General features: G+C 64.3%; 52 protein-coding genes (2 of these 52 cut by a window edge). 16 read left to right on the top strand and 36 right to left on the bottom strand.

Going from position 1 to position 56185, the window contains the following annotated elements:
- The 12 genes from AACH55_RS13130 to AACH55_RS13075 all read right to left on the bottom strand — a co-directional run.
- Window positions 1-250: the beginning of a phage virion morphogenesis protein gene (locus tag AACH55_RS13130; protein ID WP_338714957.1), read on the bottom strand. 290 nt of this gene lie to the left of the window's left edge; only the first 250 of its 540 coding nucleotides appear in the window; it begins with the start codon at window positions 248-250; the stop codon falls past the left edge of the window.
- 92 nt (window positions 251-342) lie between these two features.
- Window positions 343-1623 carry a PBECR2 nuclease fold domain-containing protein gene (locus AACH55_RS13125; RefSeq protein WP_338714956.1) on the bottom strand — a complete coding sequence of 427 codons (1281 nt, stop codon included), beginning with the start codon at window positions 1621-1623 and terminating at the stop codon, window positions 343-345.
- 2 nt (window positions 1624-1625) lie between these two features.
- The gene (locus tag AACH55_RS13120) at window positions 1626-3188 is read right to left on the bottom strand and encodes a DUF935 family protein (protein WP_338714955.1); all 1563 of its coding nucleotides are present in this window, start codon (window positions 3186-3188) and stop codon (window positions 1626-1628) included.
- Window positions 3178-4875 carry a phage terminase large subunit gene (gene terL / locus AACH55_RS13115; protein WP_338714953.1) on the bottom strand — a complete coding sequence of 566 codons (1698 nt, stop codon included), beginning with the start codon at window positions 4873-4875 and terminating at the stop codon, window positions 3178-3180. Before terL ends, AACH55_RS13120 begins: the two co-directional genes overlap by 11 nt.
- Window positions 4865-5362 (bottom strand): DUF1804 family protein, encoded by a 498-nt coding sequence (locus tag AACH55_RS13110; protein ID WP_338714952.1) that lies wholly within the window; start codon window positions 5360-5362, stop codon window positions 4865-4867. Before AACH55_RS13110 ends, terL begins: the two co-directional genes overlap by 11 nt.
- Complete coding sequence (locus AACH55_RS13105) at window positions 5362-5700, bottom strand: ArsR family transcriptional regulator (RefSeq protein WP_338714951.1); 339 nt, start codon at window positions 5698-5700, stop codon at window positions 5362-5364. The genes AACH55_RS13110 and AACH55_RS13105 overlap by 1 nt, the downstream gene beginning before the upstream one ends.
- Window positions 5697-6032: a hypothetical protein gene (locus AACH55_RS13100; protein WP_338714950.1), complete on the bottom strand. Its 336-nt coding sequence runs from the start codon at window positions 6030-6032 to the stop codon at window positions 5697-5699. The genes AACH55_RS13105 and AACH55_RS13100 overlap by 4 nt, the downstream gene beginning before the upstream one ends.
- On the bottom strand, window positions 6029-6583 hold the full coding sequence (locus AACH55_RS13095) for a lysis system i-spanin subunit Rz (protein ID WP_338714949.1): 555 nt from the start codon (window positions 6581-6583) through the stop codon (window positions 6029-6031). The genes AACH55_RS13100 and AACH55_RS13095 overlap by 4 nt, the downstream gene beginning before the upstream one ends.
- Window positions 6584-6776: 193 nt before the next feature.
- On the bottom strand, window positions 6777-7403 hold the full coding sequence (locus tag AACH55_RS13090) for a transglycosylase SLT domain-containing protein (RefSeq protein WP_338714947.1): 627 nt from the start codon (window positions 7401-7403) through the stop codon (window positions 6777-6779).
- Window position 7404: 1 nt separating this feature from the next.
- Window positions 7405-7746 (bottom strand): putative holin, encoded by a 342-nt coding sequence (locus AACH55_RS13085; protein ID WP_338714946.1) that lies wholly within the window; start codon window positions 7744-7746, stop codon window positions 7405-7407.
- 163 nt (window positions 7747-7909) lie between these two features.
- On the bottom strand, window positions 7910-8503 hold the full coding sequence (locus AACH55_RS13080) for a hypothetical protein (RefSeq protein ID WP_338714945.1): 594 nt from the start codon (window positions 8501-8503) through the stop codon (window positions 7910-7912).
- Window positions 8504-8806: 303 nt separating this feature from the next.
- Complete coding sequence (locus tag AACH55_RS13075; protein WP_338714944.1) at window positions 8807-9163, bottom strand: helix-turn-helix transcriptional regulator; 357 nt, start codon at window positions 9161-9163, stop codon at window positions 8807-8809.
- A gap of 109 nt (window positions 9164-9272) precedes the next feature.
- Here AACH55_RS13075 and AACH55_RS13070 point away from each other — a divergent pair, with 109 nt between their 5' ends.
- Window positions 9273-9512: a helix-turn-helix domain-containing protein gene (locus tag AACH55_RS13070; protein WP_338714943.1), complete on the top strand. Its 240-nt coding sequence runs from the start codon at window positions 9273-9275 to the stop codon at window positions 9510-9512.
- An 11-nt stretch (window positions 9513-9523) separates the two neighbouring features.
- The gene (locus tag AACH55_RS13065) at window positions 9524-10552 is read left to right on the top strand and encodes a hypothetical protein (RefSeq protein ID WP_338714941.1); all 1029 of its coding nucleotides are present in this window, start codon (window positions 9524-9526) and stop codon (window positions 10550-10552) included.
- A 415-nt stretch (window positions 10553-10967) separates the two neighbouring features.
- On the opposite strand, the gene AACH55_RS13060 is transcribed toward AACH55_RS13065, so the two are convergent.
- Window positions 10968-12134, bottom strand: coding sequence for a multidrug effflux MFS transporter (locus tag AACH55_RS13060; RefSeq protein ID WP_338714940.1), 1167 nt, complete (start codon window positions 12132-12134; stop codon window positions 10968-10970).
- 320 nt (window positions 12135-12454) lie between these two features.
- On the opposite strand from AACH55_RS13060, the gene AACH55_RS13055 reads away from it, so the two are divergent.
- Entirely contained in the window at window positions 12455-14176 is a 1722-nt protein-coding gene (locus tag AACH55_RS13055) for a methyl-accepting chemotaxis protein (protein ID WP_338714939.1), read from the top strand.
- Here AACH55_RS13055 and AACH55_RS13050 read toward each other — a convergent pair.
- The 7 genes from AACH55_RS13050 to AACH55_RS13020 all read right to left on the bottom strand — a co-directional run bounded on the left by AACH55_RS13050 (window position 14173) and on the right by AACH55_RS13020 (window position 21366).
- On the bottom strand, window positions 14173-15300 hold the full coding sequence (locus AACH55_RS13050; RefSeq protein ID WP_338714937.1) for an adenosine deaminase: 1128 nt from the start codon (window positions 15298-15300) through the stop codon (window positions 14173-14175). The two genes, AACH55_RS13055 and AACH55_RS13050, sit on opposite strands and share 4 nt — an antisense overlap.
- A gap of 54 nt (window positions 15301-15354) precedes the next feature.
- A complete protein-coding gene (locus tag AACH55_RS13045; RefSeq protein WP_338714935.1) occupies window positions 15355-16323 on the bottom strand; it encodes a nucleoside hydrolase in 969 nt (322 codons plus the stop codon).
- Window positions 16324-16357: 34 nt separating this feature from the next.
- Window positions 16358-17371, bottom strand: coding sequence for an ABC transporter ATP-binding protein (locus AACH55_RS13040; RefSeq protein ID WP_338714934.1), 1014 nt, complete (start codon window positions 17369-17371; stop codon window positions 16358-16360).
- A 12-nt stretch (window positions 17372-17383) separates the two neighbouring features.
- The gene (locus tag AACH55_RS13035) at window positions 17384-18163 is read right to left on the bottom strand and encodes an ABC transporter permease (protein ID WP_338714932.1); all 780 of its coding nucleotides are present in this window, start codon (window positions 18161-18163) and stop codon (window positions 17384-17386) included.
- Entirely contained in the window at window positions 18160-18987 is an 828-nt protein-coding gene (locus AACH55_RS13030; RefSeq protein ID WP_338714931.1) for an ABC transporter permease, read from the bottom strand. The genes AACH55_RS13035 and AACH55_RS13030 overlap by 4 nt, the downstream gene beginning before the upstream one ends.
- Window positions 18988-19098: 111 nt before the next feature.
- Window positions 19099-20151, bottom strand: coding sequence for an ABC transporter substrate-binding protein (locus AACH55_RS13025; RefSeq protein ID WP_338714930.1), 1053 nt, complete (start codon window positions 20149-20151; stop codon window positions 19099-19101).
- Between the two features lie 96 nt (window positions 20152-20247).
- The gene (locus tag AACH55_RS13020) at window positions 20248-21366 is read right to left on the bottom strand and encodes a porin (protein WP_338714929.1); all 1119 of its coding nucleotides are present in this window, start codon (window positions 21364-21366) and stop codon (window positions 20248-20250) included.
- Between the two features lie 195 nt (window positions 21367-21561).
- Between AACH55_RS13020 and AACH55_RS13015 the strand changes: the two genes are divergently transcribed.
- Window positions 21562-22488: a LysR family transcriptional regulator gene (locus AACH55_RS13015; RefSeq protein WP_338714928.1), complete on the top strand. Its 927-nt coding sequence runs from the start codon at window positions 21562-21564 to the stop codon at window positions 22486-22488.
- A 47-nt stretch (window positions 22489-22535) separates the two neighbouring features.
- Here AACH55_RS13015 and AACH55_RS13010 read toward each other — a convergent pair whose 3' ends face one another.
- The 4 genes from AACH55_RS13010 to AACH55_RS12995 form a co-directional block, all read right to left on the bottom strand.
- On the bottom strand, window positions 22536-22961 hold the full coding sequence (locus AACH55_RS13010; RefSeq protein WP_338714927.1) for a hypothetical protein: 426 nt from the start codon (window positions 22959-22961) through the stop codon (window positions 22536-22538).
- 67 nt (window positions 22962-23028) lie between these two features.
- Window positions 23029-24489 carry an efflux transporter outer membrane subunit gene (locus AACH55_RS13005; protein ID WP_338714925.1) on the bottom strand — a complete coding sequence of 487 codons (1461 nt, stop codon included), beginning with the start codon at window positions 24487-24489 and terminating at the stop codon, window positions 23029-23031.
- A gap of 13 nt (window positions 24490-24502) precedes the next feature.
- On the bottom strand, window positions 24503-27607 hold the full coding sequence (locus AACH55_RS13000) for a CusA/CzcA family heavy metal efflux RND transporter (protein WP_338714924.1): 3105 nt from the start codon (window positions 27605-27607) through the stop codon (window positions 24503-24505).
- Entirely contained in the window at window positions 27600-28748 is a 1149-nt protein-coding gene (locus AACH55_RS12995; protein ID WP_338714922.1) for an efflux RND transporter periplasmic adaptor subunit, read from the bottom strand. Before AACH55_RS12995 ends, AACH55_RS13000 begins: the two co-directional genes overlap by 8 nt.
- 245 nt (window positions 28749-28993) lie before the next feature.
- Here AACH55_RS12995 and AACH55_RS12990 point away from each other — a divergent pair, with 245 nt between their 5' ends.
- Entirely contained in the window at window positions 28994-29671 is a 678-nt protein-coding gene (locus AACH55_RS12990; protein ID WP_338714921.1) for a response regulator transcription factor, read from the top strand.
- Between the two features lie 2 nt (window positions 29672-29673).
- Complete coding sequence (locus AACH55_RS12985; RefSeq protein ID WP_338714919.1) at window positions 29674-31086, top strand: ATP-binding protein; 1413 nt, start codon at window positions 29674-29676, stop codon at window positions 31084-31086.
- A gap of 63 nt (window positions 31087-31149) precedes the next feature.
- On the opposite strand, the gene AACH55_RS12980 is transcribed toward AACH55_RS12985, so the two are convergent.
- From AACH55_RS12980 to AACH55_RS12970, 3 genes are all read right to left on the bottom strand, one after another.
- The gene (locus AACH55_RS12980) at window positions 31150-31716 is read right to left on the bottom strand and encodes a cytochrome b (protein WP_338714918.1); all 567 of its coding nucleotides are present in this window, start codon (window positions 31714-31716) and stop codon (window positions 31150-31152) included.
- A 73-nt stretch (window positions 31717-31789) separates the two neighbouring features.
- Complete coding sequence (locus tag AACH55_RS12975; protein ID WP_338714916.1) at window positions 31790-33166, bottom strand: ATP-binding protein; 1377 nt, start codon at window positions 33164-33166, stop codon at window positions 31790-31792.
- Window positions 33163-33843 (bottom strand): response regulator transcription factor, encoded by a 681-nt coding sequence (locus AACH55_RS12970; RefSeq protein ID WP_338714915.1) that lies wholly within the window; start codon window positions 33841-33843, stop codon window positions 33163-33165. The genes AACH55_RS12975 and AACH55_RS12970 overlap by 4 nt, the downstream gene beginning before the upstream one ends.
- Window positions 33844-34467: 624 nt before the next feature.
- On the opposite strand from AACH55_RS12970, the gene AACH55_RS12965 reads away from it, so the two are divergent.
- The 4 genes from AACH55_RS12965 (at window position 34468) to AACH55_RS12950 (ending at window position 39137) form a co-directional block, all read left to right on the top strand.
- Complete coding sequence (locus tag AACH55_RS12965) at window positions 34468-34992, top strand: sigma-70 family RNA polymerase sigma factor (RefSeq protein WP_338714914.1); 525 nt, start codon at window positions 34468-34470, stop codon at window positions 34990-34992.
- 27 nt (window positions 34993-35019) lie between these two features.
- Window positions 35020-36054, top strand: coding sequence for a FecR domain-containing protein (locus tag AACH55_RS12960; protein ID WP_338714913.1), 1035 nt, complete (start codon window positions 35020-35022; stop codon window positions 36052-36054).
- Window positions 36055-36137: 83 nt separating this feature from the next.
- Window positions 36138-38591, top strand: coding sequence for a TonB-dependent siderophore receptor (locus AACH55_RS12955; RefSeq protein ID WP_338714911.1), 2454 nt, complete (start codon window positions 36138-36140; stop codon window positions 38589-38591).
- 24 nt (window positions 38592-38615) lie between these two features.
- A complete protein-coding gene (locus AACH55_RS12950) occupies window positions 38616-39137 on the top strand; it encodes an RNA polymerase factor sigma-70 (protein ID WP_338714910.1) in 522 nt (173 codons plus the stop codon).
- Here the strand turns inward: AACH55_RS12950 and AACH55_RS12945 are convergent.
- Window positions 39070-40377 carry a PepSY-associated TM helix domain-containing protein gene (locus AACH55_RS12945; protein WP_338714909.1) on the bottom strand — a complete coding sequence of 436 codons (1308 nt, stop codon included), beginning with the start codon at window positions 40375-40377 and terminating at the stop codon, window positions 39070-39072. The genes AACH55_RS12950 and AACH55_RS12945 overlap by 68 nt on opposite strands.
- On the bottom strand, window positions 40371-42626 hold the full coding sequence (locus tag AACH55_RS12940) for a TonB-dependent siderophore receptor (RefSeq protein WP_338714908.1): 2256 nt from the start codon (window positions 42624-42626) through the stop codon (window positions 40371-40373). Before AACH55_RS12940 ends, AACH55_RS12945 begins: the two co-directional genes overlap by 7 nt.
- Before the next feature lie 261 nt (window positions 42627-42887).
- Between AACH55_RS12940 and AACH55_RS12935 the strand changes: the two genes are divergently transcribed.
- Entirely contained in the window at window positions 42888-43187 is a 300-nt protein-coding gene (locus tag AACH55_RS12935; protein WP_338714907.1) for a hypothetical protein, read from the top strand.
- A gap of 60 nt (window positions 43188-43247) precedes the next feature.
- On the opposite strand, the gene AACH55_RS12930 is transcribed toward AACH55_RS12935, so the two are convergent.
- The gene (locus AACH55_RS12930) at window positions 43248-45878 is read right to left on the bottom strand and encodes an EAL domain-containing protein (protein ID WP_338714905.1); all 2631 of its coding nucleotides are present in this window, start codon (window positions 45876-45878) and stop codon (window positions 43248-43250) included.
- Window positions 45879-45976: 98 nt separating this feature from the next.
- A complete protein-coding gene (locus AACH55_RS12925) occupies window positions 45977-47158 on the bottom strand; it encodes an acyl-CoA dehydrogenase family protein (RefSeq protein ID WP_338714904.1) in 1182 nt (393 codons plus the stop codon).
- Between the two features lie 283 nt (window positions 47159-47441).
- Between AACH55_RS12925 and copC the strand changes: the two genes are divergently transcribed.
- The 4 genes from copC to AACH55_RS12905 all read left to right on the top strand — a co-directional run bounded on the left by copC (window position 47442) and on the right by AACH55_RS12905 (window position 52018).
- The gene (copC, locus tag AACH55_RS12920; RefSeq protein WP_338714902.1) at window positions 47442-47807 is read left to right on the top strand and encodes a copper homeostasis periplasmic binding protein CopC; all 366 of its coding nucleotides are present in this window, start codon (window positions 47442-47444) and stop codon (window positions 47805-47807) included.
- 8 nt (window positions 47808-47815) lie between these two features.
- Entirely contained in the window at window positions 47816-48688 is an 873-nt protein-coding gene (copD, locus tag AACH55_RS12915; RefSeq protein WP_338714900.1) for a copper homeostasis membrane protein CopD, read from the top strand.
- A gap of 183 nt (window positions 48689-48871) precedes the next feature.
- Window positions 48872-51427, top strand: coding sequence for a cation-translocating P-type ATPase (locus tag AACH55_RS12910; RefSeq protein ID WP_338714898.1), 2556 nt, complete (start codon window positions 48872-48874; stop codon window positions 51425-51427).
- A gap of 177 nt (window positions 51428-51604) precedes the next feature.
- Window positions 51605-52018, top strand: a complete 414-nt coding sequence (locus tag AACH55_RS12905; protein ID WP_338714897.1) for a DUF2306 domain-containing protein — start codon at window positions 51605-51607, stop codon at window positions 52016-52018.
- A gap of 16 nt (window positions 52019-52034) precedes the next feature.
- Here AACH55_RS12905 and AACH55_RS12900 read toward each other — a convergent pair whose 3' ends face one another.
- On the bottom strand, window positions 52035-52730 hold the full coding sequence (locus AACH55_RS12900) for a VIT family protein (RefSeq protein WP_338714895.1): 696 nt from the start codon (window positions 52728-52730) through the stop codon (window positions 52035-52037).
- Between the two features lie 243 nt (window positions 52731-52973).
- Between AACH55_RS12900 and AACH55_RS12895 the strand changes: the two genes are divergently transcribed.
- Window positions 52974-53993, top strand: coding sequence for an SDR family oxidoreductase (locus tag AACH55_RS12895; RefSeq protein ID WP_338714893.1), 1020 nt, complete (start codon window positions 52974-52976; stop codon window positions 53991-53993).
- Between the two features lie 2 nt (window positions 53994-53995).
- Here AACH55_RS12895 and AACH55_RS12890 read toward each other — a convergent pair whose 3' ends face one another.
- The 4 genes from AACH55_RS12890 to AACH55_RS12875 all read right to left on the bottom strand — a co-directional run.
- Entirely contained in the window at window positions 53996-54499 is a 504-nt protein-coding gene (locus AACH55_RS12890; protein WP_338714891.1) for a CinA family protein, read from the bottom strand.
- A 339-nt stretch (window positions 54500-54838) separates the two neighbouring features.
- Window positions 54839-55654: a c-type cytochrome gene (locus AACH55_RS12885; protein WP_338714889.1), complete on the bottom strand. Its 816-nt coding sequence runs from the start codon at window positions 55652-55654 to the stop codon at window positions 54839-54841.
- On the bottom strand, window positions 55651-56031 hold the full coding sequence (locus AACH55_RS12880; RefSeq protein ID WP_338714888.1) for a c-type cytochrome: 381 nt from the start codon (window positions 56029-56031) through the stop codon (window positions 55651-55653). The genes AACH55_RS12885 and AACH55_RS12880 overlap by 4 nt, the downstream gene beginning before the upstream one ends.
- Window positions 56009-56185 carry the final stretch of a cytochrome c oxidase assembly protein gene (locus tag AACH55_RS12875; protein ID WP_338720287.1) on the bottom strand. 567 nt of this gene lie beyond the right edge of the window, so 177 of the gene's 744 nt are visible here — the last part of the coding sequence; its start codon lies beyond the right edge, outside the window — the gene reads right to left on this strand; its stop codon occupies window positions 56009-56011. The genes AACH55_RS12880 and AACH55_RS12875 overlap by 23 nt, the downstream gene beginning before the upstream one ends.

Raw genomic sequence — 56185 nt, 5'->3', positions numbered from 1 at the left:
TGAAGCTTTCCAGCATATCTCCACGCACGCGAAGAATCCTGCCGCCCTTTCTAGTGGCGAGGGTCATGGGAGATAGCGGCTTCCACGGCATGCCATCAGGCGCAAGTCCCTGTGCGTGGCGGTGCTGGTTGGCATTGAACAGCTCTTCGCCGATGCTAACCAGCATCTCCTGAGGCGTAGCCACCTCTTTCCGCACGGCTTCCAGGATGGCCGCCAGGTGGTCGGCTTGAAATTCAACGGTAAATTGCATAATATCTTCCCCGTGGTGTCAGCGAGAGCGGCTCTGTCCAGCCCCTCCACAATGCGGCCACATGACGCGGCCCAGGACAGTGGCCGCGTTTTTTATTTCTTGAACAGCAAACGGCCAATGCGCTGCCGGTCAAAGTACGCAGCACGGTTTTCCTCGCTCTTGCGATCCGGCACGAATGCGGTAGAGCCAGCCCAACCTGTGCGCCCCCACTCAAACGCTACCACGCCATACTGCCCGCTGCCCTCCAGCTCAAACGCCCGAAGGTAACGACGCTTGAGCAGCCAGCGCCCCTCTTCTGAGCGCGACTTCTCCCAGTTCCACCAGATTTCATCTGGCTCAACCAGCGTCATGGCCAGCAGGTAGAGATATTCCAGTCGCGTGGCCTTGTCCGGATTGGACAACCATTTGAAATCACCATTGCCATCTTCAAACAGGGCCTTGCTAATCGCCAGGGTGCTGCCCGTCGCATCAGTGAACGCTGCGCCACGCTCCAACGTGGCCCCGAAGACCTCCAGATATTCCGTGATGGCTTGCTCGGGCGGCGTACCTGGTGCGATGAGCAAGCTCTTGGGCACCGAGGTGGGTGGCGACAGGGCTGGCGGCGTAACGCCGGTCGGCCAGCTCGCGCCGCGCTCTTTCAACACCGCGTCATAGCCCTGCAGGGGTGGAACCGTATGCGGCTCCAGCCAAGCCTTGCCCGGATTGTAGGCAAAGCCCGGGTCGATTCCCTTGGGCACCATCACCGTGCGGGGATTGCTGCCCTTTTTTCCGATGGTGCGCTGTTCCCATTCGATTGGCGGCGCTTCATCCGGGCCGGACCTTCCCTTGGCTTCCCACAAGCTGCGCGCCTCCGAGCGAGACAGCGAACGGACCTTGCATTTGCACCCCCAGCCATTTTGCGGACTATGGGTATCCCACCAGTGACTGTCGGCTGGCAGAATAAGTCCATTCCAAGCCAGGTGATGCAGGCGCGGATGCTCGCTACCCGAGTGAACATACTGCCAGTAAGGCCGCAAGTGGACCACCGCCATCATCTGCTTGTACCGCCCCGCGTTGTAGGCCTGGGTGATGTTCGTATCGTAGATGATCTTGCTGCGCCAACCGGGCGAACCGTTGTGCGCCCAACCATATTTGGCGACGATCTCATCGAACTGTTTGCGGAAGGCAGGATAGCCAGTGCCATGCTCCTGCGACTGGCGGATCGCGTTATACAGGTCTTCGACCAGAGCATCGTTGGCTGCACCGGCAACAATGTGCGCGTGACTGTGCTGCTCCTGATAGATATCCGTCCAGCCCGACGAGGGCAGACGCACCTTGTTGCGGAAGAAGTCAATCGCCTCCGAGAACGGCAAGCGCGCTGGAGAGGCCGCCATGATTACGCATCCCCCTCCGAAGCAGCCGCCTCCATCCCCGCCAGCATTGCCGCTTCCATTCCTAAGGCCATAGCCTGCGCCCATGCCGGATTGTTCCCACTCAAGCGTTCAATTTTGCCGATGGCGTCGTCAAAGTCGCCTGACTGCGCAATGATGGCCGCAATCTGCTGGATCGCCTTTTGCTCCATCGGTGCGCACAGTGCGGCCAGTTGCGCCGAATAGGCCGACGCGATATCAGGCTCCGTCTGCCGGCTGGCACTGAGCGCGGCCAGGCGCGTCAAGGCGCTGGCCGGTGTCTGTGCGAGCGCACGGCCAGGCGGCACCAGCATCTTGGCCTTCTTGTCAGCCCGTGGAATTTGCATCACCTGGTGCGCATACTCCACATCAATCTCCATGCCCATGCTGGCCGCCTTGGTGAGCACATCGGCCATCTTCGCCTGGTCGACGGTCTCTTCCGTCAGATAGCGGAAAGACGGCAGGCGGTCTTCCGCAAACAGACCATTGATGAGAGCGATGGGGCGAATGAGCTGATGATTGATCCCCGGCGTGATCTGGTTCACATCATGCAGCATGATCTCCCGCCGCACCTTGTCATGGATGGCCCCCAGCGCATTGGTCGAGGTCTTGCCATCGGCCTGACTGGTCAGCGTGCCGCCCAGAATGGCCAATGATTGCTTGCGCTCCCAATACTCAATGGCCGACAGAAAATCCGATACCGTCCCCGCCATCTTGGCCTGGACGAAATCAATGCTCATGGTGTTAGGGACGATGCCAGCGCCATCCTGCCCGATATGGCGGACCGCCCGCAAGAGCTCATCGCGCTGCTGCTTCTGAGCGCCTGGAGGATACTTCCCCAGCCGCAGCGGCATGCCATACACCTCCAGGAAACGCTGCATGTCCTGCACGTTATAAGCCTTGTAGGCATAGGTCCACGCCAAGACTCGGAAGAGCGCCGCCTGCTCGATGTAGCCCGATTTGGCCCTGTGCTCGTGAATGATCCAGCCCCACGGCCGCAATGCTTGCGGCATTCCCCATTTGAGAAACTGTAGCGCCCCCGTATTGCGGTCGATCTGGAACATCCGCTGCGGCACCCACAAGAGATTCTGCGGCAGCCAGGTACTGCCTGCCTTCCACTCAATCTCAAGGGCCGCAAAGCCCTTGCCGATGGCGTCTGTCAGGTCATACTGCGCATCCTCAAAGCGCGGAATGCTCTTGAGCATGTCGGCCAGTTCAACGGTGCGGCGCAGCTCGGACGCATCCGCATCCTCACGCGGCTGCAACTGCCAGCCAAGACCGGTCACTGCGCGTCGGCGCTTGGCCATCTCTGAAAAAAGGTGCGGGTCCTGCTCTTCCACCATTTCAAACAGCGCCGCCTGCTCGGTAATCTGGCCCTGATCGGCTGCCGCGAAGGCCGCCGCCAAGCGGGAGGGGGCCAAGGTATGCACCGCGGCATAGTTCAGCGGTTGGCCCTGCGTCGAACGCGCCCCCGCTTGAAGCTTATCCAGCCCAGCCCGCACGCTGCCCGACATCCGGCGCAAGGCCGCCTTGATTTGCTCAATCATCATCGTCCCAATCATCGTTGTGACCACTGGCCGCGCGCATCATGCGACGCGCCTGTCGCAAGGGCGCGGCAGACGTGTACAGCCATTGCCCGCTGTATTGATTGGCCAGGCGGAAGAGTTTTTCCAGCGCATCGGGGCCATCATCGTGATCGGCCTCCGGCCAGAATTTCAACTGCTCATTCATCAAGCCATGGGAGCGATGCGTCCGAATCTTCCCGTTGACCACGTGAGGTTGCAGGCTGATGATGCGTAACTCCTTTTCGACATCCTCATCCATCGCCACACCGGGAAAAGAAATTCCCAACAAGGCCGCACGCTTGAGCAGCTCGGTATACATGAATTCCTGAAACTGCACCGTCTCCACGCCCCACGCCAAACAGCGGTATTCCAGCTCCAGATCGATGGCCCGGCTGATGATGAGGTCCGGCACTCTCCAGGCGATATCGGCCTCCACCACATCCAGCACCATGGTCTGACGATTGAGCCCGCCCACCAGAATGGCCGAAGGATCACGGCGCTTGTTCTTCCTGCCCAGCGACGGATCGATGGCCCCAAAAAACAGCCAGTCATCACGCCGATCCACCCAGAACTGCAGGGACTTGAACGGTGCCGTCGCATCATTGCCCGCCTCATTCTGCTGCTCCTGGTTGAACGCATCATGATCGACCGCCCGCATGCACATGAGCCGATAGAGTGGCCGTACCTGCGGCCAGGACACGATAGCGCCCGCATTCATGGCCTCCTTGTTGGCCTCATAAAATGCCAGCGCTTGAGCCTCCGCCTGTTCGCGTGCGCCCTCCTCATCGGAGGCAGTGGTATAGATGCCTTCCCACTGCTCCCACAGGTCCATGCGATCAGGCCATTGCATGATCGACTTGAACACCTTGCGCCGCCACCCCGGCTTGCGCGAAACCCGGTTGATCGCCGCATCGTAATGCAGGCTGGTGCCGGGCCAGAACACATCCATGCCACCCGCAGGCCCGGCCAGACCCAGCACCGCCTTCAGGACGAACGCCTCCACCTTGTCGCGCTGGTCCTTGTCACGGACGTTCTCATCGTTCTCCAGATCATCCAGAAAAATCAGATCCGGACGATGTGGCCCGTGCTTCATCCCCCGGATTTTCTTGCCCGTACCGCCGATGCGCACCTTGCGGTTGTTGGCCGTCACGATGGTAGTCGCCTGCCACACCCGCCCACGACCACAGGCCTCCGGAAAATCCATCGCCAGCCGTGGATTGCTATCGAGCTCGGCCTTGATCGATTCCAGCATCTCGGCCGCCTGCTCCTCGGTATTCATGATGATGCCGATCATGTGCTTGCGACCGGTGACGATGCACCACAAGCTGCCTAGCTGCGTCTCATAGGTGGATTTGGCCTCGCCACGCGGGGCCTGGTGGACTTCGCGGCCATCTGCTGGGCCATCAATGACCTCCGGCAGACGCTGAAAAATGAACTGCTGGAACAACGAAAAATGTGGCGTCGGCACATAGTGCGGAAAGTAGGTCTGGCAGAAAAACTGATAGTCGTTCCAGGCCCGTTCGCGACGCGCCCGACTGGCCTGCGGATCGGCATCGAAAGCCTCGCACTCCAGCTCAATGAGATTGCGCAGATCGTCACCCAGCTTGGCCAGTTCAAGCTCGAACTCACGCCAGGTGCGCACTTCTTTGATCTCATTGCGATCAACGGCCATAGCGCTGGCCCACGATGGCACCCACCTCTTCCAGATGCGGATGCAGCAGCTTCAACGCGGCCGGATCGCTCACGCGCAGATGATCTGCAATGATCTTGAGCGTATCGAGCGCCACCGACAAACCGGAAAACTGCGGATTCAAGCGGCCAAAGGATTTGCTGAACTTGGCATAGGCATCGGCCAGTTGCGCCAGCAACTGCGCCTTGTCCGACGCCGGCATGGTTGCCGTTTCCAGTTCGCGGGTAGTGGTGATGACCTGGCGCGCAAAATCCTCCACCAGTTGCTTGTTGAGATCATCCAGGCCCTGATCGCTGACGCGATAGGCCGTGCGCGCCGTATCCCAGTCATCCCCCTTGGATTTTGCATGCGCCTTCCATTGACGGGCCGTCTCGTAGTTCACCCCGCACGTGAGTGCCGCGCCGTTCAAGGGCATACCCTCGACATACAAGCGCCGCACCCGATCGCGCACTTCAGGAGGATGCGCCATCAGAGCTGCCTCAACAGACCAATACCGGCCGCTACCATCATCTCGTCCGGACCCGGACGTTTCACGCCGGGGACTTGAACCAGGCCCGCAGCGCAGTCCTGCCCCCGCTGAGTGAGCGAGGCCAGCACGATATCGCTGCCCTGGTACGCCAAGAGCCCCTGCTCATGGAGCCAGGCCAGTTCCCCGCGTAGGCCATCTTGCGATAATGCGTGCGCATACCGCTCCAGAAGCTGCTGGCGGACCAAGGTCTCATTGGCGCGATAACCGGGAACGGTGGAGAGCACCTGCAGCACGCGCAGGCGCAGGTCAGCGCGTTGCATCTTTTCGTAGTCGTTCATCCGCTGCGCCTCCGCAAATGCTCATCGATACTGCCCAAGAGCCGGTTCATCCCATTGACCGTTCCAATGAGTTGGGCCACCTCGGTGGTGACATCGTTGACCTTCTCATGCAGCGTGCCCAGATCCTCGTGGGTAGGCCCGACTTCCAGCCGCGTGATGCGGTTGCCGTGGTCGATGATGGAGGCCGTCACCCTGGCCTCCAGCGCATCGATACGCGAATTGGTCGCCTTGTTCTTGTTGGACATGTACATATACAGCGCCACCCCCCAGGTCAGCAGGAAATTGGCGATCCCCAGCCACAGCGACCACTGCATGACATCTTCCCGGCTCATGGCTGCTCCTTAACTTGATGGTCCGCTGCGATGACGGCCTGACAGGCCGTCAGTTGGTGGGTCACTTCGTCGGCTTCGCCGGTGAGCGCGAGAAGAAATTCAGCAGCCGGCGTTGAAAGTTCGCCTGGCGCGGCATCATCACCTCCGGCGGCGCGGGGGCCAGCCGGGCAGGCGTCACCTCGCTGGACGCCGCCAACGGAAACGGCGCGTCCTGCCGGGTCGTACAGGCGCAGCTCACCACGGCGCACAGCAGCCAGGGCGCGATCTTTTGCAAGGCGTTCATTGCTCAAGTCCTTTTGATATTGCGTTGAAATCGCGGCCATCGTCTGTGCGTGGCGCGCCTCGGCTGCACGCGCTTTTTCTTCAAGCTCCCGCAGGCGGGCATGGGCGCTGCGCAGCGCGGCATTTTCCTTGCCCGTCCACATCAGCCGCTCTGCCTGCTGGCCTTGGCGATAGTGCTCCTGACCAAGCCCACGCAGCGCATACACGGCAGCAACCAGCAAGCCCAGCGCGGCCAGTGCCTTGATCCAGCCGGGAATCACCAGCCTCATGGCATCCTCCTGCCCGCATCAGCATGGGCTTGCGCCATGGCGCGCGCGTGTTCGCTGAGCCACCGGCAGGCGGCAGGCGACCCTTGCGGATAAGGACACGCCGAGACGGGCATACCCGCTGCGGCCGCCTCATGCGCCCGGCGTGCGATCGTTTCTACGTCCATGATCTGAAATGACATATCCCCTCCGGCAATCAGCTCGACGGCACCGGAACGCTGCGCCCCCACGACTGATAGCGCGGCTGCAACTGGATCAGGATGCGCCGTGGATAGTCCAGATTCTCCCGGCAGAAAGAGGGATGGCGCTTGGCCTTGCCGCATGCGCTGTCGATGGACAAGCGGTCCAGGGCAGGACGCACGATGGCCGCTTCTTGCAGCCAGTGCCCGAGTCCGCCGTTGTAGGACCGGCTCATGGCCCATAGCCGACTGAATTCATCAGGACCGCGCACGCGCTCATAGAGCCAGCGGTCATAGCCCACCAGGGCGCGCATTGCCCATGTCGGGTTCTCCGGCAGGCAGTGGCCCGCCGCAATACCGTTGGAGGCGCACCACCAGCGTGCCGTGGCCGGCATGAACTGCGCCATGCCTTTAGCACCCACGCGCGAGACCGCTTGCGGATTCCATCCGCTCTCCTGATGAATTTGCGCAGCAAAGACCGGCACAGGCGCGTCCAAGCCCCAGCCTGCATGCGCGGCCCGCGTCAGCTCGGCACGATGGCGTGTGGCCTGGACGGGAAGCGTCTGACTCCACGCAGAGGCGGGGGACAGGCCCGGCAGGATGAGCACCATGCACAGCAGGAAGTTGAACAGTCTGCCGCGCATGTCAGGCCCCCAGGCCGATGGCGATCATGGCGCAGCCCACGATGATGGCGCGGCGAAGCATGGCGGCGGCGAAGGCGACCGAACAGGGCATGAAGGCCCGATCCTCGTCAGCAGAGATGGCATCGCATGCCGGTGCGTCCTCACCTTCTTCCGGCTCAATGAAGCTATCAGGCCGGGCGTAGGGGAAAAGCGACCGATCCAGCCAATAGCCGATGACGCCGGCCATGGTGACCAGCGAAAGCTTGTACAAGCTCACCGGCAATTGGTTGGGGTACACCAGGCCGATACAGGCCAGCAGAAGGAGGGTGGCGAAGAGCCAGCCGAACAGGCGGGGAAGTTTCAAGGTAATCTCCGGTGGTCCATCCCATGAGGGAATGACCGGAGATTACGGGGAGGATGATGCGGTGAGGAGGCGGGAAATGTTTCTTCCCTATTGAGGTGATGGTTTTTTCTGTTCAATGGCGGCTGACTCAACCGAGTCAGCCTGAAAACCTAGAGAGCATCATTTACTTTGCCGGGCTGACGGAGAACATCAGCCCGGTCACGGCACTGGCGGCAGCCAAGTAAGTCACCCCTCCTACGGTTAATTCTTCTGATTTGCCATTATCGATATTGCCTAGCGCTTTGGTTATCATCTTTGGAATGACTGCGCCGATGATCTCCTTGTCAATATCGGGATTGGCCGCCTCGGCTACAACTACCGTCACTGCCAGTGCCATGAGAGTCTCCTTGTCAGAGTATTTTTTTCCTGCACCGAGCATCACCAGTATTTCTTTCATCTCCCCACTTTTTTTGCTGACTGTCCCTACCAGCCCAACATTGCTGGCAAGCTGATGCGAAAACGCATCGTTGACATCGCCTCGTTGGATATCGAACTTCGGCAACTTGTAATGCTCATCAACTATTGCCATTTGCGTGTTGAATTGCCGTCGGAATTCCTCCGGTGTCATTCCAAGCGATCGCTCGGCGACGGGTGCGGGCTTGGCCTGTTGTGCCGTAGCGACCGGTTCGATTTTTTTCGCAACCTCTGGCTCTGAATCGCTGCAACCGCCGAGCGTCGCAAAGACAGCCAAGAACAAGCCTCGATGAAGTAACTGCATTTTTAATTATCCTCAGGTGAGAAATGCTACACATGTTCGCCTTCCCGCCTCCCTGACATAGATGGTCGTTCTTGTTCACCCCCGCCCGCGCCCATGCGCGAGCGGAGGAGTTACTGCCTGGCGTATCGAGTTATTGAGCTGGGATGCCCCGCCGTTTCAACTACGGCCCTCGTTACAAAAATACGTACCTCATCCCGGTCTGGCTGACGCCGCATCGGCAACAGTATTGCCTTTGACGGTGGTGGGTCAGGTTCGTCCGGGGGATCGTTCATGGCGGCCCTGAGCAACAGCAGGAGCAACAAGTTATGCCCGCTGCTTCGCCTTCTTTGCCTGCGCTGCTTGAAGGGCTACCCCCCGAATGATTTTTTTTCCCTCGGCGTCGGCCCCCTTGTAGTCCTCAACCAGCATTTGGATGTCGGGTTCAAGGTCCGCAGTAGGGGGAACTGGCTGGCCGCGCACGCCAGTAACGATGTATTGCACATCTGCCCCGTGCTTCGCGATGGCCGCAAGGAATAAGGCGCCGGGCTCGCGCTCATCCCCCTCATAAAGCTTTAATGCCGACAGACCAATCCCTCCCATTTGGGCAAAGACGGCCTGCGTCATTCCGAGCCGCTTTCGCTCTTCCTTCAATCGCTCTCCAATAGCCACAAAAGCACCCATTAAATATTTGCAATAGCCACGATCGTGGCTATAATGAATTCAACTCGTTGGTTCACCGAGTCAGTAACCAATTTCCATACAACAAGTTGTATTGATTTAGGAGGGCATTATGCACCCTGAAGAGATCAAAGCGGCAATGCGTATTGCAGGAAAAACGCTGGTGGTGGTTGCCGAAGAATTGAAGCTGGATAAGTCCACCATCAGTAGCGTGGTTTGCGGACGCGGCAAGTCCGCCCGTGTTCAACAGTACATTTCGGTGCTGCTCAATAAGCCCGTGGATACCATCTGGCCGCCGACGGATCGCCCGGTTCTGCGCCGCGTCAAGTCCACTACCCGTAAGACGGCCTAAGGGTGACGGGCATGAAACGTCTTGCAATCAAGCAGCCCATGGCCGAGGTCATTCCGATGACGGCGACCGTCCCTTCCGAGGCCTGTAGGGCCGAGCCGGAAAAGTTGGCCGCCCTGGCCAAGGAATTGAGCTATGACGGCCCGCTGTCTGCCTCCGGTCTGGAAGACGGCATCCGCTTCTACCAGCGCCGCACGGTGGAAGCGTTACTGGAGTTAGGGAAGCGACTCATCCTACTAAAGGAAGTCACTCCGCACGGGGAATTCCAGAAGCGCATTGATCTGCTGGGCTTCGGATATCGATCCGCTGCCAGTTTTATGAATGCTGCGCGAAAGACCATCAAAAGTGAAACGGTTGCACTTTTGGCGACGCAGGTCAAAAGCACCAAAGCATTCCTTGAGCTAATTACCCACGACGATGACGTCCTCGAACAACTCGCCGACCTGGACGACATCGACCGCATGAGCGCCAGCCAGCTCCGCGAGCGGGTGCGCAAGCTGGAAGCGGACGGCCACGAAGACGCCCGCGCCGAGCAAAAGCGCGCCAATCGCCTGGCCCTGGAGCTGGAACAGAAAGACGACCTCCTGGACCGCCTGCGCACTGCCGTGCCCGGCAACAGCGCCTACACCCCTGAAACCAACATCGTGCGCCAGCAAGCGGCCTTGATGGACACCCACTGCGCCAGCGCCATGTCCCTGCTCGACAAGATGGCTGGCGAACTGGATGCCGACGAGGCAGACCCCCAGCAGTATCAGGCCCAACTGCATAGCCTCTGGTTTGCCGCGCAAGCCATTCAGGCGCGTGCCGCGATCCTGATACAGCGCCTGGGCGACATTGACCAGATGCCAGCGCTGGCCGAAGTAAGCCAGTTCATGCCCGGCATGCTCACGCAAGAGGAAGCCACCTGGTTCCTCCAGGAGGTGGAAATCCTGCGCTCCTCGCTGCTGCATGCCCACCAGTGCGTGCGCGATGAAGCCCACGCCAGGACACCGCGCAAACCAGGCCGCCCCAAAGGCGCGAAGAAATCTTCCTCCAAGGAGTGAACATGCAGCAAGTCACCACATCGCCGACCCGGCTTCCCGCGTCGGCCCGCAACCCCGCACGCCTGGCCACCCGTTCAGAACTGCTCACGGCCACCGTCAATCCCACCAGCCGCGCCAGTGCCAAGGCACAGCAGCGCAAGTTGATCGTGGAAGCACTCCACATCATCGCCGCTCCCGGCGTGAGCATGGATCTGGCCATCGCCACTCTGGAGGCGCGCTACCGCAAAGGGAGTTTGCACCCCGGCCTGCAGGATGCGATTGCCTGCAGCCTCAAAAGCAGCCAGCGCTTCATCAGCCGCAGCAGCCTCTATCGCTGGATCGAACTGGACCGCAACGGCGGCCGTGCAGCCCTGACCCCCAGGCATCGCGGACGCATCCGCATCGAGGGCGGCTGGGAGGCCAAGGCCATCGAGCTTTACCACCAACCCAGCAAGCCCAGCATCGCCGCAGTCCATCGCGAGCTGTGCCGGGTATGGATGGAGACGAAACCGGCCAGTCCCATCATCCCGGAGGACACCAGCAGCAGCGCAAAGCCCAGGATGGCGCTGGTCAGTCCGGCAATGTGCGGGAAGATCGAATTGCCCTTGGCCATGAGCGTGGGATACATGGCTCCCGCGCAGAAGGCCATCACCAGCACCGGCATGATGAGCGTCCACACCGTCAGCCCCACCAGCAAGGCCAGCGCCAGCATGGCGAAGGCCGCCACCGTCATGACGCGCGCGCCGATGCGCAGCCGCTGCTCGGCCGAGGGCAGGCGACGATGGTGGATGCGATTGGAGATACCGCCCAGGAAATACATCATCCCGATGGCCAGGGCCAGGTAGCCGAAGAAGGTCGGTGGCTGGTGCAAGGTGTTCTGCACCATGAAGGGACCGACGATGTTGAACACCAGCAGGATGCTGTAGCACAGCCCCTGCGCCAGGAAGCAGCTCTGGAACACCGGGCTGGCCAGCACCATGCGCGCATTCCTGAGCAGGGTGGCCGGATGCAGGTGCACCGGCCGGGGCAGTGTCTCCCGATACTTCCACAGGATGGCCCACATGGCCAACGAATACACCAGCAGGAACACCAGGCAGGAGCGCCAGCCGAAGGCCTCCTGCAGGTGCGCACCGATCACCGGTGCGATGATCGGCGCCAGCCCCCAGGCGATGGCCATGTAGGTGTACGCATGCACCAGGGTCTGGCCGGTGAAGGAGTCGGTGATGATGGCCTTGGCCAGCAGGTTGGTGGCCGCAATGCCAAAGCCCTGCAGCACGCGCGCGGCGACAAAGGTTTCCAGGTTGGGGGCGGCCAGCGAGAGCACGCAGCCCAGCGTGAAGAGACCGAGCCCCAGGATCAGGATGCGCTTGCGTCCGTAGGCATCGGCCAGCGGACCGAAGACCAGTTGCCCGAAGGCATAGGCCATCAGGTAGCCGGTCACGCTGGTCTGGATCGCCTGGGCCGAGGTGGCGTAATCGACTGCCATCTCCGGCAGGGCCGGCACGTACAGGTCGATGGCCAGCTGGCCGGCCGAAGCGAAGGCGCAGATCAGGAACAAAAGAAAACGAGGATGATTGGCAGCACGCGGTGCAACGGAGTTCATGGGAAGCAGTCTGCAGAGCAAAGTTCAGTATTGTGAACCGGGATCCGGTTTCTTGCTGGCGCTCACCCGATGATGAACAAGATGTCTGTGATCGACTGAAAATGTTCTGATATTTTTGTTATGTATAAGGATAGTTTTAGAGAGAAATTCAAATTTATTCGATAAAAAAAACGAACTAATTCTAGATTCATCAAGCATCTTCCCCCGTTTCGGCCCTGATCCAAGCCCTGCACGTATCGTCCGCCTGCCGGTCGGCGAGGCACTGCCCAAGAGGCTTTGCGCGCCCCAGCCGGATTTTTCAGACGAACAGGGAGGAGAAGATGTCGATCTATAAACGTTTTTCAATCAGGCAGATTCTGCTGATGCTCACCGTCATCATTGCTGTACTGATGGTGACGCTGGTGGTCATGGCCATGGCCGAAACGCAGGCCGGGCTCGAGCTCAACCAGGCGCATATGCGGCGACATGTGTCGCAGCAACTGGCCGAGGAATTGCGGCAGAGTTCGGATGACCTCACACGCCTGGCGCGCACCTATGTGATCACCGGCAACCCGGAGTATGCGCGGCAGTACCAGGCGATCCTGGATATTCGCGACGGCAAGCGCGCACGTCCCGAGCAATACCAGCGCATCTACTGGGACCTGGTCGCCGCCGACGGCCAGCCGCCCCGTCCGGACAGCAATGTGACGGCCTCGCTGGGCGAGCTGATGCAACAGGCCGGCTTCACCCAGGCGGAGATGGACAAGCTGCTCGAAGCCAAGCGCAACTCCGACACGCTGGTGGCCACAGAGACCCGGGCCATGAACATCGTGCAAAGACACTACCAGGGCCGCCAGGGCGCTGAGCTGCCGCTGGCCGAGCCTGATCTGGCATTGGCCCGGCAGATGCTGCATGACCATGCCTATCACGTCGAGAAGGCGCGCATCATGCGTCCGATGGATGAGTTCCTGTTGATGCTGGAGAGGCGCACGGAGCGCGAGATCGCCCAGGCAAGCCAGCGCACCGAATCGCTCAACGCCATGATCAACCTGCTGGCAGGCATGGTGCTGCTGTTCCTGGCGGTGAGCCTGACCAGCCTGTACAGCCTGATTGCCGGGCCACTGAGCCAGGCAGCCGATCTGGCCACGCAGGTGGCCAAAGGCGACCTGTGCGGCGAGATCGAGGTGGAGTTCAAGGGTGAGACCGGCCAGTTGCTGGCTTCGCTGCAGAACATGCAGCAGGGGCTGAGCCACATCGTGCGCCAGGTACGCCATGGGGCCAAGGTCATACGCGGTTCGGCCGGCAATATCGCTGATGGCGCACTGGATCTGGCCACGCGCTCGCAACAACAAGCCTGCTCCCTGGAGGAAACCGCCACTGCGATGGAACAACTGAGCGCCACCGCGCAGCAAAGCGCCAACTACGCCCAGCGGGCCAGCACCCTGGCGGACTCGGCCGCAGAAGTGGCCGCTGCGGGCGGGGCGGCGGTCGATCAGGTGGTCATCAAGATGGCGGCGATTCAGGCCGCTGCCGGACGCATCGTCGAGATCATCACGGTGATCGACGACATCGCCTTCCAGACCAACCTGCTGGCGCTCAATGCGGCCGTGGAGGCAGCCCATGCAGGCGTGCACGGGCGCGGTTTCGGGGTCGTCGCCAGCGAGGTGCGTGAACTGGCACAACGTTCGGCTGCCGCTGCGCAGGAGATCAAGACCCTGATCATGGCATCGGCGCAGCAGATTGAAGAGGGCAGCCAGCATGCCCAGGCGGCCGGCCTGACCATGCACGAGGTGGTGGTGCAGGTGGATGGCGTGAGCCGGGTCATTGCCGAGATCGCCAGCGTGAGCACGCAGCAGTCGGCCGGTATGGAGCAGGTAGCCGAGGCCGTCAGCGCGATGGAGCAGATCACGCAGCACAATGTGGCGCTGGTGCAGCAGTCCTCCGCCGCCGCTGAGGCGATGCGCCTGGCCACTGAACGGATGGCCGAACTGGTGGACAGGTTCCAGGTGAATCAAGGTGAATTCCATGACGATGACGGCATGGTCATCGACATGGCGGCCTAGGGCCGGTTCACATTCAATCTGCGCGATGCGTTGCCCCCGGAAGGCAGTGTGGTCAGGCGCGCGCGCAGTTGATCGAAGCGATCATCCCAACGCGCACGCCATTGCCGGCGCAGCGCATCGTCCATCCAGGCCGCATCGAGACCGTTACGCATGAACTGCTTGAGGTCATCCACGTCGGCTCCCAGTTGCAGCATCATCAGCCAGGCACCGGTCGGGGTGACCAGGTGCAGGGTGGGGTCATCGGTATTGGGGTGCAGGCGCAGGCCGGCGGCCAGCATCTTGCGGATCGGATGATCCGTCGCCCAGCGCTCGGGGGCGAGCGTGCGCAGATAGTAGGAATTGGTCGGCACCACCGTGAAGACCAGGCCGCGCGCGATGCAGCGTTGCATCAGCGCCGGGTTGTCGACGATGGTGTAGCCGTGATCGATACGGTCCACCTGCAGCAGATCGATGGCGGTGGCGACGTTGTGCCAGGGCATGCCGAATTCGCCGGCGTGGGCCGTGGTCTTCAGGCCGGCCTCGCGGGCCAGACGGTAAGCGGCTTCGAAGAGTTCGGGCGGGCGATCGTTCTCACGGTAATCCATGCCGATACCGACCACTTGCGGCGCGCGCGCAGCCAGCATCCATTGCACCATGGTCACGGCTTCCTCGGGGCTGGCTTCGCGGTCGATGCTGGGGATCAGGCGGCCGATGATGCCGATCTCGCGCTCGGCATCGACGATGGCGCGCACGATGGCGGACTGGGCATCGGCGTAGGGGATGCCGGACACGCGCACCGTGCCGGTCGGATTCCAGAAAAATTCGCTGTAGGCCACGCCGTGGGCGTGGGCATCCTCCAGGTACTCATAGGTGATGCGGTAGAGGTCATCGGGCCGGCGGATCAGCGCGGCATCGAGCGCGCGCAACACGCGCAGCACGCCCACCGGTTTTTCGCCGCGCGTATAGAAGGCCTCGATCTCCTCGGGCGAGACCGGATGGCCGGCGCGTGCGGAGAGTTCGCTGAAGGTCTGGCGGCGCACTGCGCCGAACAGGTGGCAATGCAATTCGACCTTGGGCAGCGCGCGCACGAATTGTTCGAGCGTGAGCGTGAGCGGGCCGGTGTCGTGTTCGTTATGGGAAGTCATGAAACGCAGATCAGTGGAATGGGCCGTGGCCGGAAAGAGGTGATGGGTACGCTTTCAGGACAGGCTGCCCAGCAGCTCCTGCATCATGCACTGCATGGCGCGCGGACCGTCGACCGTCATGGCGACCTCGGTATTGGCCGTGGCCCGGCGCGGCACGCGGAATTCGCACACCGTCATGCCGCGCGTGAGACGGCCCTGCAATTCGATCTCCACCCGGGCTGGCTGGAAGCTGAACAATTCAGGACGTTTGAGCCAGATCGCCACGGCCGGGTCATACATGGGCATGGGCACCGAACCATCGGGACTGCGGATGCGCAGGTAAGCCTCGAAGTAACCGGCCAGCCACCGGGCACGCGCCGTACCCAGCGCACGGACCTGCTGCACCTCGGCGGAGGTCACCAGCAACTGGCGGCACAGGTTCAGGCCGAACATGCGCAGCGGGATGCCGGAGCGGAACACCAAATCGGCCGCTTCCGGATCGGCATAGATATTGAATTCGGCGGCGGCGGTGTGATTGCCCTGGTCAGCCGAGCCGCCCATGAGGATGATTTCCCTGACCATGCCGGCGATCTCGGGCGCACGCTGCAGGGCCACGGCCACATTGGTCAGCGGGGCGATGCACATGAGCGTGATCTCGCCGGCATGCAGACGGATCGCTTCGATCATGGCATCCACGGCGTGCGGAAGCGGATCGCGCTGCAACTGCCGCGACTGGTGCGCTTCGAGGGCAGCGATATCGACCTGCGGCAGGCTCTCACCGGTGGTGGCCATGCCGGCGTCACCGAGGATGGATTGGGCGGTTTCGATGGTGCCGGCCAGCGGCTTGTCGCAACCGGCATAGACCGGCACGTCGAGCTGGTAATGCTGCTTGATGCGCAGCGCATTGTCATAGGTCGTCACCAGCGGGGCATTGCCCGCCACCACCGACACGCCCAGCCAGTGCACGTCCAGGTTGGCCGAGAGCATCAGCATGGCCAGCCAGTCGTCAAAGCCGGGGTCGGTATCGAGCCAGATCTTGTGCATGTTTGTCTTCTTCTTGAAAGGTCCAGTGGGAGGCTCAGGCAGACAGTGCCAGGGCCTCATGCGCGGGCAGGTCGAAGTGCACGGCGTCGCCTTCACGGGCCGAGGCCAGGGTGGCGGGGGCCATGCCGCGAACCTCGCCCAACGCGGTCTGCAACAGGTATTCGACGTGCTCGCCGAGGAAACCGCGCGAGAGCACGCGACCCTCGTAGGGACCGCTGCCGACCTGCACCTGCTGCACGCGCCAGCCGGCGCAGGCCGTGCCGGCTGGAAGTCCGGCCAGCGGCAGCTGTCCCGCCGCGCCGTGCAACTGACCATCGGAATAATCGAAGAGGTTCTCGAAGCCCATGAAGTTGGCCACGAAACGCGTGCGCGGCGCATTGAAGAGCTGCTCGGGCGTATCGAGCTGCTCGATCCTGCCGCCGTTCATCACGACGATGCGGTCCGACATGGCCAGCGCCTCGTCCTGGTCATGTGTGACATAGAGCATGGTGATGCCCAGCTCGCGCTGGATGCGGCGCAGCTCGGCGCGCATCTGCACGCGCAGCTTGGCATCGAGGTTGGACAGCGGTTCATCGAGCAACAGCAGCTTGGGCTCGATCACGATGGCGCGCGCCAGCGCCACGCGCTGTTGCTGGCCGCCCGACATCTGCGCAGGCAGGCGCGCTTCGAAACCGGTGAGGCCGACGGCGGCGATGACCTTCTCGACGCGCTGGCGCAGTTCGGCAGCGGGCACCTTGCGCAAACGCAGGCCGAAGGCCACGTTGTCGAACACGTTCAGGTGCGGGAACAGCGCATAGGACTGGAACACCAGGCCGATGTCGCGCCTGTTGGGCGGCAGGCGGCTGATGTCGCGGCCGTCGAGGGTGATGCGGCCGGCGCGCAGGTCGATCAGACCGGCGATGGCGCGCATGGTGGTGGTCTTGCCGCAGCCGCTGGGGCCGAGCAGCGAAATCAGTTCGCCGCGTTGCACGGTCAGGTCCAGACCTTCCACGGCGGTCCGGGCGTTGCCGTAGCCGAGCGCTACTTGGTGGAGATTCAGGTAACTCATCAGGTTCTCACATCACATGTATTTGGAAATGCCCAGCACCTTCTCGGTGACCAGCACGAAGGCCATGGTGAACAGCACCAGCAGCGTGGACAGCGCCGCAATGGAGGGATCGAAACTGTTTTCCATATGGCCCAGCATTTCGATGGGCAGGGTGCTGATGCCCGGACCGGTGAGGAACAGCGACACCGGCACCTGATTGAAGGAAGTCACGAAGGCCAGGAAGAAGGCCGCAATCACCGCGCCCCGGATATTGGGCAGCACCACCAGCCGGAAGGTCTGCATGCGCGTGGCCCCCAAGGTGATGGCGGCCTCCTCGATATCGACGCGCAGATTGGCCAGACTGGAATAGACCACCCGCACCGCATAGGGCGTGAGCAGCCCGACATGGCCGATCAATAAACCCAGGAACACCGGCGCATCGATCACCAGCACGAAGTGGCGCAACAGGCCCAGCCCGACCAGCATGGCCGGGATGATGAGCGGCGAGGTCAGCACCTGCTTGATCACCGCCATGCCCGGTGGCGGCATGCGCGACATGGCATAGGCCACGGGCACGCCCAGCAGCAGCGCGATCACGGTGGCCAGCAGGCCGATCTGCAGGCTGGTGCCGAAGGCCTGACGGAATTCATCGGCCTGCAACACCGCGACGATCCAGCGCAGCGAATAGGAGGGCGGCGGGAAGGCCAGCGTCTCGCCACCGCTGAAGCCGGCAAGAAAGACGATGATGAAGGGGCCCAGCAGGAACAGCATCACGGCCCACAGCACCACGCGCGGGAAGAGTCCTTGTTTCATGTCGTCCTCCGGGGAGCGGCAATGCGTTTCAAGCCGGCGTTGACGGCCAGCGTCATCGCCACCAGGATCACCGCGATCACGTTGGCGGTGCCGAAATCACTTTCCACGCTGACCTTCTGGTAGAGCAGCGTTTCCAGCATCAAGACCTTGGGCCCGCCCAGCAATGCGGGCGTCACGTAGGCCGTGACGCTGCCGGTGAAGACCAGGGTGCCGCCGACGATCAGCCCTTCCTGCGTCAGCGGCAGGGTGACGCGGGTGAACACCTGCCAGGCATTGGCGCCCAGCGTCGAGGCGGCCAGCGCGAGGTCGGCGGAAATGTTTTCCATGGCACTGACCAGCGACATCAGCATCAGCGGCAGCAGCAACTGCAGCAGGCCCACGAAGACCGCCATCTCGGTGAAGAGCAGGCGCTGCGGTTCATCGGCCAGACCGAGATGCAGCAGCACCGCGTTGACCGCGCCATTGCGTCCGAACAGCACGATCCAGGCATAGGTGCGTGCAATGGGCGAGACCATCAGCGGCAGGATCATCATGCCCAGCACCAGTCCGCGCCAGCGTGCATGCACGCGCACGATGGCCTGGGCGGCGGGATAGCAGAGCAGGGCCGAACACAGCGTGACCAATGCGGCGATGCGCAGGGTGCGCCACAGCACCTGCAGGTGCAGCGGCTCGGCAAAGAAACCGGCGAAGCGGGCCAGACTCCATTGCAGCGGGCCGCCATCGAGACTGTCCGGCCCACCGATGCGGAAGGCATCCAGCAGCAGGGCCGCCACCGGCAGCAGGAAACAGACCGATGTGAAGATCAGCGCAGGCGTGACCAGCATCAGTCCTAGGCGTGATTTGGAAGAGGCGAGCATGGGGCGCAAACGGGGTCCGGAAAGAAAAGGGCGGCGCACTGCACCCGGCAGGCGTCGCCACGACATGAAGGGTTTCGCTTATTGGCTGATGCCCTTGTTCCACTGTTCCAGCCAGCCCGAGCGGTACTTCAGCAGGTCTTCCGGCTTGACGAACTTGAGCGAGGCGATGTGTTCACCGCCATAGGTGTTGAATTCGGCCTTGTCCTTGGGCAGCACGACTTGCGTATTGACCGGCGAATCCACCAGTTCGGTGGCCAGCGCCGTCTGCACTTCCTTGGAGAGCCAGAAATCCATCAGCTGGTAAGCCAGGTCGGCATTCTTCGATTTGGTCACGATGCCCATCACGTTCATGCCGGCGGCCTGACCCTCGGCGGGGATGGCCCATTTGAGCGGCATGCCGGTCTTCATCAGTTGCGACCAGGTGAAGCGTGCGACCGGGGCCACCCAGATTTCGTCCTGGGCGAACAGTGACGACAACTGCGCGCTGTTCTTGGTGAAGGTCACCACGTTGTTCCTGATCGAGAGAATTTTCTGCAGGCCGGTGCGATAGTCGCCACCCTTGCCGCCCCAGGCCAGGTCGGCCATCTGCAGGGCCAGCGGACCTTGCGTGGTACTCACATCCGGCAGCGCCAGGCGGCCCTTCAGTTCGGGGCTCCACAGGTCCTTCCAGGATTGCGGGGCGCGCGTCTTGTCGCTGCGGTAGACCAGGCCGACCGAATAGATGGTGTAGCCGACCGCGTAATTGCCGCCGATGGGATTGCGGGCGAAAGGATAGATCTGGCTGTAGTTCTTCAGCCGGCTGTAGTCCAGCGGCTGCACCAGCCCCTTGCGTGCGGCTTCGAGCATGCCGAAGTCCGACAGCAGTACCAGGTCCACCACCGGGTTGTTGCGGCGGGCGTCGAGCTTGGCGATGCGGTCGGCATTGTTGCCGGTCTCGACCACGATCTCGCAGCCGCATTTTTCCTTGAAGGGCGCATAGACCAGCTTGTTGAACAGCGGCTGGGAAATCGGATACGCCGACAGTACCAGCGTGCGCTTTTCCGCGTGGGCCGGGGCCGCCAGCAGGGACAGGCCGAGGCCGGTCATGGCCAGGGCGGCGAGGGGACGAGAGCAACGTGCGGGCTTGAACATGGCGATCCTTGGTACGGACAAATGAGACTGCATATTGTAGGCCCGGCCAGCGCGGGAGCCACTGGCCAGGCCTGGGGAGAACAGAAGGCTTGCGGCTTAGAACACGTGACGCATGCCCAGCATCAGCACGGCCTGCTTCTTGTCGCTGGAGGAGGGGAAGCCGAAGATGGTGGCCCTAGTCGCATCACCCGCTGCCAGCTGGTAGCTGTAGGTGATGGCCACGTCGGTGCGCCTGGAGAGGAAGTAGTCCGCCTGCAGGTTGATCTGGTGCCACTTCGGATTCTTGTTGATGGTGTCGTACTTGCCGGTGGTGTAGAAGTAGGACGCGCCCAGGTTCAGGGCCGGCGTGTAATGGTGCACCACGTTGATGTCGAAGTTCTGCAGCGTCAGTTTGGTGTTGTCCAGGTATTCGTACTTGACGTTGCTGTACATGGCGCCGAAGTCGGTATTGCCCACGATGTAGAAGCCACCGGTGCCGGCGATGCGCTGGCGGCGCACGCCTGCCGAGCTGTTGACCGCGCTCTTGTTGAAGATCAACAGCGAGCTGGCGTAGTCGTTGCCCATGGCGCCATCGGGGCTCTTGCTGCTGTTGGGCTGGTCCATCTGGGTGTAGGCGACGGCCCAGCGGAAGTTGCCGCCCTTGTAGCCGGAGCCGATGCTCATGACACGGTTGACCGATGCATCACCGGCGGCTTCGCCAAATCCATACAAGGCGGTGACGTTGAAATCCTTGAACATCGGGCTGACGTACTTGACCGAGTTCTGCACGCGCAGGTTGTTGTAGCCGTTGTCGTTGTCGCCGATGTGCACGCCGTTGGAGGCGATGACCACCGGGCCGAGATAGTCCTTGACCGCTTCGTACTGGCGGCCGAGGGTGACGGTGCCCATGCTGTTGGAGGCCAGGCCCACCCAGGACTGGCGACCGAACAGGCGACCACTCTGCGAGGCCGCGCCGGTCATCATGTTGAAGCCGTTTTCCAGCGTGAAGACGGCGCGGGTTCCGCCGCCCAGGTCTTCCTGACCGCGAAAGCCGATGCGCGGATTCTGGTTGGTGCCCGAGAGTGCCTCGAAGTTGTGCGGACCGCCCTGGTTGGTGAGATAACCCACGCCGCCCGAAATGAGACCGTAGATCTCGACCTTGCTTTGCGCCTGCGCCTGTGCGCCTGCCAGCGCTGCCGGAATGGCCAGCGCGCCTATCATCCAGTGTTTTTTCATGCCTGCCCCTGTGGTATTGAAGATGGCCATACGACCGTTCATTGTTGGAATTCGCTGCGAACGGTGTGGAGGATAGGGCAAGACGTTAAATAATATAATTTGTTTATATTTATAATTTCATAAATTCGATTTATAACCAGGCGGCGTTTCCCATCCCGTGATTGCCTGCTTGCCGACTTCTTTTGAGCGCGTGCCATGATCAAACTGAATCAGAAAGTCACCCTGCGCCATCTGCAGGCACTGGTCACCCTGGCCGACACCAACAGCTTCAGCCGCGCCGCCGATGCCCTGGCGGTCACCCAGCCGGCCTTGTCGGCCTCCATCAAGCAGCTCGAAAACCAGCTCGGGACGCGGCTTTTCGACCGCACCACGCATCAGATCAGCCTGACCGCGCAAGGCAGCGTGGTGCTGGAATACGCGCGCCACCTGCTCAATACGGCCAGCAACATCTTCGACGATATCGAGCACGCCATCGGTACCGGACGCCATCGCATCCGGGTCGGGGCGATTCCCTCGGCGGTCACGCTGACAGCGGCGGTCATCGCCCGCTACAACCAGGCGCATGACGAACATGTGGAAATCCTGCTACAGGACATGCCCAACGATGCCCTGCTCGATGCGCTGCATTCGGGCAAGCTGGATTTTTGCGTGGGGATCAAGCCGCCTGACTCGCTGTCTTCGCAGACGCTGGAGACGGTGACCCTGTTCGAGGATGAACTGGTGCTGATCGTCTCGCGCCGCCATCCCCTGGCGGGTGCCAAGGAAGTGCAGTGGCGGCAGATGGCGGGAGAGGAGATCGTGCTCTTCACGCAGGGCAGCGTGTGGGAATTCGCCTCGGCGGCGCTGATGCAGCATGGCCTGGCCTCATCGCGACGCTATCAGGTCGTGCATAGTGAATCGCTCTATGGCGTGGTGCGCTCGGGCATTGCCATCGGCATCATGCCCAGCCTCTACACCACCTACCTGCGCGATGACAGCCTGCACGTGGCGCCGCTGCGGCAACCCACGCTCAAGCGCAAGATCGTCCTCATGCGCCGCAATGAGGTCAGCCGCAGCCACTGGACCGATCATTGTTTCCGCGAACTGCGCAGCGACCTCAAGCAGGCCAATCACTGGTTCTGAGCCGGACTCAGACGATCTTGCAGGGGATGGTTGCATCCTCGTCGACGCTATAGACGGCGCACAGACGATGGTAGCCATCGGCCACCAGTGGCAGGCAATGGCGCGGGGCCCAGGATGATGGCCAGTTCGTCATGGGCACATCGTCCCGGCACGATCTGCACGGCCTGATGCAATGGCAGCGCGGCATCTTCATCCAACGCCGCATAGGTCGTGGCATTGAAATGACTGGCCCAGTGGCGATAGCGGATGGCCACGAAGCGGGTGCCCCCGCGCAACTGGGCCAAGCGGCTGGCCAGGCAGGGCGGCAATTGCTCGGCGCGGGTGTGCGGATCGATGACGCTTTGTATCACGCCGACGGTCGCCTGGACGTGGGAATCGGCGGGCGGACGCCATGAGCAGGCGGGCAGCGCCAGCAAGCCCGCCATGCAGAGCGGCAAGCGCCACATCGTACTGTTTTTCGTGTGCAGGCTCATGAACGGATCTCCGGTTTGCGCAGAGCGGCAGCCTGCCGGCCGCGCTCCCCTTGAGCGTATTGCAGCTTCACAGGTCCTGGTGCCACCAGCCACCCCCCAGCGCCTGGAACAGCGCCACCGTATCGGACAGGCGCGCGGCCTGCGCCTGCACCCGTGACTGGCTGGCGGTCAACAGGTTCTGCTCGGCCAGCAGCACTTGCGGATAGCCCGCCAGGCCGGCCTTCCATTGCGCCTGCGCGGCATCGAAGCTGCGCCGGGCCGCTCCCTCGGCGCGCGCGGCGGCCTTGAGGGCATCGGCATCGGCGGCCATCGCGTGCAGGGTATCGGCCACGTTCTGGAAGGCCGCCAGCACCACGCTGCGGTACTGCGCCCGGGCCTGGTCGAGCCCGGCTTCGGCGGCGCGCTGCTGGTGCTGCAGGGCACCGCCATGGAAGATGGGCGTGGCCAGGTTCAGGCCCAGACTCCAGAACGCCGTTCCCGGTTTGAACAGATTGGAGATGTCCTGAGCCGAGCTGCCGAGGGTGCCAGTGATGGAGAAACTGGGCAGGCGATTGGCCACGGCCACGCCCACCTGGGCCGAGGCGGCCTGCAATTGCGCCTGCGCGGCGCGCACATCGGGGCGCTGCTGCACCAGGGTCGACGGCAGGCTCAGTGGCAACTCGGAAGGCAGCGTCAAGGCCGACAGCATCAGCTGCGGTGTGCCGCCTTGTTCGGGGAAGCGTCCGGCCAGCACCGCGATCTGGTCACGCTGCTGGGCCAGTTGCTTGCGCAGGCCCGGCAAGACCGCCTGCGCCTGCGCCAGCAGGCTTTCCTGGGCGGCCACATCGGCCTGACCCAGGGCGCCCAGCGTGCGCTGCTTCTCGACCAGCTCCAGCTGCTGCGCGGCCAGCGCCGCGGCTTTCTCGGCGGCCTGCAACTGCTCACGCAGACTGGCTTCGTTGACCACCGCCAGTACCACGTTGGACACCAGCGTCAGGTAAGTGGCATTGCGCTGGAAGCGCTGTACCTCGGCCTGCGCCCGGCTCGCTTCGACCTGGCGGCGGGCACCGCCGAAGATGTCGGGTGCATACGAGATGTTGAGCTGGGCGGTATGCAGGTTGTAGATGTAGCTGTTGTCAGCCAACGGGCTGGCCAGGGTGTCGGCGACCTTCTGGCGAGTGGGGGTGAACTGCAGGTCCACGCTGGGCCACAGGCTGCCACCTTGTGCGGCCGCAGTTTCGCGCGCCATATGCAAGGCCGCCTGGGCCGCTTCAAGATCGGCGTTGTGGGCCAGGGCATCCTCGACCAGCGCATCCAGGGCCGGGGAGCCGAAGGCCTTCCACCATTGGCCCGGCACATCCTGGCCGGCGACGAAATGCTGGCCATCGGGGGGCGTGGCGGTCTCCACCTTGTCGGCGGTATAGGCGCTCACCTTGGGGGCGTCCGGCGTCTTGAAGTCGGGACCGACGGCGCAGCCGGCCAGGACCAGACCGAGCGCAGTGGCGCAGGCCAGGCCGGGCCAGCGGGGAGAAATGAAAGTCAGAAACATGGTGGGCTCATCCTCAACGGGAGTTGGCATGGTCATCGGCGCTCGGCGCGGCAGGGCGCGCCAGCTTCGATTCAACCAGGTAGTACAAGGCGGGCAACAGCACCAGGGTCAGGATGGTGGCGCTCATCAGGCCGCCCACCACCACGGTGGCCAGCGGCCGTTGCACGTCGCTGCCCAGGCCGTGGGCGATGGCCGCCGGCACCAGCCCGAGCGCGGCGACGGTGGCGGTCATGAGCACCGGCCGCATCCGTTGCAGCGCGCCGGCGATGACGGCCTCCCGCAGCGGCAGGCCGGACTGGCCGACCCAGCGGTTCAGGTTGGACATCATGATGATGGCGTTCAGGACCGCTACCCCGAACAGGGCAATGAAGCCCACCGCCGAGGACACATTGAGCGTCATGCCACGCAGATGCAGCGCGATCAGGCCGCCCAGCGTGGTCAGCGGCACGCACAGCAGGATCAGGGTAGGCTGGCGCAGGTTCTTGAACTCGGCAAAGAGCAGCACGAACATGAAGGCCAGCGCCATCGGGAGGATCAGCGCCAGACGGGCCTGGGCGCGTTGCTGGTTCTCGAATTGACCGCCCCAGGCGATGTCGTAGCGGGTGTGGTCGTAATGCACCTGACCGGCAATGCGGGCCTTGGCGTCATCCAGGAAGGAGGCCAGGTCGCGGCCGCGCAGGTTCAGGCGCACCGTCAGGTGGCGGCGGTTCATCTCGCGGGTGATGGTGGTTTCGCCATCTTCCATGGTGATGTGCGCCACCTGCGACAAGGCCACATGGGCGCCATTGGCCGCTACCAGCGTCAGGTTGCCGAGGGCTTCGGGGGTGGAACGGGCATGGTCGTTGAAGACCGCAGCCACGTTGTAGCTGCGTTCCTCGATGAAGACCTGCGTCACCGGACTGCCGCCGATGCCGGTCTGGATCAGCGCCATGATGTCGGCCACGTTGATGCCCAGCCGGGCTGCAGCGGCACGGTCGACGTTCACGCGCACCTGGGGCAGGCGCGGCTCCTGATCGATGACCACATCGGCCGCACCCGGTACGTTCTGCAAGACTTCCTGCACCGACGTGGCCAGCGTCCGCATTTCCTTGAAGTCGTTGCCATAGATCTTGACGGCAAGGTCGCTGTGCGATCCGGAGAGCTTGTCGAGCACGCCGTCGATCATGGGCTGGGTGAAGCCGACGTCGATGCCGGCCAGCTTCTTGTAGCGCTCGGCCATGTGGGCGATCAGTTCCTGCTTGGTCCAGCCGGAGGCCCACTGGTCATACGGATGCAGGGTCACCGCGCACTCGATGTGCGAGGGCGTGAAGGGATCGGTGCCATCGTCATTGCGGCCGACCTGGGTCACGATGTGCTCGACCTCGGGGAATTCGCGGGTGGCAGCGCGCAGACGGTCGGCCAGTTCGCTGGCCTTGTCCAGCGACACGCCCGGCGGCAGCTGGACCTGCAGCCAGATCGAGCCCTCATCCAGGTAAGGCAGGAAATCACGCCCGATGGTGGCGCCCAGCACGCCGATGGCGGCCAGGGTCAGCACGGTCAGTGCCAGCACGAAGCGCGACTTGCCCACCAGACGATCCAGGATGCTGCGGTAACGCGGCTCCAGCCACGCCAGCACCGGATTGTGGAAGACCCTGACCGGGCGGCGATATGCCAGCCAGGACAGGCCGGGCGTGAGCAGCAAGGCCACCAGCAGCGCGCCCAGCAGGGCGAAGCCGACCGCAAAGGCCATCGGCGAAAAGAGCTTGTATTCGATGCGCTGGAAGGCGAACAGCGGCAGGTAGGCAATGATGATGACCAGCATGCCGAAGAAGATCGGCCGTGCCAGTTGGCGCATGAGCTGCAGGATGTCGGTCCCGGTGATTTCGCCTTGCGGGCGTTCTTCACGCAGGCGCAGCACGCTTTCCACCAGCACGATGGCGCCATCGACCAGGATGCCGAAGTCGATCGCTCCCAGCGAGAGCAGGTTGGCCGGGATCTTGAAGTGATGCATCAGGATGAAGGCCGTCAGCAGCGACAGCGGGATGGTGATGGCCACGATGGCGGCCGCACGCGCACTGCCCAGGAACAGCAAGAGCACCAGCGAGACCATCACCATGCCTTCCATCAGGGTCTTGCCGACCGTATGTACGGTCGCGTCCACCAGCTTGCTGCGGTCGATGTAGGGCACGATCTTGACGTCCTTGGGCAGGATGTGGTCGTTCAGGTCCTGCACGGCCGCGTGCACGCCCTCCATCACGCGCGAGGGGTTCTCGTTCTTGAGCAGCAGGGTGATGCCTTCGATGGCGTCGGACTGCCCGTCGATCCCCAGCACGCCGTGGCGTTCCTGGTTGCCCAGCACCACGCGGCCCAGATCCTTGACCAGCACCGGCACGCCATTCTTTTGCGAGACCACGACGTTGCCCAGGTCGTCCAGGCTGCGGATGAGTCCCACGCCACGGATCACCAGACCCTGCTCACCGCGCTGCATGATGCTGCCGCCGGCATTGGCATTGTTGGCCGAGATGGCCTGGCTGATCTGGTTCAGCGAGGTGTTGTACTTGATCAGCCTGGCCGGATCCAGCTCCAGCATGAACTGGGTGGTCAGTCCGCCGAAGTTGGAGACGTCGACCACGCCCGGTACTTGCTTGAGGCGCGGAATCACCTTCCAGAACTGCAGCTCGGAGAGTTCGCGCAGACCGCGCGTCTTCGATTGCAATGTGTAGCGGTAGATTTCGCCGATGGGCGAGGTCAGTGCATCCAGCCCCGGCTGGGCGCCGTAGGGCAGGGTGACGGCGGAGATGCGCTCCTGCAGGCGCTGGCGCGACCAGTAGTCTTCGGCGCCATCATTGAAGACGACCGTGATGAGTGACAGGCCGAAGGTGCTCTCCGAGCGCATCACGTGCATGCCTGGGGTGCCCATGATCTGGCGCTCCAGCGGAATGGTGATCTGCTGTTCCACTTCTTCGGCGGCCAGACCGTTGACCTGGGTGACCACCTGTGAAGTGACGTCGGCGATATCGGGATAGGCTTCCAGCGGCAACTGGTTCCAGCAGTACCAGCCATAGAGCGCCGCCAGCAGGAACACCAGCTGCACGATGCCGCGCCGCTGGAAGCAGAGGGTGACGAGACGTTCAATCATTGAGCAGTACTCCATCCTTGATGACCACACGGTCACCGGAAGCCAGACCGGCGGTGACCTCGACCTCGTTGCCGATCTGCGCACCGAGGACGATCTTGCGGGCCTCGAACTTCCACGGCGCCACCTCCACGAAGACGCGGTTGGCAAAACCGCTTTGCACCACCGCGGTCATGGGTACCAGCAAACCGGGGCGGGCTGCCTCGCGCAGGGTGGCGCGGGCGAACATGCCCGGCTTGAGCCGGCCATCGGGGTTGGGCGCCAGCATGCGCACTTTCACGGTGCGGGTATCCGGGTCCAGCACCTGCGCCACCGACTGGACTCTGGACAGCAGCAGCTGACCGGGATAGGCGTCCAGCAACAGTTCGGCATCCTGGCCGACCTTCAGGCGCGCCAGGTCTTTTTCCTGTGCGCTGGCGCTGACGTAGACCGAGGACAGGTCGGCCACCGTCATCACCGAGGCCGTGGTGTCGTTCCAGAAGCTGCCCACGGCGGCGTTCAGTTCGATCACATGGCCGCTGACCGGCGCGCGCACCGCCAGGGGCGCAGCGCTGCCGGCACCGCTGGCGCCGCCCAGCGCGGCCACGCGGGCCTGGGCCCGGGCGGCTTCGCTGTCGGCTTGTTCATAGTCGCTTTGCGCCTGTTCCAGGTCGCGCCGCGCGGAGATGTTGGCCTGGTCCAGGCTGCGCTGGCGCTCCAGGTTGCGGCGCGCCAGGGTCAGGGCCGCCTGGGCCTTGCGCGCATCGCTGACGGCCTGGCCCAGGTCAGACGACTCGATCTCGAAGAGCACCTCGCCGGCCTTGACCGCATCGCCCAGGCGCTTGTGCAGATGCACGATGCGTCCCGTGGTGGGCGGAAGAATTCTGGCCAGGCGCGCCGGATCGGCCTCGACCACGGCCGGCAGGCTGAAGGGGATGGCGATCGCGCGTTCTTCGATCAGGCTGGTCTTGAGGCTGTTGCGCAGGGCTGACTCGGGCGGGATGACGATGGTCTCGCCTTCATGGGTCAGGACCGGACTGGCCGCCGGACTCGGCTTGACCTCGCCGGCCATGAGCGGCAGGGTGCCGCGCACGGCGATGGCAAGCAATGCGGCTGCGCCGAGCAGGGCGAGGCCGCCTCTGCGCGTAGGGATTCGGATTTTCATGGTGGCACCGTGGACTGTGCGGTTGAGGGAGGAGCGCGGCGCTCCGTAGCGGTCGTGCCGCTGTCGCTGTTGCTGTCTGTGTTTCCCGGCCCAGACCAAAGAGCCGTCGCCCTTTTGGTTGCGCTGCAAAAAACGTCGCTATCATAGGAGGGCTGGCTCCAGCCGTTTCTGAATCTTTCTTCAGAAAGCAGGGCTGCAGCTCATGGTTTAATCCCGATCTCCAACATGCACGTGAATGGAAAGGTATGCAGATCCTGTTGGTGGAAGACGACATGAAAGCCGCGCGACTGCTGGTGCAGGGCTTGCAGGAAGAGGGCTTCACGGTGACGGTAGCGCACAGTGCCGAAGAGGCGCTGGCCCATCTGGCGCAGCCGTTCGACGCCGCCATCTTCGACCGCATGCTGCCCGGCATGGACGGTCTTGCGCTGTGCCAGCGCGTGCGCCAGTCGCAGCTTGCCTGGCCCATCCTGATGCTGACGGCGCGTGACGCCCTGGGCGAGAAGGTCGAGGGCTTGCATGCCGGTGTCGACGATTACCTGGCCAAGCCGTTTGCCTTCGAGGAATTGCTGGCGCGCCTGCACGCCTTGCGGCGCCGGCCCCGCCAGTTGCAGGTCTTGCATCTGCAACTGGCCGACCTGCGCATCGACCTGCTGGCCCATGAAGTCATGCGTGATGGCCAGCGGCTGGACCTGACGCAGAAGGAATATGCCGTGCTGGTACTGCTGGTGCGCTGCAGCGGCCAGGTGGTCAGCCGCCAGCAACTGGCCGAGGAAGTCTGGCATGCCGACCTGATCGCCATCGACAACCTGATCGACGTGCATATCAAGAACCTGCGCCGCAAGCTCGAAGCGGATGGCCGGCCCGCCCTGATCGAAACCCTGCGCGGCCAGGGCTTTCGCATGCGTAGCGACGCAGGGCGGTGAGCATGGGTTTTCGTCGACGCCTGCTGCTGGTGCATCTGATGGCGGTGGTGCTGATCGTCACCTGTGCGGCGGCCGCGGGATGGTGGCTGCTCTCGCAATCGGTGCTGGGGCAGCTCGATGCGGCGCTGCTGGCGCTGGGCGAGACCGAAGCGGGCCTGCTGGCCGATGGATCGCCCGAGGCCATCCACGTCCACGAGCCGCGCCCCGGCACGGCGCCGCCCTCGCTGGTGCGGCTGGACCGGCTGGTGCAGATCATCGATGCCAACGGTGCGGTGGTTGCACGCAGCAACAATCTGGGCGCGGGCACCTTGCCGGTCTCGGCCGACTTGCTCAAGAGCCTGGCGCATGGTCAGACCGTCTTCGATACTTTGCCGCACGCCAGCGAAGAACCCCTGCGCATGGTCTCGGTCCCGGTACGGCTGGGCGAGCACCGATATGCGGTGCTGGTGGCGGGTTCGCTGGATGATGCCGACCGCACCCTCGATTCGGCCGCGCTGCTCTTCGGCGGTCTGGCCGTGGCGCTGTTGCTGGCGCTGGCGGCGGCCGGGGCCATCCTGACCGGGCGGCTCTTCGGGACGGTCGAACGCATCGCCGCCCAGGCGCGTCGCATCAGTGACGCCAGCCTGGGCGAGCGGCTGGCCCATCCGGGCAGCGACGATGAAATCGGGCAACTGGTCCAGACCCTCAACTCCATGCTGGGACGGCTGCAGCGCGCCTTTGAACTGCAACGCAATTTCACCGCCAACGCGGCCCATGAGATCCGTTCTCCCTTGTCGCGCCTGCGTACGGAAATCGAGTTGTCGCTGCGCCGGCCACGCACGGCCGAGGAGCACGTGGCCACCCTGCAATCCTGCCTGGAAGAAGTGGTCGGCCTGACCAGCATGGTCGAGGAACTGCTGCAACTGGCGCGCCTGGATGCCGGCCAGGAAAGCCGGCAGCCGGAGTCCGTCGCGCTGGACGCATTGACCCGCGAAGCCATCGCCAGGTGGGAAGGCAGTGCGGCGGCACGCGGCATCCAGCTGATCCTGCACGCCCCGCAGACGGTGCAGGCGCGCGTGGGCGAGCGTGCCGCGATGTTGGTGCTGAACAATCTGCTGGACAACGCCATCAAGTTTTCTGCGCCGGATTCGGCCGTCGAGCTGAGGATCAGCGCCGAAGCCGGCGGGGCGACGCTGGAGGTGCTGGACCGTGGCCCCGGCATCGCCAGTGCCGACCAGGAGCAACTGTTCGAGCGCTTCTATCGCGGACGCGCCTCCAGACAGGGGCAGACCAGCGGCGCCGGGCTGGGCCTGGCCATCGTGCGCTCGGTGCTGGACGGCTACGGTGCCACCATCACCATCAACAATCGCAACGATGGCCCGGGAGCCGCCTGCCGGCTGCACTTTCCGGGCAGGCAGGCGGCCCGCAAAGGCTGATTTCAGGAACGAAAAAGCCCGGCAGTTGGCCGGGCGGTGAAGGTCTTGGCGATTTCGCGGAAATCAGCGCTTGCCCGATGACCGCAAGGACATGCGTTGCAAGATGGGCATGCGATCAAAGAACTGATGCCACAAGGCCCCCAGCACGTGCAGCCCGACCAGGAAATAGACGGCGTTGCCCATGAATTCATGCACTTCCTTGATGGGTCCGCGCAGGGCCATGTCCTTGGCCAGGAACGCCGGCAGGGTCATGCCGAAGAACACCACGTCGCGGCCACCGGCCTGGGTGAAGAGGATGCCGGTCACAGGCAGGGCGATCATCACCGCATAGAGCAGCAGGTGTACCGCATGCGCGCCCAGTTGCTGCAGGCGCGGCAGTGGCAGCTCGGGCGGCACGCCCAGCATCTTGCGTGCGATCAGGCGTACCACCACCAGGATCAGCACCAGCTGCCCGGCATGCATGTGCACGGTGCGCAGCAGGTCGCGCAGGGGATCGCCCTTGGGGATGTCCTCGCGGTATTCGATGGTGGCCAGCGCCACCACGAACAGCAGGAACATCAGCCAGTGCAGGGCGGCGGAAAGAGGGTGATAGCGGGTGCCTTGCCCGAGGGCGTGCTCGGTATTGTTCATCTGGGTCCCCAAGTGAAAATGAAAGAATCCGGGCGATGGTACGCCATGAAACTTAGTGCAGCATTAGCCTGGGTCAAGAAACCAGGGGCGGCGCGGCCGGAATGTCCAGCAGTACGCGCAATCCCGTCTGCGTTTTTTCATCGGCGGCCTCCAGCCGGACCACGATCCCCAGCCTGGCCGCGACCGATTGCACGATGGCCAGGCCCAGACCCGCACCGGGGGCGGCTGCCGGGTCAAGGCGGTGGAAGGGCTGGAACACCCGTTCGCGCTCGCTGGCCGGAATGCCGGGGCCGTTGTCGATGATCTCCATGCGCACGCAGCCCGGTGGCGTTTCATCGGGTGCCGCCAGCCGCAGACTGACACAGCCGGCCACGGCCGTATAGCGGATGGCATTGTCGATCAGATTGCCCAGCAGCAAGCCCAGGTCCAGGGCATTGGTCTGCACGACCGCCTCCAGCGGCCCGTCGACGCCCAGATCGATGTCTTTCTGCTGGGCCAGTGGCAGCAGGTCTTCCAGCACCGGACGCACCACTTCGCGCAGCACATGGCGGCTGCGCTGCGACGTAGCGCTCTGGTCTTGCGCTTGCACACGTGCCAGTGCCAGCAGCTGGGTGACCAGCGTGCGTGCCCGCTCCAGCCCTTGCTCCAGCCGCTGAAGACGTTCGCGTGCGGTGTCGGACAACTCACTCTGCTGCAGCCGTTCGGCCTGCAACGACAGCGCCGCCAGCGGCGTGCGCAATTCATGGGCGGCATCGGCCACGAAGCGCCGCTGCGCTGTCATGGCCCCTTGCACGCGTGCCAGCAGGCCATTGATGGCATCGACGAAGGGACTGATTTCGGGCGGCAGGTCGGCCGTGGCCAGCGGATCGAGCTGGTCGTCCCGGCGCTGGTCGATCTCGCGGCGCAGCCTGGTCAGAGGCGCAAAGAGCGTACGCATGATGCGCTGCAGCGCCAGCAGCAGCACCGGTACCAGGATCAGCACCGGAACCAGCGCGCGCCAGGCGCTGCGCGAAGCGATGTGGTCGCGCACGTCGGTCTCCTGGACCAGCGCAATGCGCCGGCCCGAGGGCATGGGCTGGACATAGACGCGGAAATCCTCATGGAACATGAACACCGTCTGGAAACCATCGTGCAAACCGGCCGGCAGCGGCAGTGCCGCCCCGGGCGGCCTTGACTGGCCGGGTTCGGGCAGCCATTGCACGCTGATGCGCGATTCATGGTCGGCACCGGGATAGCTGCCCACGGCGCCGTCATCGGGCAGCCTGCCGCCCAGGCTGGCGATCAGCACGCCCACTTGCAGCAGCAGGTCATCCTGCATGCGGATGGAATCGCGATAGGCACTGACGAAGCCGAACCCGCCTGCGCCCAGCGCCACCAGCAGGATGGCCAACGTCAGCGCCAGCGACAGGCGCGCTTGCAGGGAGCGCTGCAGGGTGCGCAGGCGCTTCATCGCGCTGCCGCTCCACGCGCCACCATCCAGCCCATGCCGCGTACGTTCTTGATGGCCTCGCGGTCCAGTTTCTTGCGCAGCGCATGGATCAGGAATTCGACGGCATTGCTTTCCACTTCTTCGCCCCAGCCATAGATGCGTTCTTCCAGCTCACTGCGCGAAAGGATGGCGCCGGGGCGATGCATCAGCGCCTGCAGCAGGGCGAATTCGCGCGCCGACAGCGCCACCGGCGGCTGGCCTTGCCAGCGTGCCGTCTTCGCGGCCAGGTCCAGGGCCAGCTGGCCGTTGTCCAGCACCACGGTGGCCGCACCTGACTTGCGCCGCAGCACCGCGCGCAGGCGCGCCAGCAGTTCGCCGATGGCGAAGGGCTTGAGGAGGTAATCGTCGGCGCCGCTGTCGAGTCCATCGATACGGTCCTGCACGCCGTCGCGGGCGGTCAGGATCAGTACCGGGGTGGCGGCATTCTGGTCCGACCGGCGCAATTTTTGCAGTACGGCCAGGCCATCGGCGCCGGGCAGGCCCAGGTCCAGCAGCACGGCGTCGTAGTCCTGCCGGGCCAGCGCGGTCAGCGCCAGCGCGCCATCGCGCACCCAGTCGGCGGCATAGCCCGCGTCCTTCAAGGCGGCGCGCACTTCCTCGCCGATCATGGCGTCATCTTCTACCAGCAGTATTCTCATCGCTTGTCCTGCTCCCTGGGTCTGTCCGGACGGCGATAGAGTCTAAGGCAAAAGCGCGGCCGTGTGCCTGCATACCGACGGGGCGCTGCCAACACCGGCCGGCGCCCCGTCGTCTGAAACTGCTTGTATGGATCAGATGTATGGATCAGATCAGGCGTCAAGCCATACATGCTCTGCAAACGAATAGCCCATCATGCGGCCCAGCGGAATCGGCGCGAGCGTCTTCAAGCAGACTGCGTGAGCGGGGATCGTGAATGCGCCAAGTGGCGCTCGCCGGTCGGTGAAGTGTCGGGCAGGGGGGAGGGCAGTGATGAGGCAGGCTCAATGAGGCGGGGCGAACAGAATGCAGATGAGTCCCCCCCGAGCTGCCAGCGCCGCGCTATGCGGTCCGGTCTTTTCCCCCCTCCAGGGCGACTCATCTACAGCGGCGATTCTAGCTGTGCTTGCCAGGAAAGAAACTAGTCCAATTGGACTGGATGGGCGGGAAAACCACGACAGACGGCCGGCCGCAGCTCGGAAATGCTGATCGCCGGCCAGGAGTGGCGCATCGTCGGGCGTTGTCAAACTTCATATCGAACATTAAAATGAGAATTATTATTATCTGACACCTTCTCCCGCCGCCCCATGCCCGTCCCGCCCACCGCCGACGCCCAGCACGTCCAGACGCTCTATCGCGAGCATCATGGCTGGCTGCAGCAGTGGCTGCGGCGGCGTCTGGGCTGTAGTGTGGATGCGGCCGATCTGGCGCAGGATACTTTCCTGCGTGTGCTGGGCAAGCCGCAGGCGCTGGCCGACCTGCGCGAGCCGCGCGCCTGGCTCAGCCGCATCGCGCACGGGCTGGTGGTGGACAAGGTGCGGCGTGATGAAGTCGAGCGCGCCTGCCTGGAGGCCATCGCCCATTTGCCGGCGCCGGAGGTGATCTCGCCCGAGGCGCGCATGCTGCTGGTGGAGGCGCTGGCTGCCATTGACGCCATGCTCGACGGCCTGGGCGCCCGGGCGCGCGAAGCCTTTCTGATGTCCCGTCTGGAAGACCTGAGCTACGCGCAGATTGCCCAGCGCATGGGTGTCTCGCTCAGCAGCGTCGAAAAATACATGGCCGCGTCGATCCGCCATTGCTACCTGATGCGGCAAGCCTGGCAGGCGAGCTAGCCCCTGTGTGCCTTCATGCCCGCTGAGATGCCCGCCACTTCATCGCCCGCCGCCTCGCCCGATCCGGTCCTGGAGCAGGCCATCGCCTGGCTGGTCAGGCTGCGTGCCCAGGCCGGCCATAGTGCGGCCGATGCCGCATTGCAGGCCCGCATCGATGCCTGGCGCGCCGAGGATGCCCGTCATGAGGCCGTGTGGTCCGAACTCATGGCCGCGGAAGCGCAATTCCAGCGCCTGGTGGCCCTGCCCGTGTCCCCGGCACAATGGCAGCAACCGCTGTCGGCACTGGCCCGCGCGCGCGGCCGCCGTCAGTCGCGGCGCCGCTGGCTGGGCGGCGTGGCCCTGGGCCTGGGCGGTGTCGCGCTGGTCACGCTGGCGGGGCGTCAGGCGGGCCTGTTCGACCAGATCGACGGTCAGCGTTACGCCACCGGCACGGGTGACCAGCGGCGCGTGGTGCTGGGGGATGGCACGCGGCTGGCGTTGAATACCGATACCGCCGTGCGCCTGCATTTCGATGCCGGGCAGCGCCTGCTGGCCTTGCAGCGCGGCGAAATCTTCATCGATACCGGTGCCGATGCGCTTTCACCCCGGCATCGTCCTTTCCTCGTACAGACCGCACAGGCCCGCCTGCAGGCCTTGGGCACGCGCTTTGCGGTGCGCCAGCAGGAGGGCGTCACGCGCCTGACGGTGCTGGAAGGCCGGGTGGCCGTCAACCCAGGGCAGGGCACCGGGGTCGTCATCGCGCCCGGCGAGACGGTGGAGATCGATGGCCTGGGCAGCCTGCAACGGCAAGCCACCGGGGCCGCCGCGATGGACCCCACGGCCTGGCTCGACGGCACGCTGGTGGCCCGCCAGATGCGGCTGGGCGAGGTGGTGGCCGAGATGGCGCGCTACCGCCACGGCTGGCTGCAGTGCGACGACGAGGCGGCGTCCTTGCTGGTGTCGGGCGTGTTCCAGCTGCGCGACAGCGAGGCTGCGCTGGATGCGCTGGCCCAGGCGCTGCCGGTGGCCATCGAACGGCGCACGCGGTTTTGGGTCCGGGTGGTGGCGCTGAACGGCCGATAAAAATTTTTTGACAGAAATTACGGGTTTTGACGGGCTGGTTCGGCATACCAGGAGAACCCAGATGAATTTTCTTGTCATTTTTCATGCCCGTCCTTTTTTCCTCGCTGCACGCTGACCGCATGCGCCGCGCCTGCCTTGCGCGGTGGCGCCTGCTGCTGGCCTGCGCCTTGCTGGTGGCCTGTGCAGCGTCGTGGCCGCAGGAGACGGGCGCGCCGCGCCGCCATTACCAGATCAGCGCCGGCCCCCTCGACGAGAGCCTGAACCGTTTTGCCAGACTGGCCGGCATTACGCTGTCCTATGCGCCAGACATGGTGCAGGGCCGCTACGCCCCGGCGCTGGACGGGGATCTCGGCGTGGACGAAGGCCTGGCCCGACTGCTGGCCGGCAGCGGCTTGCGGGCGGTCCGCACCGCGGGCGGCAGCTACGGTCTGCAATGGCGTGCGCCAGCCTCGTCGGGCAATGACACCGTGCCCGAGCAGGCCCAGCGCCTCAGGCAGGTCGTCATCGTCGGCAGCCCTGACGGCCTGCCGCTCAACCAGGGGCGCATGAGCGAGGGGGGCGAGGGCGGCTACGGCGCTTTCAGTGGCCGCACCGCTACCCGCACCGACACGCCGCTACTGGAGATTCCGCAATCGCTGTCGGTGGTCACCCGCGAAGAAATGGAGGCGCGCGGTGCGGCCAGCGTCATGGACGTACTGCGCTACCTGCCCGGTGCCAATACCCAGACCCACGGCGTGGACCCGCGCGGCTACGACTACTTCAATCTGCGCGGCTTCATCAATGCGCAGAACACCAGCGATTACCTCAATGGATTGCGTCAGGTGGTGGTGGGCTTCGGCATGTTCCGTACCGAAGCCTACGGCCTGGAGCGGGTGGAGGTCCTGCGCGGTGCGGCCTCGGCCAGTGTCGGGCAGGGCGATCCGGGCGGGGTGGTCAACCGCATCAGCAAGCTCGCCGGGGCGGACGCGGCCAATGAAATCGAGGTGGCCGCCGGCACCTTCGAGCAGCGCCAGATGGCCGCGGACCTCAGTGGCCAGCTCGACCAGGAAGGCCAGGTCCAGGGCCGCATCGTCGCCCTGGCGCGCGATAGCGATACCCAGTTCCGTTACGGCAACGGCCGTGCCGTGGAAAACGACCGCCTCTATCTCGCGCCTTCGCTCAAGCTGCGCCTGGGCGCTGATACCAGCCTCATCCTGCTGGCCGACTATCTCAAGGATCGCAACGGCAGCAGCCGCTGGACTGCCGTCAACGCCGACGGCAGTCTCTCGCCTACGCTGGTGGGCGATCCCGGCATCGACCGCCAGCGTGTCGAACAATGGTCGTTGGGCTGGCAGTTGGCGCATCGCCTGGATGCGCACTGGCAATTGCAGCAGGACTTCCGTCAGGCCGGCCTGCGCTCGCAGTATTCGGTCCTCAATCCGGTCAGCCTGACGGGCAACGTGCTCACCCGCGCGGCCGCCCTCTACGACACGCAGTTGCAAAGCACCCAGCTCGACACGCGCCTGCAAGGGCAGTTCCGGCAAGGTGCCAGCGAACATACGGTGGTGCTGGGCCTGGACCTGAGCCGCATGCATCAGGACGAGCAACGCTACCGTGGCAACGCGCCCAGCCTGGACCTGACGCAGCCGGTCTACGGCCTGCCGATCCCGATGGCGTCGCAACTGGTGGCGCAGTTGCAGGAAGACATGCAGCAGAGTGGCCTCTACGCGCAGGACCAGATCCGTCAAGGCGCGCTGGTCTGGACCTTGGGCAGCCGCTACGACCGCGTGACCGATACCACCCGCAACATCACCACCGCAGCGCGCACCGACACGCGCACCTATGCCTGGAGCCATCGCGCCGGGCTGTCCTGGAAGCTCAGCGCGGCGCTGGTGCCTTACCTCAGCGTGAGCACCTCCTTCCTGCCGCAGGCGGGGCAGGATGCGGCAGGCCGGCCCTTCGCTCCCAGCCACGGGCGACAGGTCGAGGCCGGCATCAAGTTCCAGCCGCAAGCCGGACGGGTGCTGTACACCGCAGCGCTGTACCAGATCAGCAAGGATCACGTGCTCTCCAGCGATCCCGACAATGCCAATTTCTCCGTCGACCAGAGTCAGGTGCGTTCGCGCGGACTGGAGCTGGAAGCACGCGGCGCGCTGCGGCCGGGGCTCAATCTGCAGGCGGCCTATAGCTATACGCAGGCGATCAACACGGCGCACGCCGACCCGACTCTGGTGGGCAAGGCGCCGATGCTGGTCCCGCGTCAGGCCGCCAGCCTGTGGCTGGACTACACGCCGGGCGCGCCGCTGCCCGGCCTGGGCATGGGGGCCGGCGTGCGCTATGCCGGGGCCAGCTACGCCAATGCCGCCAACACCGTACGCAACGCCGCCACGGTCCTGCTGGACGCCATGCTGCGCCTGGATCAGGGCCATTGGCGCTATGCCCTCAACGTCAGCAACCTGACCAACCGGCACACCACCTCTTGCCTGGCCGAACCCACGCTGACCTGTTTCTGGGGTGAGCAGCGCATGGCGGTGCTCAGCGCCCGCTATCGCTGGTAGCCCTTCATCAGGAGACCTGTTCCCATGTCCCACGCCAACCTGTCCACCGGTCTGCAACAGCACTTCATCGGCCAGCGCCAGCGCCTGCGCGAGGCCGCCCAGCGCATCCTCGGCTGCCCGCACCGCGCCGACGACGTGGTGCAGGATGCCTACCTCAAGCTGCGTGAAGTGGCGGACCCTTGCGGCATCCACCAGCCCCACGCCTACCTGCTGCGCATGGTGCGCAATCTGGCCATCGACCGTCATCGCCGCAGCAGTTTCGAGAACGATGTCTTCACCGTCGAAGAAGCAGGCCAGGACATGTACGCCGAGGCCCAAGGCCCCGAGGCCATCGCCATCGGCCGCCAGACCCTGGCGCTGGTGAGCCGGGCGCTGGAGAGCCTGCCTGCCCGCACCCAGCGCGCCTTCGAGCTGTACCGGTTCGGCGGGCTGAGCCAGCGCGAGATTGCCGCCGAGCTGGGCATTTCGGCCACGCTGGTCAATTTCCTGATCCGCGATGCTTTGGCAGCTTGCCGCCAGCACCTTGCACCGGCGTCCTCGTCCTGATGGCACGGGGCTGGCGGGCGGCGCGTTTCTTCCACCAGAGCACGATGCCCGTCACGCTCAGCAGACTCACCACCCCGCCCATGATGGCCAGGAAGATCCGCCACGGCAGGCCGAACACCTGACCCATGTGCAGCGCGCCGATCCAGTTGCTGAAGGTGTTGCCGCTGCGGTCACCCTGCGGCAGCCAGTGACCACGCACCGCGCCGGTCGCCGCATCGATCAGCAGACCGGTATTGCCGGTATCGCTGCGGATGTCTGCATTGCTGTGGACCATGTATGCATACAAGCCACGGCGGCGGTCCAGACTCAGTTTTTCCTCGAAATCGATCACCAGCCCGCGCTCGCGTGCAAAGCCGGCCATGGCTTCACGCGCCATGGCGTGCGCCTGCGGCCAGTCCAGCGGCGCTTGCGGCAGCGGACGGACCAGCGGGGCAGTGCCGCGCCAGCTGGTGTCGAAGGGCAGCAAGCGCGACATGACCGGCAGGTAGATCTGGTCGCGCAGGTTGAACATCACGCTGGACCAGGCAAAGAGCAGCAGCATCAGCCACAGCCACAATCCGCAGGCCCGGTGCAGGTCGAGGTTGACGCGATGGAAGCCGGCCTGCCACTTGATGAGCCAGGCCGGCTTCCACTTCGCCACGAAAGGCCGGGCACGCGGCCAGGTGAGGATCATCCCGACGAAGCAGTCCAGCGTCCATAGCGTGGCCACGATGCCCATGAGCAGCGCCCCCGGTACGCGCGGCAGTGCCATCGAATGATGCAGCTTGAACAGGAAAGGCATCAGCTGGGAAGGGCGCAGGCTGATCTCGTCGCGATCGCGCACGCCCTGAATGCGACCATCGTAGGGATTGACGAAGATTTCGTCATAGCCCAGCCGATATGGCTTGCCGCTGGCCGGATCGATGGCCGGATCGGCCAGGAAGCGCACCGTACGCCCCGGCTGCACGTGCAGGATCAGCTGGTTGACCTGCACGCGCGGGGCCAGCGCCCGGGCCACCCGCGCGCGCAACTGGTAGGGATCCAGCATGTCGGTGGCGGCCTGCCCTGGGGCCGGTTGCGCCAGCAGCAGTTCGGGCGCCAGCCAGACATCCAGTTCGTCTTCGAAGGCCAAGAGGCTGCCGGTCAGGCTGGCCACCAGCAGGAACAGTGCGATGGCCAGCCCGGTCCAGCGATGCAGCAGGACCAGATGCGCACGGCGTGGCGCGTGGCGGCACAGCCAGGCGGCGAGGCTGCTTACCATCGTGTGCTCAACTGCACGAGGCCGGTGCGGCGCGCGCCGTACTCGCAGAGTTCGGAGCAGAAGGCATAGACGCGATCAGTCACGTTGTTGATCTTGAGCGCCAGCTCGATGTTGTGCCAGTCGGCGTTGAAGCGGCCCAGATCGAAGCGGGCACCGAAGTCCAGCAGTGTGACGGCCGGTGTTTCGAAGGTGTTGAGCGCATTGCCGTAGGCACGGCCGATGTAGCGCACGCCGGCCGAGACATGCGTGCCCGCCAGGCTGCCGCGCTGGAACGCATAGTCCGCCAGCACGCCCGCATTGTGCCTGGACGCGCCGGGCAAGGCCTTGCCCTCGGTGTTGCTGGCGCTGCTGCTACTGGTGGCGGTATTGCTGGTGACCTTGGCATTGGTGTAGCTGTAGCTCGAGGTCAGGCTCAGTCCATCGGTGAGCGATACCTTGCCTTCCAGCTCCACCCCCTTGGAGCGCGCAGCGCCGGTCTGCACCGAATAGCCGGCGTGGGCCAGGTCGGCGGTGGCCACGTTCTGGCGGCGCAGGTCGAAGACGGCCACGGTGAAGAGGGCGTTGGTGTTGAGCGGGGCGTACTTGATGCCGGCCTCGTATTGCTTGGCGCGTTCCGGTTTGAGCATGTCGCCGCCGAAGCTGGTGCCGGTGGTGGGGGTAAACGATTCTGTATAGCTCAGGTAGGGCGAGAAGCCATTGGCCAGTTCATGCACCAGACCCAGGTTGCGGGTGTTGGCGCGGTCGCTGCGCTCGGTCTCGGTGCGCGCGATGGCGTTGCTGACGGTCTGCTGCGAGCGGTCGTGGCGAATGCCGGCAGAGACGAACCAGCGTTCGGCGATCTTCAGCTGGTCCTGCAGATAGACGCCCAGCTGGTCATCCACCGTGCGCAGATTGTAGTTCTCGGCCACTGCGGGCAGATTGCCGTAGCTGGTGGTGTAGATGTTGGAGAGCACATATCCGGCCAGGGTGTTGGGGCTGACGTAGCCACGCACGGTGCCGGCGGTGTGGTGGAAGTCCACGCCCATGAGCACCTTGTGCCGGATGGCGCCGGTGCCGAAGTCGGCCTGCAGCTGGTTGTCGGTGGTGAAGGTGTCGGACTTGGTGCCCAGGCGCCAGCGCTGCAGCGCTGCCGTAGCCGATTGCGTGGCCGGGTAGAAGGCAGCGAAGCGCATGCTGTTGCGGGTACCGTCGTAGTCGGTATAGCGCAGGTTCTGGCGGAAGCTCCACACTTCGTTGAACTGGTGCGAGAACTGCGAACCGAGCGACCAGTTCTCATAGTGCTCGTTGTTGTCGGCGCTGCGACCCACGGCAGTGCTCGTCGGAATCTGGCCGTTGGGATTGGCGGTCACCGTGCCGCTGGCAGGCAAGGCGTTGTTGGCCAGGCCGTCGCTGCGCTGGTATTCGAAGCGCCCGGTCCACTCGGTGCGATCAGACGGACGCCAGGTGATGGCCGGGGCCAGGAACAGACGGCGATCCACCGTGCCATCGACTTGCGTGCCGGCGTCGCGCGCCAGTCCGGTGAAGCGATAGGACCAGACGCCGCTGTCATCGAGTGCGCCCCCGAAGTCGCCCGCCAGTTGCTTGCGGTTGAAGCTGCCCACTTGCACTTGCAGTTCGTGCAGCGGCGTGGTGGTCGGTTTTTTGGAGACCACGTTGATGAGGCCGCCTGGCGAGTTCTGTCCGAACATCACCGAGGCCGGTCCGTGCAGCAGTTCGATGCGCTCCAGTCCGTACGGCTCGGGGGCATAACGGCTATAGCTGGCGTTGGAGGCGGTGAGCATGCCATCGCGATAGAAGGAGCCGCCGTTGTTGAGGGAAAAGCCGCGCAGCAGCGACGAGGTATCCACGATGGCAAAGGCACCGGTGGAGACCTGGATGCCGCTGCTGTAGCCCAGCGCTTCGGAGACGGTACGGGCCTGCTGGGCGGCGATCTGGTCAGCGGTGACCACCGAGACCGATTGCGGGGTCTCGGTGAGTGGCGTATCGGTCTTGGTGGCGGTGGCGCTGCGCTTGGCCACGAAACCGTGTACGGGGCCGGTGGCCTGCTCTTCCTGGGTGGCGCGCACGGTGACCTGGGGCAGGGACGCATCGGCGGCGCTGCTCTGGGCCCAGGCCGGTGCCGTGGCCGGCAGGCTCAGCAGGGCCAGGCGCAGGGCGCGCACCATCAGGCGCGGGGGCGATAGAGGGGTGGCAGGCAGGCGGGAGGCGGACTGTTGCGATGAAGGCTGGTGCAGTGTTCTTGTCGTCATGGTCAGGAGCGTGGTCGCAATGAGGGATCGCCAGCATGGCTGGCGCGAGCCGGATGGCCCGCTCTCCGGAAGACGAATGAGATTCGTTGCTGTTTATGGTTTCATGCGGCGACGTGCGCAATCACGTCCCACCCGGGAGTTTGCGTGTGCTTGTCAGGCCCCGGGAATGGCCGCTGCTTGTCGATGTTGAAATCAGGAAACTCCTGATGGCAGAGCTGAAGGCACCGTCCTATCTTGAGCCTCATAACAAGGAGGGAGACCATGTGTACCAATGCCATGCGCATCGCGCGGCGTCACCTTGGCATCATCGTGCGGCTGTGCGAGATGTCCGAGCAGGATGAGCCGATTGGCGATCTGGTGCGCGCTACCGTGCGCAATTGCCTGCTGGCCATGCACACGGCCGGCACCGAGCCGATGGAGGCGGCGGAGATCATCGAACAACTGCTGCAGCACGAGCTGGCGGCCCTGCCGGCCGAACGCGACAAATGCCGCAAGGTGCTGGAAGCGGCGCATCTGCACGCCGAATACCTGACCATGGCCGAGCGGCGCGCGACTCACTGATCATCGGTATGTGCCGATACCGATACCAGCGCGCGGTGACAGGCCGCCTGGTTTCGCGCCTCAATCCAGACCGTCAAACTGCTCCGCCGGCACCGGCCTGCCAAACAGATAGCCCTGATAGCGCGTACAGCCCAGCGAGGCCAGGAACTGCTGCTGCTCGCGGGTTTCCACGCCTTCGGCAATCACTTCCAGTCCCAGCGCATCGGCCAGGGTGATGATGCTCTTGGCGATGGCCACGTCGCTGGGCGCAAACAGGAGTTCGCGCACGAAGGACTGATCGATCTTGAGCTGGTCGATGGGCAGTCGCTTCAAGAGCGACAGCGAAGAATATCCCGTACCGAAATCATCCAGCGACAGCGCCAGGCCGTGATGCTTGAGCTCCAGCATCTTGTCGATGGTGGCCTGCACATCATCGACCATGGCCGATTCGGTCAATTCCAGCTTGAGGTGGCCGGGATCGGCGCCGGTTTCCTGCAGGGTGGCGAGGATGGCTTGGACGAAATCGGGCTGGCGCACCTGGACTGCGCTGACGTTGACGGCGATCACGATGGGCGGGCGGCTGCCGGTGCGGTTCCAGCGCACCGACTGGCGGCAGGCCTGCTGGAACACCCACTGGCCCAGCGTCAGGATCAGTCCCGAGGCCTCGGCCACCGGAATGAAGAGGGCCGGGGAGACGCTGCCACGGAAAGGACTGTTCCAGCGTGCCAGCGCTTCCACACCGATCAGGCGACCGGCCTGGTCACGTTGCGGCTGGTAATGCAGCAGGAACTCATGGCTGCCTATGGCGCGCCGCAGGTCGTTTTCCAGACCGGTACGGAAATGCAGGGCGTGTTCCATCTCCTGATCGAACAGGCAGTAAGTATTGCGTCCCTTCTGCTTGGCCGCGTACATGGCCAGGTCTCCCTGGCGCAGCAGGTCTTCCACGCTGGCCCCCCGGCCCTGCATGAGCGCCACCCCCACCGAACAGGTGGCGAAATGACTGAGCCCGTTCAGATCGAAGCGTTGCTCCATGGTGGCGACGATGCGCTGGGCGAAGCCGCTGGCGGCGTCTTGTGCGCCAACGTCTGCCGGGGTGCCGGGCTGCTCCTGCAGCACGACGAATTCATCGCCGCCCAGACGTGCCACCAGGCCATCGGGCCCGGCCAGCGTCAGCAGGCGCGCGGTGATCTGGCGCAGCAGGTGGTCGCCCATGGAGTGCCCCAGAGCATCGTTGAGATCCTTGAAATTGTCGATATCGATGAAGTAGAGCGCGGCGGCCGGGTCGGGCAGGGCGCTGACAGCGGCGATCTTGTCGAGCAGCATGCGCCGGTTGGGCAGGCCGGTGAGCGGATCGTAGAAGGCCAGTTGCCGGGTTTCTTCCTGCAGGCGCTTCTGGCTGGTGATGTCGATCTGGGTACCGACGTAATGCGTGACCTGCCCTTGCGGATCGGCTACGGCGGTCAGTGTGAGCAAGGCCCAATAGGACCGGCCGTCCTTGCGGCGTACCCGCAGTTCCCCCTGCCATTGACCGTCGCGGCGCACCTGCTCCCACAGCGCGGCGCGATAGTCCCCGCTCTGCGCGTCGTGCTCGCAGGGTGGCACGCCTTCGGCCGGCAGCTCATGCTGCGCGTAGCCGGTCAGTGCGACGAAGGCGGCATTGGCATCGAGCACCTTGCGGCTGGCATCCATCACCCAGATCGCTTCGGAGGAATGAAACGCTGCAGCGGCTACGCGCAGCGAGAGTTCGCTTTGCTGCAGGGAAGCGGTGCGGCGTGCCACTTCGCGGCGCAGGTACGCGGCGATCAGCAGGGTGCATACCAGCAGCACCAGGGCGCCGCCCAGCAGCCACCAGACGAAACCGGGGATGACCGTATTGCCACGCCCCCATTTGTGCAAGATCTGGAAATAGATGGACCCCGGATCGCCCTGCCATTGCGAAAGCGTGCGGTCAATCGCCGCCAGCACCTCGGGTGGCTGCCTGCTGCTGACGAAGAACAGCTTTACCGGCTGGAACACGATGGAGGTATCGGCAAGCTGGTAGCGGTCGGCCAGCATGTCGCCGGCCTGCTGGCTGGCAATGATGCCGTCGAGCTCCCCGGCGGAGACCCGCTTGAAGCCGGCCTCGATATTTTGCAGCGGCACCAGTTGGACCTTGATGCCGGAGTTATCGATCAGGCTGCGGAAATAATTGGCCTGCACCGAGTTTTCCAGCAGGCCGATCTTCTTGTTCTTGAGATCGAAGACCGAATTGATCGCCACGGCGCGGTTGCGATACAGAATGGACCAGCTGTAGAGCGCCGGCACCGCCGGGAACTGCAGTACCTTGGCACGCTGCTCGCTCCAGGCGACGTCCGGCAGCAGGTCGATCTGACCACTCTCGACCTGCTGCAGGCAGGCCTGCCATTCGCAGGGGACGAAGCGCAACTGCCAGTGTTCACGCTCGGCGATCAGGCGGATCAGATCGATGTGCAGTCCCGTGGCTGTGCCGTCTCCATTAAAGAAGATCTTGGGTGGGTTCTGGTAAACGCCGACCGTGAGCAGCTTGTCCGGCGTCGGCGTGGAAGCCTGTGCCTGGGCCGCCATCATGACAGTGCAGCTGAGCAGCATCCACAGCAGGGCCAGCAGGCCACGCCAGCGCCGGGACGGGCCGGGCGCACGGCGGCACGCCGACCCACCCCCTGGCGCAGCCCGAGTGGGACCTGGAATCTTCATGTTGCCTGCGTTTCCCCTGATTGGTTTTTTGTCTACTTTATAGAACATCAAGACAAATGAAAACCTTTATCGGCGCGGGCTTTGTCAGGCGAACGTCATCAGAAGAAACCCTGAGTCGGCAACCTGATCTCGTTCACGCTCAGGTTGCCCAGGGCATAGGCCTTGTGCGAGGTCGGGTTGTGGGTGGAGATGGTACGGATGTTGCGCCAGTGCCGATCCAGGTTGAACTGCGTCAAGGTGGCCGAGGCTCCGGCGATGTCGAACAGCGCAGTGGCGGCGTGGTGGGCGATGCGGTCCACCGTGATCTTGGCCTTGGCGGCAGCGGCGGCGGCATCTTGCAGGCGATCATCGGTGTCAGCGGCGTTGGTCTTCAGGGCGGCATAGGCGCGGTCGGCTTCAGCGGCCGCAGCCAGTACCACGGCGCGGGTGGCAAAGGCATCGGCCTCGCGCTCGCCCAGAGCGGCCAGCAGGATAGGGTCCTGCGCTGCCGACGGGGTAGGCGCGTAGTAGTAGTTGCGCTTGCGCTTGCCCAGCAGGGCGGCGCCATCGCGGGCGACGGCCGAGACCACGCCGGCGATCACCGCAGTCAGGAAGAGCTGGGCGATGGTCGAACCGAACACGGCCTGACGCGCCGGCACCTCATCGGGCAAGACCACTTCGTCAGCGGCCACCACCACGTTCTCGAACACGGTGGTGCCGCTGCCCGTGAGCCGCTGGCCCATGCCGAACCAGTCGTCCACGGTCTGCACACCTTCGCGCTGGCGCGGCAGCAGGACGACGGCGCGACGGCCATCCTCGACCGAGACGGTCACGTGCAGCCAGTCTGCAAAGAGCGAGCCGGTGGAATAGAACTTCCGGCCATTGAGCACGTAGTGATCGCCCTGGCGCACCAGGCGCGTGGCCAGTGGCGCATTGCCGCCGATCTGCGGCTGGCCTGTTTCGGTATGGGAGGCACCGATCAGGTCTCCTGCAGCGACCCGTTCACGCAGGCGTTGCACCCCGGCATGCTGCAGAGGAGCATTGAGCAGACGTTCCAGTGCCACGTGGTGATTGCGCCAGATGTGGGCAATGTTGGGATCGGCCGCACCGAGCCGGATGGCCGTATCGAGCGTTTCCACCAGGGTGGCGCCACCCCCGCCGTAGTCGGCATCGAGCCGGCCGGCGCCGAAGCCGGTGGCCTTGATCTCGTCGATCACCTCAAAGGGTTGTTCGCGTTGCGCATCGCGCCGGGCAGCGCCATCGGCGATGCGTTGCAGGAGGTCGTGAGAAATTGTGCTCATGGGGGTCGTGTCTGAAGAGGTCCGCAGGTCGGCCTTGCGCCGGATGGCAAGGATGAGGACATCATAGGGTCACGACGCGCTGCGCCAAACTGCGAAATTCTTCTTAGCTTGCGCGGGCAGCGCATACTGTCGCGTGCTGTCAGCTCGCCGATCTCATGTGGGCAGATTCGCCCGGAAGCGCGGGCTGCGACAATTTGCCGCAGGACCGGCGCAACAAAGGGCGTAAGCTATGGCCCCTTGTTTCATCCACCTTAGCTCTTCCGACAAGAGCCCCATCCGCATCATGAGCACAATCAAACGCCTTCTTTCGCTGGTCGCGCTGGCCGGCCTGGTACTGACCCAACCGGCCTGGGCCCACGCCCATCTGAAGACCGCCACTCCCGCCGACAAGGCGGTAGTGGCCTCGCCGGCCGAACTGACCTTGGGATTCTCCGAGGGACTCAATCTGCGCTTCAGTGGTGTCAAGCTGCTGGGCCCCGATCAGCAGGAGGTCAGACTGGGCCAAGCCATGCTCATGGACGGTGGCAAATCCCTGATGGTGGCGGTTCCGGCCCGGCTGGCAACTGGTACGTACACGGTGCACTGGCATGCACTCTCAGAAGATGGCCACAAGACCGAGGGCAGCTACAGCTTTTCCGTGGCACCTTGAGTTCTTCTTTGTTTCTGCTCGGGCTCTGCCGCCTCCTGCTGGACGGTGCGGCCCTGTTCCTGTGGGGCATGGCACTGATGCTCCTGGCGCTGGTCGATGAACCGCTCAGGAGCACGCTCTGGCAGCGCCTGGCGCGGTGGCGGCGTCTGCTGACGGGCCTGGTATTCATCGCGCTGGCCGCCACGTTGCCGCTGCAGGCCAGTATCCTCGGCGATGGCTGGAGTGATGCCTGGCACCCCGACATGTGGGCTGCGGTTGCCAACGGGACTTCCATCGGTACGGCCTGGTGGTGTCAGCTGGCGTGCTTGTCATTGCTGATCTTGAGCGCGCCGGGCACGAGTCGCATGCGCATGCTCGCCAGTGTGGCGGGCAGCGGCGGCCTGCTTGCCAGCCTGGCCCTGACCGGACATGCCGTCATGCAGGACGGTTGGCGCGGTGGGGCACATCAGGTCAACGACGTGCTGCATGTCTGGAGTGTCGGGGCCTGGACAGGGGCGTTGCCGGTGGTTCTGCTGATCCTGTCCAAGCCGGTGCGGTCCGCTCATCCCGAGTTGACCAGGGGCATCTTGCGGCGTTTTTCCGCTATCGGCCATGCCGTGGTCGCACTGGTCTGGGTCACGGGACTGTGCAATACCTTCTTCATTCTCGGCACCATGCCGCTGGACTGGCGCTTTCCCTATCAGGGGCTGCTGACGTTGAAGATGCTGGTGGTGGGCGTGATGGTGCTCATCGCCATCTTCAACCGCTATCGGCTGGTGCCCGCCATGCGCCGCGATCCCGCTGCGCTGGATCGGCTTTGCCGGCTCACGCAAGCGGAGATCATGCTGGCCTGGCTGGCGCTGTTGCTATTGGCCTGGCTGGGGATGTTGCAGCCGAATTGAGACGGGCGGTGTTGCCGACCGTCATGTAAGGCGTCCCGTTTCAGTTTGCATGGTCACTCAGCCGGAAAGAATCTCGGTAAATTGAACCAGACATGCGTTGCATCAATGTCTTGAACGCAGCGCCGCTTTCTGCTTGCCCCTAGCGCATCTACACTCTTGCGGTGCTTTCCAGGGGAGCCAGCGATGTCCACCACCTCCACCCATCAGGATGGTTTAAGCGAAGAAGAGGCGCGCCAACGGCTTGTGCGCGACGGACTCAACGAGCTTCCGGCATCGACCCGGCGAGGGGCATGGTGCCTGCTGGGTGAGATCGTCTGCGAGCCGATGTTCCTGCTGCTGGTCGCTTGCGGCGTGATCTATCTGCTCCTGGGGGATCGTCATGAGGCGCTGATGCTGCTCGGCTTCGTCTTCGTCGTGATGGGCATCACGTTCTTCCAGCAGCGCCGCGCGGAACGGTCCCTGGAGGCATTGCGCGATCTCTCCAGCCCGCAAGCCCTGGTCGTGCGTGACGGACGCACGCGCAAGATCGCAGCGCGGGAACTCGTTGACGGTGACATCGTATTGCTGGTCGAAGGCGACCGTATTCCCGCTGACATCCGCCTTCTGGAAGCGTCCAACCTGGCCGTCGATGAATCCATGTTGACGGGAGAATCCGTACCGGTCGCCAAGCAAGCCGATCCGATGAAAGATCGCGCGGCCATCACCTCATCCATGAGCGAGGCCGCGCAACTGTTCTCGGGAACGCTCATTACGCAAGGCACGGCCAGAGGCCTTGTCACGGCCACGGGCGAACGCAGCGCTCTGGGCCGTATCGGGACATCGCTGGCGGGGCTGGGTGAGCAGAAAACACCGGTCCAGATCGAAACAGGCCGCGTCGTGAAACGGGTGGCCACCGTCGGGCTGCTGCTGGCGGGCGGGCTTGCCATTACCTATGGATTGTCGCGTGCAGACTGGCTCAATGGCCTGCTGGCAGGGCTGACACTGGCGATGGCCTTGTTGCCCGAAGAATTGCCGGTGGTGCTGACGATCTTCCTGGGCCTGGGCGCGTGGCGGCTTGCGCGGGAGAACGTGCTGGCCCGAAGCGTTCCTGCCATCGAGCTGTTGGGCGCGACCACCGTCCTGTGCGTCGACAAGACCGGAACCTTGACGACCAATCGCATGGCGCTCAGGCGGTTATGGACGGCGGCAGCCCTCCACGACACCGTGACGGCCGGTTCACTCGAGCTTCCGGAGGCATTGCATCTCACCCTGGAGTTCGCGATCCTGGCCAGCCATCGCCGCGCCTTTGATCCCATGGAGTCCGCCATCGGCGATGCCGGCAAGCGCTGGCTGGCCAACACCGAGCACCTGCATGGAAACTGGACCCTGATTGAGGACTATCCCTTGTCGCGCGAGATGCTGGCGATGTCCCGCGTATGGGAAGCGCCCGATCAGCGCGAACGGGTGATTGCCGCAAAAGGTGCGCCCGAAGCGATCGTCGATCTGTGCCACCTCGACAGCGCCGCTTGCGCCATGGTCGCCCGGCAGGTGCAGAGCATGGCCGCTGACGGGCTGCGTGTGCTGGGCGTTGCACGGGCGCGCTTGGCTGCGCAAACACTGCCAGTCAACCAGCATGATTTTGATTTCGAATTCCTCGGATTGATCGGGATGGAAGATCCTGTGCGGGCCGACGTTCCGCAAGCGATCAAGGAGTGCCATGCCGCGGGTATTCGCGTGGTCATGATCACCGGAGACCATTCGGCGACAGCGAGATCGATTGCCCGGCAGGCCGGCATTCCTGCGCAGGGCGAGGTCATTACCGGGGTCGAACTGGCCAGATTGAGCGATGACGACCTGCGCCTGCGACTGGCCGATACGCACATTTTCAGCCGTATCCGCCCGGAACAGAAACTGCGCCTGGTACAAGCCTTGCGCGCGCGGGGCGACATCGTGGCGATGACCGGCGATGGCGTCAACGACGCGCCCGCCCTCAAAGCCGCCAGCATCGGCGTGGCCATGGGGGCGCGCGGAACCGACGTCGCACGCGAGGCGGCCGCGCTGGTGCTGCTCAATGATGACTTTTCCTCCCTGGTGGTGGCGGTGCGTTACGGGCGGCGGGTATTTGCCAACCTGCGCAAGAGCATCGTCTTCATTGTGGCGGTGCACGTACCGATTGTCGGGCTGTCGATCATTCCGGTCCTGCTGGGTTGGCCCATGCTGCTGCTTCCGGCGCATATCCTGTTCCTGCAACTGATCATTGATCCCGCGTGTTCCGTCGTGCTGGAGGCCGAACCCCTGGAGCCCCACGCCATGCTGGACAAGCCGCGTCCACCCCAGGCGCGGCTTTTCGATGCGCAAATTCTCCTGCGTGGCCTGTGGCAGGGGAGCGGCTTGCTGGCCACCTTGCTGGCGGTCTGTTCAGGCAGCCGGTTCATGGCCGGTTCCGACGAGCTGGTACGTACCATGACCTTCACCGTGCTGGTATTGTCGAACCTCGGATTGATCCAGGCGAACCGTTCGTGGAAGCGAGCTTCATGGCGCTGCTCGGGGACTGTCAATCACTACTTCGCAGGGATTGTTCTGGTTACCATCGTCTTGCTGGGCGCGATACTGGGCATTCCTGTCCTGAGCCGGCTATTCGCCTTCGCCCCGCCAACGCCGTTGATGCTATTGGTCTGCGTCGGGGTGGCTGCCATCAACTTGCTATGGTTTGAGGCCGTCAAACATCTGTCTGGCCGGTTCTTCGTCCAGCCGCTTTAGCGGCCGTACTTCTGAAGGCGCCAATCCCCCGCAGGCGTCGACTTGGTACGTACCGGGTTTCCGTTCCTGGGCAGGTAACGGCACTTCACCCCGCCGAAGCAGCGTTTCGTCGCATCCCGCTTCCTTCCTGCCAGGCCCCTCAGCACAATCTCCCCATCGATTTGCTGAAAGCCTGCCATGTCGCTCACGCCCGTCATCGCCATCCATCTGAGTGCCGCCCTTGCGGCCGTCCTCATCGGTCCCTTCGCCTTCTGGACCAGGCTTGCCCGCACCGTGCGGCCGCGCTGGCACCGCGCGCTGGGCTACGCCTGGTTCACCTGCATGGTGGCAACGGTCTGCTCGGCGGTCTTCATCCGCTCGCATGACCTGCCCAACATCGCCGGCTATACGCCATTGCACCTATTGGTACCCGGCACGGCCTTCCTGCTCTATCGCGGGATTTCTGCGGTGATGCGCGGAGATATCACGACGCACCGGCGCACCATGCTGCGCGTCTACATCGGCGCGTGCGTGGTGGCTGGCGCTTTCACGCTGTTGCCGTCGCGCTACCTGGGCCAGCTGGTCTGGGGACAATGGCTGGGCTGGCTGTGAGCCGGGCCATGAATTGCTAAAGCGTGGCGCCGAAGAAGGAACCGATGGCCGCCGTGCAGCCCATCGCCAGTGAGCTCCACACGCTCACGCGCAAGGCGCCCTTCCACAGATTGGCGCCCCCCGTCTTGGCTGCCACCGCCCCGAGGACCGCCAGGGAGAGCAGGGCCGCAACGACGATGGCCGGCAGCAGGGTGGCGGCCGGGGCCAGCAAGACCACGGCCAGCGGCAAGGCGGCGCCCACCGCAAAGCTCAGCGCCGAGACGATGGCCGCCTGGACCGGGCGTGCGGCGGTGGTCTCCGAGATGCCCAGTTCATCGCGGGCATGGGCGTCCAGGGCGTCGTGGGCCATCAGTTGGGTGGCGACCTGATGCGCGGTTTCCTGGTTCAGGCCACGGCGCATGTAGATGCCCATCAGTTCACGGTGTTCGCCTTCGGGATCGGTGGCCAGTTCCTCGCGTTCCTGGCTCAGGGCCGCATGTTCGCTATCGGCCTGCGAATGCACGGACACGTATTCGCCCGTGGCCATCGACATGGCGCCCGCGAGCAGTCCGGCCACGCCGGTCAGCAGGACGCTTTCATGGCTGGCGTTGGCAGCGACCACGCCGACCAGCAGGCTGGCAGTGGAGACGATGCCGTCGTTGGCACCGAGGACGGCGGCGCGCAGCCAGGAGATGGCGTCGACCTTGTGATGTTCGAGATGGAATTTGGCCATGGTGCTTCAGTTCAGTTGCCGGGTTGCGGAATGGCGCAGATTCTAGGGCCGTGCTGCCGCAAAGGCCACGACAATTAGCGAAAATGAGGGCAATTCGCATTCGGTCCGCGCGGTCCGGCTCATCTTCATGGATGCCTGCATGACTGACATCCGCCCATACCCCCGCCGCACGGCGGCCGCCGATAGTGGCGGTGCACGGTGCTCCCTATGCTGGTCCCTTTGACTTCCTCAAGGAGATCCATCATGCGCTGCCAGCTCAAGAACATCGCCGACCAGACCATCGTCATCACCGGCGCCACCAGCGGCATCGGCCTGGCGACCGCCCGCCTGGCCGCCGCGCGGGGTGCGCGCCTGGTGCTGCTGGCGCGCGATGAACAGGCGCTCGAACGCGTGGCCGCCGAACTGGATGCAGCGGGCCAGCGCGTGCTCTGCGTGACGGCCGATGTGGCCGACTTCAGCGCCTTGCAGGCTGTGGCCGCCCGCGCCGTGGAGCGCTTCGGACAGATCGATACCTGGATCAACAATGCCGGCGTCTCCATCTTCGGCAGCCATGAAGAGGTCAGCCTTGAGGATCACCGCCGTCTCTTCGAGACCAACTACTGGGGTGTGGTCAACGGCAGTCTGGCCGCCTTGCCGCACCTGAAGGCGAATGCGCAAGGCGCGGCGCTGATCAACCTGGGCAGTGAGCTTTCGGACGTGGCCGTGCCGCTGCAGGGCGCGTATTCGGCGTCCAAGCATGCGGTCAAGGGATTTACGGATTCCCTGCGGGTGGAGCTGGCCGAGGAGGGGGCTGCAGTGTCGGTCACGCTGATCAAGCCGGCGGCGATGGACACCCCGTTCACGCGCCACGCCAAAAACTACATGGATGTGCAGCCCAAGCTGCCGCCGCCAGTCTATGCCCCGTCCATCGCCGCCGAGGCCATCCTGATCGCCGCGCAAAACCCGCGCCGCGATCTGTACGTGGGTGCGGCTTCGCGGCTGGTGTCGTCGGCCAATCAATGCGCGCCAGCAGTGATGGATTACTACCTCAAGACGTGCATGTTCTCGCAGCAGCGCAGTGACCGTCCGGCCAGCGGCGACAGTGGCCGTCTCCATGCGAATGGCCCGCAACCGGCCGTGGCCGAGCGCGGGAACGAACAGCATGTGCTGCCTTTCTCGCCCTATACCTGGGCCAGCGCACAGGCGCCGATGCTGTCGCGCCTGGCGGTATTGGGCGTGGCCTGCCTGGTGGCCGGCAAACTCGCGGGCCGCAGGGGACGCTGAGTTCAGTCGCTGCGCAGGGGCGGGGAGCGCAGCAACTGCAGGGCCTGGCTGATGGAAAATTCGCTGGCCTGTTCGCGCACCGCCTTGCGGTCCCCTGAGAAGCGCCGGGTGGCGGTGCGGATGGTCTGCCAGTCGCCTTCGTGCAAGACCCAGGCAAAGCACACCGTTCCGGCCGGGGTGCCGTCGGGCGCATCGTCGGGGCCGGCCACGCCGGTGTTGGAGATGGCCAGGGCGGCGGCACTTCCGCGCAAGGCACCCCGGGCCATGCGTTCGGCGATCTCTTCACTGGTCAGGCCGTAGCGCTGCATGTCGGCGGGGGCCACGCCGAGCATGCGTTCCTTGGCCTCTTCGGTATAGGTGACGAAGGCGCCTTCGAGCCACTGGCCGCAGCCTTCCACATCGCCCAGGGCGGCTGCCACCATGCCGGCCGTGCAGGATTCTGCCGTCACCAGGCGCAGGCCGCGCTGGCAGAGCAGGTGTCCCAATGTCGCGTAGTCGTCTTTCATCGTCGTTTTCCTGTGTTTGTCGTGGTTTATAGAGAGATGGATTGCATTACGCACGCTGCGTTCTAGCCAGCTGGTCCGTGACTTCCTGCATTCCCACGCCGCTGACAGCGAGACGGGGGCAGTGGAGCAGGCAATGACCTATGCCGAACGGCTGGCTCATTTGCTAATTTCGACTGTGGACCGAGTTGCCCTTACCGACGGGCATCGGCCGCGCCAAGGAGACTTTTCCATGTCCGACCGCAAGCCCAAGACCGCCATCGCCATTGTGGGCGGCATCATCGTGCTGGCCATCATTGGCGGCATGTTCCTGCTGGGGGTGTTTCATTTCTCCGGTCATAGCTAACGCGTGTTGCGGTCGGCCCAGCGCAGGTAAGCGCTCATGTCGGCCGCATCTGCGGGGCGCACGCCCAGCTCGGGCATGGCCCCGTTGGGCTTGTAGCGCTTGGGGTGCCGGATCCAGCGCGCCAGATTCTCCGGCGTATTGACCAGCGTGCCGGAAATGTAGGCCAGGCTGCCCATGGAATCCAATGCCGGCCCCACATCGATCGGTGCACCCACCACGCCCGGGATGCGATGGCAGGACTGGCAGGCATATTGCGTCAACGCCGTACGGCCGCGCTCGATGTCGCCCTGAGCCGGGATTGGCTGTGCATCAGTCGGCACGGTCTGTACCGCTGGCAGCTGGCCCGGCATGGTCCGCAGATAGGCAACGACTTCCCATCGCTCCTGTTCGCTCAGGTGGGCCTGCCAGGCCGGCATGCCCGTCATCTTGATGCCGTTGCTGACGATCCAGTACAGCTCGCGCAACTGCCACTTGCGCGCCGCCGCGCTCAAGGGCCCCGGCACTGGCTGCATCGACAGCGCGGCGGTGTCGGGCGCACGGCCCGGCGCGCCATGGCACTGCACGCAGAATCGTTCATAGTGCCGTGCCCCGGCCGTGGCCATGTCGGGAGCATCGAGCGCGGGCGTCACGATCTGCTGCGCGTGGCGGTGTACCGACTGGCGCATTGCGTATTCCATCAGCTTGAAGACGGGGGACCAGTGTTGCGTCACCGCGCTGACGTTGTACGCGCCGCTCCAGACCAGCACTGCCGCCGCACCCAGCAAAATCAATGCGAGGCCGGCCAGCAGCGCCCGGTGCAGACGGCGCTTCATGGGGCACCTCCCGGTCGCTTCTGCAGCAGGTAGGCACTCATGGCCGCGGCTTCGTCGGCGGTGATGCCCAGTTCCGGCATGGCACTGTCCGGGTGGATGGCGCGCGGGTGCATGATCCAGCGCACCATGTTCCGTTCATTGGTCGGGAGGATGCCGGCAATGTAGCTGCTGCGGGCCGCATGCTCCAGCGGCGGTCCGGTCAGGCTGCCCGAGGGCGCCACGCCGGGGATGCGATGGCAGGCCGCGCAGCCGCGCTCGGCCAGCAGGCGGCGGCCACGGGCAATGGCGTCACTGTCGGGGCTGCCAGCCAGCGCCGGGCCGCAACACAGCGCCAGCAACAACGGCACGAGCAGATCAGGGACGCGGCAGGACTTCACGTTCCCCTCCCATCAGCCAGCGTGCGCACAGTACCAGCGCCACCACCACATAGCTCAGCGCACCCGGTATCCACATGATCAAACCGCCCAGTTGCTGGTCTTCCAGCGGCGACAGGCCGAGCTGCCAGGGCAGCGTCCCGTAGGCGGGATACCA

Source organism: Herbaspirillum sp. DW155 (assembly GCF_037076565.1).
Classification (GTDB): domain Bacteria; phylum Pseudomonadota; class Gammaproteobacteria; order Burkholderiales; family Burkholderiaceae_D; genus Herbaspirillum.
This window is presented reverse-complemented; position numbering and strand designations above follow the sequence as displayed.

Excerpts from the sequence above, each read along its gene's own strand:
- AACH55_RS13125 (WP_338714956.1), bottom strand. The coding sequence starts at position 1,623 with ATGGCGGCCTCTCCAGCGCGCTTGCCGTTCTCGGAGGCGATTGACTTC.
- AACH55_RS13120 (WP_338714955.1), bottom strand. The coding sequence starts at position 3,188 with ATGATGATTGAGCAAATCAAGGCGGCCTTGCGCCGGATGTCGGGCAGC.
- terL (WP_338714953.1), bottom strand. The coding sequence starts at position 4,875 with ATGGCCGTTGATCGCAATGAGATCAAAGAAGTGCGCACCTGGCGTGAG.
- AACH55_RS13110 (WP_338714952.1), bottom strand. The coding sequence starts at position 5,362 with ATGGCGCATCCTCCTGAAGTGCGCGATCGGGTGCGGCGCTTGTATGTC.
- AACH55_RS13105 (WP_338714951.1), bottom strand. The coding sequence starts at position 5,700 with ATGAACGACTACGAAAAGATGCAACGCGCTGACCTGCGCCTGCGCGTG.
- AACH55_RS13100 (WP_338714950.1), bottom strand. The coding sequence starts at position 6,032 with ATGAGCCGGGAAGATGTCATGCAGTGGTCGCTGTGGCTGGGGATCGCC.
- AACH55_RS13095 (WP_338714949.1), bottom strand. The coding sequence starts at position 6,583 with ATGAGGCTGGTGATTCCCGGCTGGATCAAGGCACTGGCCGCGCTGGGC.
- AACH55_RS13090 (WP_338714947.1), bottom strand. The coding sequence starts at position 7,403 with ATGCGCGGCAGACTGTTCAACTTCCTGCTGTGCATGGTGCTCATCCTG.
- AACH55_RS13080 (WP_338714945.1), bottom strand. The coding sequence starts at position 8,503 with ATGCAGTTACTTCATCGAGGCTTGTTCTTGGCTGTCTTTGCGACGCTC.
- AACH55_RS13075 (WP_338714944.1), bottom strand. The coding sequence starts at position 9,163 with ATGGGTGCTTTTGTGGCTATTGGAGAGCGATTGAAGGAAGAGCGAAAG.
- AACH55_RS13070 (WP_338714943.1), top strand. The coding sequence starts at position 9,273 with ATGCACCCTGAAGAGATCAAAGCGGCAATGCGTATTGCAGGAAAAACG.
- AACH55_RS13065 (WP_338714941.1), top strand. The coding sequence starts at position 9,524 with ATGAAACGTCTTGCAATCAAGCAGCCCATGGCCGAGGTCATTCCGATG.
- AACH55_RS13060 (WP_338714940.1), bottom strand. The coding sequence starts at position 12,134 with ATGAACTCCGTTGCACCGCGTGCTGCCAATCATCCTCGTTTTCTTTTG.
- AACH55_RS13055 (WP_338714939.1), top strand. The coding sequence starts at position 12,455 with ATGTCGATCTATAAACGTTTTTCAATCAGGCAGATTCTGCTGATGCTC.
- AACH55_RS13050 (WP_338714937.1), bottom strand. The coding sequence starts at position 15,300 with ATGACTTCCCATAACGAACACGACACCGGCCCGCTCACGCTCACGCTC.
- AACH55_RS13045 (WP_338714935.1), bottom strand. The coding sequence starts at position 16,323 with ATGCACAAGATCTGGCTCGATACCGACCCCGGCTTTGACGACTGGCTG.
- AACH55_RS13040 (WP_338714934.1), bottom strand. The coding sequence starts at position 17,371 with ATGAGTTACCTGAATCTCCACCAAGTAGCGCTCGGCTACGGCAACGCC.
- AACH55_RS13035 (WP_338714932.1), bottom strand. The coding sequence starts at position 18,163 with ATGAAACAAGGACTCTTCCCGCGCGTGGTGCTGTGGGCCGTGATGCTG.
- AACH55_RS13030 (WP_338714931.1), bottom strand. The coding sequence starts at position 18,987 with ATGCTGGTCACGCCTGCGCTGATCTTCACATCGGTCTGTTTCCTGCTG.
- AACH55_RS13025 (WP_338714930.1), bottom strand. The coding sequence starts at position 20,151 with ATGTTCAAGCCCGCACGTTGCTCTCGTCCCCTCGCCGCCCTGGCCATG.
- AACH55_RS13020 (WP_338714929.1), bottom strand. The coding sequence starts at position 21,366 with ATGAAAAAACACTGGATGATAGGCGCGCTGGCCATTCCGGCAGCGCTG.
- AACH55_RS13015 (WP_338714928.1), top strand. The coding sequence starts at position 21,562 with ATGATCAAACTGAATCAGAAAGTCACCCTGCGCCATCTGCAGGCACTG.
- AACH55_RS13010 (WP_338714927.1), bottom strand. The coding sequence starts at position 22,961 with ATGAGCCTGCACACGAAAAACAGTACGATGTGGCGCTTGCCGCTCTGC.
- AACH55_RS13005 (WP_338714925.1), bottom strand. The coding sequence starts at position 24,489 with ATGTTTCTGACTTTCATTTCTCCCCGCTGGCCCGGCCTGGCCTGCGCC.
- AACH55_RS13000 (WP_338714924.1), bottom strand. The coding sequence starts at position 27,607 with ATGATTGAACGTCTCGTCACCCTCTGCTTCCAGCGGCGCGGCATCGTG.
- AACH55_RS12995 (WP_338714922.1), bottom strand. The coding sequence starts at position 28,748 with ATGAAAATCCGAATCCCTACGCGCAGAGGCGGCCTCGCCCTGCTCGGC.
- AACH55_RS12990 (WP_338714921.1), top strand. The coding sequence starts at position 28,994 with ATGCAGATCCTGTTGGTGGAAGACGACATGAAAGCCGCGCGACTGCTG.
- AACH55_RS12985 (WP_338714919.1), top strand. The coding sequence starts at position 29,674 with ATGGGTTTTCGTCGACGCCTGCTGCTGGTGCATCTGATGGCGGTGGTG.
- AACH55_RS12980 (WP_338714918.1), bottom strand. The coding sequence starts at position 31,716 with ATGAACAATACCGAGCACGCCCTCGGGCAAGGCACCCGCTATCACCCT.
- AACH55_RS12975 (WP_338714916.1), bottom strand. The coding sequence starts at position 33,166 with ATGAAGCGCCTGCGCACCCTGCAGCGCTCCCTGCAAGCGCGCCTGTCG.
- AACH55_RS12970 (WP_338714915.1), bottom strand. The coding sequence starts at position 33,843 with ATGAGAATACTGCTGGTAGAAGATGACGCCATGATCGGCGAGGAAGTG.
- AACH55_RS12965 (WP_338714914.1), top strand. The coding sequence starts at position 34,468 with ATGCCCGTCCCGCCCACCGCCGACGCCCAGCACGTCCAGACGCTCTAT.
- AACH55_RS12960 (WP_338714913.1), top strand. The coding sequence starts at position 35,020 with ATGCCCGCCACTTCATCGCCCGCCGCCTCGCCCGATCCGGTCCTGGAG.
- AACH55_RS12955 (WP_338714911.1), top strand. The coding sequence starts at position 36,138 with ATGCCCGTCCTTTTTTCCTCGCTGCACGCTGACCGCATGCGCCGCGCC.
- AACH55_RS12950 (WP_338714910.1), top strand. The coding sequence starts at position 38,616 with ATGTCCCACGCCAACCTGTCCACCGGTCTGCAACAGCACTTCATCGGC.
- AACH55_RS12945 (WP_338714909.1), bottom strand. The coding sequence starts at position 40,377 with ATGGTAAGCAGCCTCGCCGCCTGGCTGTGCCGCCACGCGCCACGCCGT.
- AACH55_RS12940 (WP_338714908.1), bottom strand. The coding sequence starts at position 42,626 with ATGACGACAAGAACACTGCACCAGCCTTCATCGCAACAGTCCGCCTCC.
- AACH55_RS12935 (WP_338714907.1), top strand. The coding sequence starts at position 42,888 with ATGTGTACCAATGCCATGCGCATCGCGCGGCGTCACCTTGGCATCATC.
- AACH55_RS12930 (WP_338714905.1), bottom strand. The coding sequence starts at position 45,878 with ATGAAGATTCCAGGTCCCACTCGGGCTGCGCCAGGGGGTGGGTCGGCG.
- AACH55_RS12925 (WP_338714904.1), bottom strand. The coding sequence starts at position 47,158 with ATGAGCACAATTTCTCACGACCTCCTGCAACGCATCGCCGATGGCGCT.
- copC (WP_338714902.1), top strand. The coding sequence starts at position 47,442 with ATGAGCACAATCAAACGCCTTCTTTCGCTGGTCGCGCTGGCCGGCCTG.
- AACH55_RS12910 (WP_338714898.1), top strand. The coding sequence starts at position 48,872 with ATGTCCACCACCTCCACCCATCAGGATGGTTTAAGCGAAGAAGAGGCG.
- AACH55_RS12905 (WP_338714897.1), top strand. The coding sequence starts at position 51,605 with ATGTCGCTCACGCCCGTCATCGCCATCCATCTGAGTGCCGCCCTTGCG.
- AACH55_RS12900 (WP_338714895.1), bottom strand. The coding sequence starts at position 52,730 with ATGGCCAAATTCCATCTCGAACATCACAAGGTCGACGCCATCTCCTGG.
- AACH55_RS12895 (WP_338714893.1), top strand. The coding sequence starts at position 52,974 with ATGCGCTGCCAGCTCAAGAACATCGCCGACCAGACCATCGTCATCACC.
- AACH55_RS12890 (WP_338714891.1), bottom strand. The coding sequence starts at position 54,499 with ATGAAAGACGACTACGCGACATTGGGACACCTGCTCTGCCAGCGCGGC.
- AACH55_RS12885 (WP_338714889.1), bottom strand. The coding sequence starts at position 55,654 with ATGAAGCGCCGTCTGCACCGGGCGCTGCTGGCCGGCCTCGCATTGATT.